Source organism: Bradyrhizobium sp. AZCC 2289 (assembly GCF_036924615.1).
In the GTDB taxonomy this organism is placed as follows: Bacteria; Pseudomonadota; Alphaproteobacteria; order Rhizobiales; family Xanthobacteraceae; genus Bradyrhizobium.
Genome location: NZ_JAZHRY010000001.1, coordinates 5896434 through 5952654, shown reverse-complemented (window position 1 = coordinate 5952654; position 56221 = coordinate 5896434). Strand labels below are relative to the sequence as shown.

Annotated in this window: 56 protein-coding genes and 1 pseudogene (1 of these 57 running past the window's edge); 15 read left to right on the top strand and 42 right to left on the bottom strand. The window is 58.6% G+C overall.

Features of this window, described 5'->3' with window-relative positions:
* The 10 genes from V1289_RS28245 to V1289_RS28205 form a co-directional block, all read right to left on the bottom strand.
* Nucleotides 1-732, bottom strand: the 5' portion of a protein-coding gene (locus V1289_RS28245) for a molybdopterin-dependent oxidoreductase (protein WP_334400717.1). Its footprint begins 1617 nt before the window's first position; only the first 732 of its 2349 coding nucleotides appear in the window; the start codon lies at nt 730-732; its stop codon lies beyond the left edge, outside the window.
* Nucleotides 733-950: 218 nt separating this feature from the next.
* On the bottom strand, nt 951-1727 hold the full coding sequence (locus V1289_RS28240) for an enoyl-CoA hydratase-related protein (RefSeq protein WP_334400715.1): 777 nt from the start codon (nt 1725-1727) through the stop codon (nt 951-953).
* 15 nt (nt 1728-1742) lie between these two features.
* Nucleotides 1743-2396: a flavin reductase family protein gene (locus tag V1289_RS28235; protein WP_334400713.1), complete on the bottom strand. Its 654-nt coding sequence runs from the start codon at nt 2394-2396 to the stop codon at nt 1743-1745.
* Between the two features lie 64 nt (nt 2397-2460).
* A complete protein-coding gene (locus V1289_RS28230; RefSeq protein WP_334400711.1) occupies nt 2461-3474 on the bottom strand; it encodes an NAD(P)H-dependent flavin oxidoreductase in 1014 nt (337 codons plus the stop codon).
* A 52-nt stretch (nt 3475-3526) separates the two neighbouring features.
* A complete protein-coding gene (locus V1289_RS28225) occupies nt 3527-4714 on the bottom strand; it encodes an acetyl-CoA C-acyltransferase (protein ID WP_334400709.1) in 1188 nt (395 codons plus the stop codon).
* Nucleotides 4707-5312 (bottom strand): acyl-CoA dehydrogenase family protein, encoded by a 606-nt coding sequence (locus V1289_RS28220; protein ID WP_442896084.1) that lies wholly within the window; start codon nt 5310-5312, stop codon nt 4707-4709. Before V1289_RS28220 ends, V1289_RS28225 begins: the two co-directional genes overlap by 8 nt.
* On the bottom strand, nt 5261-5503 hold the full coding sequence (locus V1289_RS49865; RefSeq protein ID WP_442896083.1) for a hypothetical protein: 243 nt from the start codon (nt 5501-5503) through the stop codon (nt 5261-5263). Before V1289_RS49865 ends, V1289_RS28220 begins: the two co-directional genes overlap by 52 nt.
* 21 nt (nt 5504-5524) lie before the next feature.
* A complete protein-coding gene (locus V1289_RS28215) occupies nt 5525-6706 on the bottom strand; it encodes an acyl-CoA dehydrogenase family protein (protein ID WP_334400708.1) in 1182 nt (393 codons plus the stop codon).
* 15 nt (nt 6707-6721) lie between these two features.
* Entirely contained in the window at nt 6722-7465 is a 744-nt protein-coding gene (locus V1289_RS28210; protein ID WP_334400707.1) for an SDR family NAD(P)-dependent oxidoreductase, read from the bottom strand.
* A gap of 19 nt (nt 7466-7484) precedes the next feature.
* On the bottom strand, nt 7485-9083 hold the full coding sequence (locus V1289_RS28205; protein ID WP_334400706.1) for a class I adenylate-forming enzyme family protein: 1599 nt from the start codon (nt 9081-9083) through the stop codon (nt 7485-7487).
* A gap of 234 nt (nt 9084-9317) precedes the next feature.
* Between V1289_RS28205 and V1289_RS28200 the strand changes: the two genes are divergently transcribed.
* The gene (locus tag V1289_RS28200; RefSeq protein WP_334400705.1) at nt 9318-10061 is read left to right on the top strand and encodes an SDR family NAD(P)-dependent oxidoreductase; all 744 of its coding nucleotides are present in this window, start codon (nt 9318-9320) and stop codon (nt 10059-10061) included.
* Between the two features lies 1 nt (nt 10062).
* A complete protein-coding gene (locus V1289_RS28195; protein WP_334400704.1) occupies nt 10063-10740 on the top strand; it encodes a glutathione S-transferase family protein in 678 nt (225 codons plus the stop codon).
* Between the two features lie 35 nt (nt 10741-10775).
* On the opposite strand, the gene V1289_RS28190 is transcribed toward V1289_RS28195, so the two are convergent.
* The gene (locus V1289_RS28190; RefSeq protein WP_334400703.1) at nt 10776-11975 is read right to left on the bottom strand and encodes a CaiB/BaiF CoA transferase family protein; all 1200 of its coding nucleotides are present in this window, start codon (nt 11973-11975) and stop codon (nt 10776-10778) included.
* A gap of 99 nt (nt 11976-12074) precedes the next feature.
* Nucleotides 12075-12707 carry a 2-hydroxychromene-2-carboxylate isomerase gene (locus tag V1289_RS28185; RefSeq protein WP_334400702.1) on the bottom strand — a complete coding sequence of 211 codons (633 nt, stop codon included), beginning with the start codon at nt 12705-12707 and terminating at the stop codon, nt 12075-12077.
* A gap of 239 nt (nt 12708-12946) precedes the next feature.
* Between V1289_RS28185 and V1289_RS28180 the strand changes: the two genes are divergently transcribed.
* Nucleotides 12947-13462, top strand: coding sequence for a winged helix-turn-helix transcriptional regulator (locus V1289_RS28180; RefSeq protein ID WP_334400701.1), 516 nt, complete (start codon nt 12947-12949; stop codon nt 13460-13462).
* A 798-nt stretch (nt 13463-14260) separates the two neighbouring features.
* Here the strand turns inward: V1289_RS28180 and V1289_RS28175 are convergent.
* From V1289_RS28175 to V1289_RS28150, 6 genes are all read right to left on the bottom strand, one after another.
* Complete coding sequence (locus V1289_RS28175; protein ID WP_334400700.1) at nt 14261-14518, bottom strand: SDR family NAD(P)-dependent oxidoreductase; 258 nt, start codon at nt 14516-14518, stop codon at nt 14261-14263.
* A gap of 146 nt (nt 14519-14664) precedes the next feature.
* Nucleotides 14665-15723: an SDR family oxidoreductase gene (locus tag V1289_RS28170; protein ID WP_334400699.1), complete on the bottom strand. Its 1059-nt coding sequence runs from the start codon at nt 15721-15723 to the stop codon at nt 14665-14667.
* Between the two features lie 55 nt (nt 15724-15778).
* Nucleotides 15779-16147, bottom strand: a complete 369-nt coding sequence (locus V1289_RS28165) for a DUF427 domain-containing protein (RefSeq protein WP_334400698.1) — start codon at nt 16145-16147, stop codon at nt 15779-15781.
* A gap of 41 nt (nt 16148-16188) precedes the next feature.
* Nucleotides 16189-16893 (bottom strand): flavodoxin family protein, encoded by a 705-nt coding sequence (locus tag V1289_RS28160; protein ID WP_334400697.1) that lies wholly within the window; start codon nt 16891-16893, stop codon nt 16189-16191.
* A 75-nt stretch (nt 16894-16968) separates the two neighbouring features.
* Nucleotides 16969-17892 (bottom strand): alpha/beta fold hydrolase, encoded by a 924-nt coding sequence (locus V1289_RS28155; RefSeq protein WP_334400696.1) that lies wholly within the window; start codon nt 17890-17892, stop codon nt 16969-16971.
* Nucleotides 17893-17916: 24 nt separating this feature from the next.
* A complete protein-coding gene (locus tag V1289_RS28150) occupies nt 17917-18663 on the bottom strand; it encodes an SDR family NAD(P)-dependent oxidoreductase (protein WP_334400694.1) in 747 nt (248 codons plus the stop codon).
* Between the two features lie 184 nt (nt 18664-18847).
* Here V1289_RS28150 and V1289_RS28145 point away from each other — a divergent pair, with 184 nt between their 5' ends.
* Entirely contained in the window at nt 18848-19750 is a 903-nt protein-coding gene (locus tag V1289_RS28145; protein WP_334400692.1) for a LysR family transcriptional regulator, read from the top strand.
* A gap of 287 nt (nt 19751-20037) precedes the next feature.
* On the opposite strand, the gene V1289_RS28140 is transcribed toward V1289_RS28145, so the two are convergent.
* The gene (locus tag V1289_RS28140; protein ID WP_334400690.1) at nt 20038-20712 is read right to left on the bottom strand and encodes an SDR family NAD(P)-dependent oxidoreductase; all 675 of its coding nucleotides are present in this window, start codon (nt 20710-20712) and stop codon (nt 20038-20040) included.
* Nucleotides 20713-20866: 154 nt separating this feature from the next.
* Nucleotides 20867-21712, bottom strand: coding sequence for a crotonase/enoyl-CoA hydratase family protein (locus V1289_RS28135; protein WP_334400688.1), 846 nt, complete (start codon nt 21710-21712; stop codon nt 20867-20869).
* Nucleotides 21713-22200: 488 nt separating this feature from the next.
* Here V1289_RS28135 and V1289_RS28130 point away from each other — a divergent pair, with 488 nt between their 5' ends.
* A complete protein-coding gene (locus V1289_RS28130) occupies nt 22201-22875 on the top strand; it encodes an SDR family NAD(P)-dependent oxidoreductase (protein WP_334400686.1) in 675 nt (224 codons plus the stop codon).
* 61 nt (nt 22876-22936) lie between these two features.
* On the opposite strand, the gene V1289_RS28125 is transcribed toward V1289_RS28130, so the two are convergent.
* Nucleotides 22937-24430, bottom strand: coding sequence for a CoA transferase (locus V1289_RS28125; RefSeq protein ID WP_334400684.1), 1494 nt, complete (start codon nt 24428-24430; stop codon nt 22937-22939).
* Nucleotides 24431-24565: 135 nt separating this feature from the next.
* Here V1289_RS28125 and V1289_RS28120 point away from each other — a divergent pair, with 135 nt between their 5' ends.
* Complete coding sequence (locus V1289_RS28120; RefSeq protein ID WP_334400682.1) at nt 24566-25513, top strand: LysR family transcriptional regulator; 948 nt, start codon at nt 24566-24568, stop codon at nt 25511-25513.
* Nucleotides 25514-25544: 31 nt separating this feature from the next.
* On the opposite strand, the gene V1289_RS28115 is transcribed toward V1289_RS28120, so the two are convergent.
* From V1289_RS28115 to V1289_RS28090, 6 genes are read right to left on the bottom strand one after another with little or no spacing between them, the layout of a single operon-like run.
* Nucleotides 25545-26258: an ABC transporter ATP-binding protein gene (locus tag V1289_RS28115; RefSeq protein ID WP_334400680.1), complete on the bottom strand. Its 714-nt coding sequence runs from the start codon at nt 26256-26258 to the stop codon at nt 25545-25547.
* Nucleotides 26259-26271: 13 nt separating this feature from the next.
* Nucleotides 26272-27438, bottom strand: a complete 1167-nt coding sequence (locus V1289_RS28110; protein ID WP_334400678.1) for an ABC transporter substrate-binding protein — start codon at nt 27436-27438, stop codon at nt 26272-26274.
* Between the two features lie 37 nt (nt 27439-27475).
* Nucleotides 27476-28462 carry a branched-chain amino acid ABC transporter permease gene (locus V1289_RS28105; protein WP_334400676.1) on the bottom strand — a complete coding sequence of 329 codons (987 nt, stop codon included), beginning with the start codon at nt 28460-28462 and terminating at the stop codon, nt 27476-27478.
* Nucleotides 28462-29379 carry a branched-chain amino acid ABC transporter permease gene (locus V1289_RS28100; RefSeq protein ID WP_334400674.1) on the bottom strand — a complete coding sequence of 306 codons (918 nt, stop codon included), beginning with the start codon at nt 29377-29379 and terminating at the stop codon, nt 28462-28464. The genes V1289_RS28105 and V1289_RS28100 overlap by 1 nt, the downstream gene beginning before the upstream one ends.
* Complete coding sequence (locus V1289_RS28095) at nt 29376-30122, bottom strand: ABC transporter ATP-binding protein (protein ID WP_334400672.1); 747 nt, start codon at nt 30120-30122, stop codon at nt 29376-29378. Before V1289_RS28095 ends, V1289_RS28100 begins: the two co-directional genes overlap by 4 nt.
* Nucleotides 30123-30180: 58 nt before the next feature.
* Nucleotides 30181-30603 (bottom strand): (R)-mandelonitrile lyase, encoded by a 423-nt coding sequence (locus tag V1289_RS28090; protein ID WP_334400670.1) that lies wholly within the window; start codon nt 30601-30603, stop codon nt 30181-30183.
* 432 nt (nt 30604-31035) lie between these two features.
* Here V1289_RS28090 and V1289_RS28085 point away from each other — a divergent pair, with 432 nt between their 5' ends.
* Nucleotides 31036-31725, top strand: coding sequence for a type 1 glutamine amidotransferase domain-containing protein (locus V1289_RS28085; RefSeq protein ID WP_334400668.1), 690 nt, complete (start codon nt 31036-31038; stop codon nt 31723-31725).
* Nucleotides 31726-31874: 149 nt separating this feature from the next.
* Complete coding sequence (locus tag V1289_RS28080; protein ID WP_334400666.1) at nt 31875-32792, top strand: LysR family transcriptional regulator; 918 nt, start codon at nt 31875-31877, stop codon at nt 32790-32792.
* Nucleotides 32793-33201: 409 nt separating this feature from the next.
* On the opposite strand, the gene V1289_RS28075 is transcribed toward V1289_RS28080, so the two are convergent.
* From V1289_RS28075 to V1289_RS28060, 4 genes are all read right to left on the bottom strand, one after another.
* Entirely contained in the window at nt 33202-33618 is a 417-nt protein-coding gene (locus V1289_RS28075; protein WP_334400664.1) for a hypothetical protein, read from the bottom strand.
* A 253-nt stretch (nt 33619-33871) separates the two neighbouring features.
* Nucleotides 33872-34561: an organomercurial lyase gene (gene merB, locus V1289_RS28070; RefSeq protein ID WP_334400662.1), complete on the bottom strand. Its 690-nt coding sequence runs from the start codon at nt 34559-34561 to the stop codon at nt 33872-33874.
* A 297-nt stretch (nt 34562-34858) separates the two neighbouring features.
* Nucleotides 34859-35641, bottom strand: a complete 783-nt coding sequence (locus V1289_RS28065) for an SDR family oxidoreductase (RefSeq protein ID WP_334400660.1) — start codon at nt 35639-35641, stop codon at nt 34859-34861.
* 440 nt (nt 35642-36081) lie between these two features.
* Nucleotides 36082-36579: a PaaI family thioesterase gene (locus V1289_RS28060; RefSeq protein WP_334400658.1), complete on the bottom strand. Its 498-nt coding sequence runs from the start codon at nt 36577-36579 to the stop codon at nt 36082-36084.
* An 886-nt stretch (nt 36580-37465) separates the two neighbouring features.
* On the opposite strand from V1289_RS28060, the gene V1289_RS28055 reads away from it, so the two are divergent.
* Nucleotides 37466-37921 (top strand): hypothetical protein, encoded by a 456-nt coding sequence (locus tag V1289_RS28055; protein WP_334408022.1) that lies wholly within the window; start codon nt 37466-37468, stop codon nt 37919-37921.
* A gap of 500 nt (nt 37922-38421) precedes the next feature.
* On the opposite strand, the gene acuI is transcribed toward V1289_RS28055, so the two are convergent.
* Nucleotides 38422-39408: an acrylyl-CoA reductase (NADPH) gene (acuI, locus tag V1289_RS28045; protein WP_334400656.1), complete on the bottom strand. Its 987-nt coding sequence runs from the start codon at nt 39406-39408 to the stop codon at nt 38422-38424.
* 106 nt (nt 39409-39514) lie between these two features.
* Here acuI and V1289_RS28040 point away from each other — a divergent pair, with 106 nt between their 5' ends.
* Nucleotides 39515-39937: a winged helix-turn-helix transcriptional regulator gene (locus tag V1289_RS28040; RefSeq protein ID WP_334400655.1), complete on the top strand. Its 423-nt coding sequence runs from the start codon at nt 39515-39517 to the stop codon at nt 39935-39937.
* 356 nt (nt 39938-40293) lie between these two features.
* Here V1289_RS28040 and V1289_RS28035 read toward each other — a convergent pair whose 3' ends face one another.
* Nucleotides 40294-41043 (bottom strand): SDR family oxidoreductase, encoded by a 750-nt coding sequence (locus V1289_RS28035; RefSeq protein WP_334400653.1) that lies wholly within the window; start codon nt 41041-41043, stop codon nt 40294-40296.
* Between the two features lie 378 nt (nt 41044-41421).
* Between V1289_RS28035 and V1289_RS28030 the strand changes: the two genes are divergently transcribed.
* Nucleotides 41422-42435: an NADP-dependent oxidoreductase gene (locus V1289_RS28030; protein ID WP_334400651.1), complete on the top strand. Its 1014-nt coding sequence runs from the start codon at nt 41422-41424 to the stop codon at nt 42433-42435.
* A gap of 246 nt (nt 42436-42681) precedes the next feature.
* Here V1289_RS28030 and V1289_RS28025 read toward each other — a convergent pair whose 3' ends face one another.
* Together V1289_RS28025 and V1289_RS28020 are read right to left on the bottom strand one after the other, a co-directional pair.
* On the bottom strand, nt 42682-43464 hold the full coding sequence (locus V1289_RS28025; RefSeq protein ID WP_334400649.1) for a class II aldolase/adducin family protein: 783 nt from the start codon (nt 43462-43464) through the stop codon (nt 42682-42684).
* Nucleotides 43465-43493: 29 nt separating this feature from the next.
* The gene (locus tag V1289_RS28020) at nt 43494-44330 is read right to left on the bottom strand and encodes a class II aldolase/adducin family protein (RefSeq protein WP_334400647.1); all 837 of its coding nucleotides are present in this window, start codon (nt 44328-44330) and stop codon (nt 43494-43496) included.
* Nucleotides 44331-44615: 285 nt separating this feature from the next.
* On the opposite strand from V1289_RS28020, the gene V1289_RS28015 reads away from it, so the two are divergent.
* Both V1289_RS28015 and V1289_RS28010 read left to right on the top strand, forming a co-directional pair.
* Nucleotides 44616-45515, top strand: coding sequence for a LysR substrate-binding domain-containing protein (locus V1289_RS28015; RefSeq protein ID WP_334400645.1), 900 nt, complete (start codon nt 44616-44618; stop codon nt 45513-45515).
* Nucleotides 45516-45632: 117 nt separating this feature from the next.
* Nucleotides 45633-46514, top strand: coding sequence for an alpha/beta fold hydrolase (locus V1289_RS28010; RefSeq protein ID WP_334400643.1), 882 nt, complete (start codon nt 45633-45635; stop codon nt 46512-46514).
* A 321-nt stretch (nt 46515-46835) separates the two neighbouring features.
* Here the strand turns inward: V1289_RS28010 and V1289_RS28005 are convergent, their stop codons facing one another.
* From V1289_RS28005 to V1289_RS27985, 5 genes and pseudogenes are all read right to left on the bottom strand, one after another.
* On the bottom strand, nt 46836-48131 hold the full coding sequence (locus V1289_RS28005) for an MFS transporter (RefSeq protein WP_334400641.1): 1296 nt from the start codon (nt 48129-48131) through the stop codon (nt 46836-46838).
* A gap of 424 nt (nt 48132-48555) precedes the next feature.
* The gene (locus tag V1289_RS28000; protein WP_334400639.1) at nt 48556-49749 is read right to left on the bottom strand and encodes an acetyl-CoA C-acyltransferase; all 1194 of its coding nucleotides are present in this window, start codon (nt 49747-49749) and stop codon (nt 48556-48558) included.
* A gap of 481 nt (nt 49750-50230) precedes the next feature.
* Entirely contained in the window at nt 50231-51409 is a 1179-nt protein-coding gene (locus tag V1289_RS27995) for an ABC transporter substrate-binding protein (RefSeq protein ID WP_442896201.1), read from the bottom strand.
* Nucleotides 51410-51437: 28 nt separating this feature from the next.
* Nucleotides 51438-51668, bottom strand: a pseudogene (locus V1289_RS27990) (hypothetical protein); the annotation flags it as partial.
* Between the two features lie 693 nt (nt 51669-52361).
* A complete protein-coding gene (locus V1289_RS27985) occupies nt 52362-53312 on the bottom strand; it encodes a D-2-hydroxyacid dehydrogenase family protein (RefSeq protein ID WP_334400635.1) in 951 nt (316 codons plus the stop codon).
* Between the two features lie 841 nt (nt 53313-54153).
* Here V1289_RS27985 and V1289_RS27980 point away from each other — a divergent pair.
* Together V1289_RS27980 and V1289_RS27975 are read left to right on the top strand one after the other, a co-directional pair.
* Nucleotides 54154-54546 (top strand): hypothetical protein, encoded by a 393-nt coding sequence (locus V1289_RS27980; protein ID WP_334400633.1) that lies wholly within the window; start codon nt 54154-54156, stop codon nt 54544-54546.
* Nucleotides 54543-54899, top strand: a complete 357-nt coding sequence (locus V1289_RS27975; protein ID WP_334400631.1) for a hypothetical protein — start codon at nt 54543-54545, stop codon at nt 54897-54899. Before V1289_RS27980 ends, V1289_RS27975 begins: the two co-directional genes overlap by 4 nt.
* A 182-nt stretch (nt 54900-55081) precedes the next feature.
* Here the strand turns inward: V1289_RS27975 and V1289_RS27970 are convergent, their stop codons facing one another.
* Both V1289_RS27970 and V1289_RS27965 read right to left on the bottom strand, forming a co-directional pair.
* Complete coding sequence (locus tag V1289_RS27970; RefSeq protein WP_334400629.1) at nt 55082-55300, bottom strand: hypothetical protein; 219 nt, start codon at nt 55298-55300, stop codon at nt 55082-55084.
* Between the two features lie 302 nt (nt 55301-55602).
* Nucleotides 55603-56217 carry a glutathione S-transferase family protein gene (locus tag V1289_RS27965; protein ID WP_334400627.1) on the bottom strand — a complete coding sequence of 205 codons (615 nt, stop codon included), beginning with the start codon at nt 56215-56217 and terminating at the stop codon, nt 55603-55605.
* Nucleotides 56218-56221: the final 4 nt, after the last annotated feature.

Below are 56221 nucleotides of genomic sequence, written 5' to 3'. Positions count from 1 at the left end.
GAACGCATGGTCGATCCGGTCGGAACGGACGAGCGCGGCCAGCAGCGCGCCAAGGAGAAACGCGTCGGTGCCGGGACGAACCGCGAGATGGAGGTCCGCCATTTCGGCGGTTTCCGTTCGCCTGGGATCAATGACGATCAGCTTGCGTGCGGGATCCTTGCGGATTTGATTGAGATGATCGCGTGCATTGGGGAAACCGTGCGCGATCCAGGGATTTGCACCGACGACAAGCAAGAGATCGCAATGATGCACGTCCTCGGCGGTGTGGCAGGTCTGGCTGCCGAACATGTGGCCGTTGACCCAGAAGTCGCCGGTTTTCTCCTGCGAAAGCGCGTTGAAGACGCTGCGTGAACCCAGGGCGCGCAACAATCCACTGGCATAGGCACCGCCGGCATGGTTGCCCTGCCCGCCGCCGCCGTAAAGGGCGATACTCTTGCCGCCATACCTGTCGACGATGTCTCGCAGCCGCTCCGCGATTTCTGCGATCGCCACGTCCCACTCGATTTCATCGAAGCCGCCGTCGGCGCGACGACGCAGCGGGGTCGTGAGCCGATCCCGGTGATCCGCATAATATGGAATCCGGGTCGCCTTGTTGCATAGATAGCCCTGTGATTTCGGGCTCGAACGGTCGCCACGCACCTTCTCGAGGCGTCCGTCATTCACCAAAACTTCGACACCGCAATTGATGTAACAAAGGTTACAGGCTGTCTTGAGCCACTTGCCGGCCGTCATGGTGACCTCCCTGACGTTATGATTTGTCGCAGCGCGTCACCATCCCTCGGAGCCATTCTGGACCGCACCCTTGAAGGCGTCGGCAACATTGCAACGCCGGTCATCTTATATGATTATCGTCATATAACAACAGCGATCAACGGGAGAGTTCGCCATGACCGCCACCAGACCTGCAGCCCCGCGGCCTCGATTGGCGTAAATTCCGCGTGGGTCGCTTGTCAGTCACTCGTTAGGTTTGTGAAGTCAGGCTTTCGCCGCTCGGCAAACGCCGCGAACGCTTCACGCGCTTCGGCGGTCTGCAGCCGCTCGGCAAATAGAGCGCTTTCCCGGTTCGTTTGCGCAGCGATCTTGTCCATTTCACGCATCAGCGCCTTGGTGTGACCAAGAGAGCCTGCGGGCCGCTTGGTCAGGGCTTCGGCGGCCAGCCTGGCCCTGGCGCGCAAATCTGCGGCCGGCACCACGGCGTTGGCGAGGCCGCAGGCCAATGCGGTCGCCGCGTCAAGCGGCTCGCCCAACGCAAACATGGCATAGGCGCGGACATGTCCGATGCGGGCAGGCAGCAGCCAACTCGAAGCCGCCTCGGGAACAAGCGCCAAGTTTACGAACGGCGTCATCAGCCTTGCCGTGTCGGCAAGAAAGACCAGGTCGCAATGCAGCAACATCGTGGTGCCGACGCCGACCGCGTTGCCCTGCACGGCGGCGACGAGTGGACGGGTGGCCTTGCCGAGATTGCGGATGAACCGGAACGCCTGGCTTTCTGCTGTGTCGCTTCCATTGGCCTGGGCGCTGAAATCGGCAATATCGTTTCCCGACGTGAAACTGTCGCCGTCCCCCTGGAACAGAACGACCCGTACGGCCGGATCTTTCTCCGCGCGCTCCATCCCATCCGACATCGCGTTATACATGGCATTGCTGAGCGCGTTCTTCTTTTCAGCGCGAGCCAGGGTTATCGTCATGATGCCTGCGGCGGTCTCGGTTTTCACATGCTCGGTCATCGATCGTTCCTCTCGTCAGGTGCCATGGAATTCCGGTTTACTGCTGCCGGGCGGGCGCTTCATTTCGAACATGTTTTCGGTCCTGACCTCGAGATAATCACCGCCACGGCCCGCGCGCAGGATGGGATGCGCAAGTGCCGTGTTGTAGACACCGTCCTCGATCAAGGATTTGTCGATGTATACGGCGACGACCTCGCCGAGCACGAACCAGCCTTCGACTTTCTCGCCACGCGCATTCGCCAGCTGAGAGACGTCGACGACCTTGCATTCCATGGCGGCCCTACTCTCGCCTACCCGCGGCACAGCGACGTGGCGCCCGGGGATTGGCGTCAGGCCCGCAGCTTCGAACTCGCTCACGCCGTGACCGAGCGGCGCCGACGTCACGTTCATGCGCTCGCCCAGATCCATCGTGACCAGATTCCAGACGAATTCGCGGGTCTCGCTGACGTTCTTGACGGTGTCCTTCCACGAAATCGAGGAGAACCCGATGATCGGAGGGTCGTAGAGGAATGCGTTGAAGAAGCTGTATGGCGCGAGATTCAGTTGACCAGCCGCATTCCGCGACGAAATCCAGCCAATCGGACGCGGCGCGACAATCGCGTTGAACGGGTTGTGCCGGAGCCCGTGGCCCTTCGAAGGCTCATAGTAGTGGAAATCGTCGGGATTCATGAATCCCCCTTCCCGAGGCTGTTGAAAGGCCATCCACTGCTGATCCCTCGTGCTGCTTCAACGCTCACGCGATCGCCCGAGCGGCAGCCGGCCTCTGCTCGGCACCATCGAGGAAGCCAGCCAGGCGCTGACAGATGATCCGTTCGGCGTCCGCCATGATGCGATCGATCAGTTCCTTGACCGTCGGGATGTCTCGAATGAGGCCCGCGACCATGCCGCAACTCCAGGCGCCGGCGTCCATATCGCCGTCGATCATCACCTTGGGATAGACGCCTGCCACCTGATCGTGGATGTCTTCGATTTTGAGTTGCCTGCCCTTCTCCCGTTCGATTTCGAGCAGGTGCTCGACACCCTTGTTGTTCAGAACGCGCTCGGTGTTCCGGAGCCCGCGCATGACCAGACGCGTGTCGAGCTCCGAGGCCTTGACCAGCGCATCCTTGACGTTCTGGTGCACCGGCGCTTCCTTGGTGGCAATAAAGCGCGTTCCCATGTTCATTCCGGCGGCGCCCATCGCAAGGGCGGCGACCAGGCTGCGCGCATCTGCCATGCCGCCGGAGGCGACGAACGGGATCTTCAGTTCCTCAGCCGCACGCGGCAACAGGATCATGTTGGGCATATCGTCCTCGCCGGGATGGCCGCCGCATTCGAAGCCATCGACACTGACGGCGTCGCAACCGATCTGCTCGGCCTTCAGCGAGTGGCGAACCGACGTGCATTTGTGAATCACCTTGATGCCGCCCGCCTTCAAAGCCGGCATGTACTGCTCGGGGCTGCGACCCGCGGTTTCGACGACCTTGATGCCGCCTTCCCGGATGGCTGCGATGTATTCCGGATAGGGCGGCGCGCTGAAGGTCGGCAGGAACGTCAGGTTCACGCCTAACGGCTTGTCCGTCATATCTTGGCAACGCGCGATCTCCTTGGCCAATAGCTCCGGGGTCCTCTGCGTCAGACCGGTGATGATCCCGAGGCCGCCGGCATTTGATACCGCGGCCGCGAGTTCGGCAAATCCGACATAGTGCATTCCGCCCTGGATGATGGGATGTTCGATGCCGAACATTTCGGTGACTGCTGTCTTCACGCGCGTGCCTCCGATGTGTTTGCCGATCCGGGTCTTCTTGAGATGCTAATCGTTAGTGGACAATTTCGAGAAGTCCGGCAGCGCCCATGCCACCGCCCACGCACATGGTGACGACGGCGTATTTGGCCTTGCGCCGCCGCCCCTCGATCAAGGCGTGACCGGTCAGCCGCGCTCCGGTCATGCCGTAGGGATGGCCAACCGCGATCGAGCCGCCATTGACGTTGAGCTTTTCCGGATCGATCCCTAGCTTGTCGCGGCAATAGATTACTTGCACCGCGAATGCCTCGTTCAATTCCCAGAGATCGATGTCCTCGATCTTAAGTCCGTGACGTTTGAGTAGCCGCGGCACAGCGTAGACCGGCCCCACTCCCATCTCGTCCGGCTCACAGCCTGCCGCGACGAACCCGCGGAAAATGCCAAGCGGTTTTAGTCCCTTCTGCGCCGCCAGCTTGTCGCTCATGATGACGGCGGCACTCGCGCCGTCGGAGAGCTGACTCGCATTGCCACCCGTAATGGTAAAACCCGGCCCCTTGGCCGGCTTGACGCTCGCGAGACCCTCAGCAGTGGTATCGGGACGTGGCCCCTCGTCAGTCGACAGCGTCACTTGCTGATACGACACGGCACCGGTCGCCTTGTCGGTCACCGCCATCGTCGTCTTGATCGGTGCAAGCTCGTCGTTGAAGCGGCCGGCCTGTTGCGCTGTCGCGGTCCGGCGCTGGCTCTCCAAGCTATACTCGTCCTGGCGTCCGCGCGAAATATCGTAGCGCTTTGCCACGACCTCGGCTGTATCCAGCATCGCCATGTAAGCATCGCCCTTCATGGCGAGCAGCTCCGAATCGACGGCATGAAACGTGTTCATCTGGTTGTTTTGCACCAGGCTGATAGACTCGCCACCACCTCCGATCGCGACTTCAACGCCATCGAAGATCACCGAGCGCGCCGCCAACGCAATCGCTTGAAGGCCAGAAGCGCATTGGCGATCGATGGTCGTCCCGGCCACGCTCACCGGAAGTCCTGCGCGCAGCAGCGCCTTGCGCGCAATATTGCTGCCCGTAGTGCCCTGTTGCATGGCGCAACCCATCACGACATCCTCTACCTCGGCGCCGTCGATCCCGGCGCGTGACAGCGCCGACGAGATCGCATGCCCCAGGAGGGTGGCGCCCTCGGTATGGTTGAGCGCGCCCTTGTATGCCTTGCCGATCGGGGTACGGGCGGTCGAGACGATCACAGCTTCAGTCATTGCTATACCTTTGGTTGGACACGATGGTCGGATTTCCGCCTCGGACGGAGATTCCGCTTTGCTGCGCGTATCGCATCAGATGATAGGCAGGATCGCCAAATTGGATGTTGATGGAGCTTATTCGCTTGAAGTAATGGCCGACGTTCAATTCGTCGCTCATACCCATGCCTCCGTGTACCTGCACCGCTTGCTCCGCGACGAAGCGCGCGGCGGTGCCGACTTTCGACTTCGCGCCAGACGCCAGTTTCGATCCATTTGGCTCACGGGCCGCAAGGCTGAGGCTCAAATGTTGTGTCAGCGAGATCGACTCTTCGAGCGCGATGAACATATCGACCATGCGGTGCTGCAACACCTGAAACGTCCCGAGGGCGACTCCAAATTGCTTGCGCGCTTTGCTGTATTCAAGCGTCGCGGAATTCAGTACTGACATCGCGCCGACTGCTTCCGCGCAGAGCGCCGCGATAGCACGGTCGCGGCAGGCTTCCAGCGCCGCGACGCCTTCTCCCTCGGCACCAAGCAGCTGGTCCGCCGGCACTTGAACGTCCATCAGCGTGAGTTCGGCAGCCCGCCGACCATCCATGGTTTTGAAGCTTTGCAAGTGGAGATTGGCTGAATGGCGATCGACGCCGCGCACAACCCGAGCTCGGCGAACGCGCTCCAATGCTTGCGACTCCAACCTTCGTCCGTCGCAACAATCTTTCGCCGCTCGTCGAAATCGTACTGATCGCGCAGGAACCGCTGAATGCTGGAACGGAGCAATTCCTGTTCTTCAGTAAACTGGATATCCATCCGATGCCTCGTGCGATGTGGTCAGAGACCAAGAACTGCTTTCGCGATGATGTTGCGCTGGATTTCATTCGATCCCCCGTAAATGCTGAGCTTTCGGGAGTTCAGATATTTCTCCGTCGCCGTGTGCCCGTACTCGGGCCCCGGCATGAAGTGGTTGGCGCTCACCGGGTGTTCGCGAATCGCCAGACCGTAGATGCCGATCGCCTGATGCGTTAGATCCGTGATGCGTTGGAATATTTCAGTGCCCCTGATCTTGAACAGCGACGCAGCCGGTCCCGGATCGATGCCACGCGACATCTGCGCGACGATTCGTAGTTCGGTCGCTTCCAACGCGAGCACATCGAGTTCGACGCGCGCGATTTCCTTGATGAATTCTCCGAAAGTCGGGTCGTCTTCACCGACTTCGGTTCTCACGATCCGCTTGAGACGCTCCAGATAGCGCGTCGACCGGCCGATGCCGGCCATGCTGGTACGCTCGTTGCCCAGCAGGAACTTCGCGTAGGTCCAGCCCTTGTTTTCCTCGCCGATCAAATTTTCCGCCGGGACGCGCACGTCCTCGAGGAACACGTCATTGACTTCGTGGGATCCGTCAATGGTGATGATGGGTCGCACGGTAACGCCGGGCGATTTCATGTCGATCAGGAGGAAGGAAATGCCAGCCTGGGCCTTGGCGGACGGATCGGTCCGCACCAGGCAGAAAATCCAGTCGGCATGCTGAGCGAGTGTCGTCCAGGTCTTGTGGCCGTTGACAACGTAGTGATCACCGTCCCGCACAGCTTTGGTGCGGACCGACGCGAGGTCGGAGCCGGAGCCCGGCTCCGAATAACCCTGGCACCACCAATGCTCCCCGGAGAGGATTCGCGGCAGAAACTTCTGTTTTTGCGCGTCGTTGCCGAATGTGTAGATGACCGGGCCGACCATGGTGACGCTGAACGCGAGCGGCGGTAGCGTCCCGGCGCGTGATGTCTCCTGCTCAAAGATGAAGCGCTGCGTGATCGACCAGCCCGGCCCTCCGTACTCCTTGGGCCAAAGCGGCGCGATCCATCCCTTCTGGTGGAGGATACGGTGCCAGAGCAGCATCTGCTCCTTGGAAAGGTCGGTTTCCGGATTGGGAACGCGCATTTCCGCTGGATAGTTCCCCGCGATGAAGGCGCGCACCTCGTCACGAAACGCAGCCTCCTCGCTGGAAAGATTGAGCTCCATTGTGAGAGGCTCCCGCTACCACTTCTCGCCGAACGGACGGATTTCATGCTCAAAGGTCCAGGCATCGCGCGGCTGTTGATAGAGTTGCCAGTAAGCCTCCGCGACAGCGGCCGGACGCATCAGGCGATTGGGATCGAGGTTTTCGATCGCTTGCGCACCTTCGCGGCTCACGATCAACTGTCGCACCCATTCGGTATCGACGCTGGAATCGATCACGAGATGGGCCACATGGATGTTTTTGGGGCCAAGCTCGCGTGCGGCTGATTGTGCAACCGCCCGCAATCCGAACTTTGCGCTCGCAAACGCCGCGAAACCCGAACCCCCGCGCATGCTCGCCGTAGCGCCCGTGAAGAAGATGTTTCCCTTGCCGCGCGGAAGCATCAAGCGGGCCGCCTCTCGACCAGCAAGAAAGCCCGAATAGCATGCCATTTCCCACACCTTGCGGAAAACCCTTTCGGTCGTATCGACGATCGGAAAGTTCACGTTGGCGCCGATGTTGAACACACAGACCTCCAACGGCGCGTGCTTGTCGGCGTCGCCCAGGAAGGACACCATCTCGTCCTCCTTGCGCGCGTCGAGTGCCCGCCCATACACCGTTCTGCCCGCCGACTCTATTTCCTTGACTAGCGGGGCAAGCTTCTCTCCCTGGCGGCGTCCGACAAATACAGTGAAACCTTCGGACGCAAACTTCTTGGCGATCTCTCCGCCGATGAAGTCGCCGGCCCCGACAACTGCTACGGTCGCGTTTCTCTTCTGCAAGGGTATTCTCCCGGTCAGGTTAGATCTGTCGTCTGCGAAGTTTGGCGGCCTGCGCCGGCGGGGTTTCACCACCTTCGCCACGCAAGGACTCCGCCAGCTTGTGCTTCAGTATCTTGCCGGTTGAGGTGGCCGGCAAAGCATCGAGGATGATAATTTTGGACGGCCGCTTGTATGAAGTGAGCTGAAGTCGGGTGAAATTCATCAGATCGTCCGGCGTCACGCGTGACCCCGGCAGCAGCTGCACAAAGGCGACAATCTCCTCATTGCCCTCGGCGGTACGGCCGACCACCGCGGACTGCAAGACGTCCCTGTGTGAACTGAGGACCGCTTCGACCTCGGCGGGATAGACGTTGAAACCTGAACGGATAATCATTTCCTTGGTGCGGCCGACAATGTACAGGCAGTCGCCGTCAAAACGCGCTAGATCGCCGGTATTGAACCAACCCTCGCTGTCGACGACCTTGGCGGTCTGCTCGGGGGCGCGATAGTAGCCAAGCATCACGTTGCGCCCGCGGACATGTAGCTCCCCGACCTCACCTCTTCCCGTCGGAATGCCGTCGAGTGTTCTGACCCGTGCCTCTACTCCCGGCAGCACAGTGCCAACCGCCTGGTCGGAGCGCGGCGCATCGAAGCGCACGCCCGATATCCCCGGCGAACATTCGGTGATCCCGTAGCCGTTGAGCAGCGGAAGGCCGAACTCCTTTTCCACGCGCGACTTCAGATTCAAATCGAGGGGTGCACCGGCGACGGCGATCAAGCGTAGCGACCCTCGGGCGAGCTGCTTCACGCCCGATACGCTTTTGTACTCCAGCAGGCGCTGATAGGTGGCGGGCACGCCATTGAGGATGGTAACGCCCTCCTCCGCGATCGCTTTGTCGGTCGCGGCGGGATCGTATTTGCTGACCATCCGCACCGTGCCGCCGACCATCAATGTCATGATCAGGAGCGAGATACCTACGATATGGGAGATCGGCAAGACGAGATAAATCTTGTCGTCCCGATTCATCTTGCGGAAATACGCAGTGGTCTTTGCACTGAACAGGAGGTTGTCATGCGAGAGCATCACGCCCTTCGGGGTCCCCGTCGTTCCAGAGGTGTAGATCAGAACCGCGACTTGTTTTACGGGATCGGACTCGACCGGCTCGATGGTTGCGCCTTCGTTGAGCGGACCAACACCAATCTTCAGCAGTGGGCCTATTCGCTGGTTCTCTGCGCCATAGCGCGACGCGTGAGCCGCGGCCTCCTTGGAAATTCCTGATCTGAAGAACATCCGGCGGGCGCCGCTATGGTCGCGGATCTGATCCAGTTCGCGTGCGGACAGTCGCGGGTTGGCGACGATCGCCCAGGCGTCGAGCCGACTCGTCGCCAGCAGCAAGGCGGCGAGCGCAATACAATTTTCGCTGACAACGATCATCCGGTCGCCCGGCCTGATCCCCAGCGACGAGAGGACAGTGGCGATCTCGCTAACACGCTGATCCAGATCGCGGTAGCTCCAGGAAGCCCCGTCTTCGACCAACGCGATCCGGTCAGGATCTTTGGCAAGTGCTACACCATGGATGCGGCTCGGCAGGCCGACAGCGATCTCGTCGAGATTGATCGTCTCTGAAAGCTTCGCCACGACCGACCTCCCGACCAATGCATGCCTACTTTCGCAACGCGGCACATTCGGCGCTTACCTAACGTTCTTTTTTAGAACTCGTCAATCACTAATTCACCGCCCCGCTTCACGAGTCCGAATGGGCAACTTATCTGTCCTATTATTACCCAATTGCTGTTGAAGACCGTCGTTTACAATGTACCGGCTCGCCGCTGCGATTAAAGTATCAAATAAGAACTTGATGGGAGAAGCGGAATGGCCGAGGGCCGCGGCGTTGCGATACTTGTGGGTGCGGGCGACGCCATCGGAGCGGCCGTCGCCCGGCGTTTTGCGAAGGGCGGCTATACGGTTTGCGTCTGCAGACGTGATGCATCCAAGTCGCAGGGGCTTGTGGGCGAGCTAAGGGCTGCCGGACATAACATTCATGCGTTCAGCGTCGATACCCGTCAAGAAGCAGAGGTCCAAGGCATATTCGCGCGGATCGAGAAGGAGTTCGGGCCCATCGAGGTCTGCCTCTTCAACGCGGGATCGAACGTCAACAAGCCATTGCTGGAGACAACCGAGAAGCTGTTCTTCAAGGCCTGGGAACTGGCCTGCTATGGCGGCTTCCTGGTCGGACGTGAAGCTGCCCGCGTCATGCTTCCGCGCAGACACGGCACCATCTTCTTTACGGGTGCGACGGCCAGCGTGCGCGGTGGCCAGGGGTTTGCGGCATTTTCATCAGCGAAGTTCGGACTTCGTGCCGTGGCGCAAGCAATGGCGCGTGAACTGGGGCCGAAGAACATTCACGTCGTGCATCTCTTGATCGACGCCGGCGTCGATAGCGAGGCGATTCATCAGCGCATGAAAGCAGCAAAGGGAATCGAGGCAAGCGACATTCCCGCCGACAGCCTGACCAAGACGTCCTCCATTGCCGATGCCTACTGGTTCACCCACCAGCAAAGCAGGGATGGCTGGACCCACGAGCTCGATCTCCGCCCGTCCGCAGAGAAGTGGTAACATGGGCACTGCACCGGATCTGACCCTGTGGGGCGTCGGCACAAGCCGCACGATTCGTCCACATTGGGCGATGCACGAACTGGCATTACTTTACAAAACGAAGCCGATTGGGCCGCGGACCGGCGAGACCAAGACGGCCGAATATACCAAACTGAATCCCCGGCAGAAGGTACCCCTGTTGCAGGACGGCGACTTTTGCATCGGTGAGAGTGCGGCGATCGTTGCCTACCTTTCGCGAATGTATTCAACGCCCGAACGCGCGCTGATACCCGACACGCCGCGCGACTATGCCGCCTGGCTGGAGTGGTGCTTCTTCATCGTTGCAGAGCTGGATTCCACCAGCCTTTACGTGATGCGGCGGCACCGGGCCGATGCGCTTGGGCCGATCTATGGCGTTGCACCCGAGGTGGTCGCCAAGGCCGGCGAGTATTTTCGCGAACAGTTGCGGCATGTCGAAGTCGCGCTGACAGATGGCCGGCAGTTCCTGATGGGCGACAGGTTCACCAGTGCTGACATCCTGCTGACGACATGTCTGGATTGGGCGATCGCTTACGGTGTCGGCATTTGCGACAACGCGCAGCCCTATCTCGAACGCATGCAGTCGCGGGAAGCCTATCAGCACGCCAAGAAAGCGAACGTGCCGCTGGCGCCAATCACACCAGTGGCGCAAAAAAGCTAACGGCCCGGATTCGTTGCGTGCGTCGAACGCTCCGCCTAGACCGCCACGCGCACGCTGCGCTCGGCGACCATCCTGTCGATGGCGCTGTCGTCGTAACCCAACTCCCGCAGCACATCGCGTGAGTGCTGGCCGATCCGGGGCGCAGGCCCGCCGATCGCGGCCTCATTGATCTCGAAGCGCGCCGCCGGCTTCGGCTGCCGCACCCGCCCGACCCTCGGCTGATCGAACTCGGCGATGATATCGCGCGCGATCACCTGTTCATTGTGGATGATTTCGCCCCGGCGCAGGATCGGCGCGCAAGGCACGTCAGCGGCATCGAGCCGTTCCAGCCATTCGGCGGTCGTACGTTGACCGATGTATTCGGCCATCTTGTTGATGCGCGCCGTGGCGTTGACTGAGCGCGCCGATGGCGTCGCAAATCGAGGATCCTTCGTCAGTTCGGGGTCGCCGGAGGCCCGGCAAAACCCCTGCCATTCGGAATCCGAGATGGTACCGGCCGTGATGTAGCCGTCGCTGGTCTTGAACACGAGATCCGGTCGATCGTTGGGATCGGCGGCGGTGGTCTCGGCTCCCACTACGGTGTATTGCATCATGCCTTCCGGCCACAAATACGAGATCATCGTATCCAGCATCGCGACCTGAATGTGTTCGCCCTGCCCGGTCTTCTCGCGGGCATAGAGCGCCGCTGCCGCCGCCTGCGCGGTGAACACGGCGGTCGTCTTGTCGCACACGATGGTGCGGATCATCTGCGGGCGGTTCGTGACCGGCTGCGACTGGATATCGGCAAAGCCCGACAGGCCCTGAATGATCGGGTCGTAAACGCGCTTCTTCACATAGGGTCCGGTGTCGCCAACCCCGCTGATCGAGACATAGATCAAACGCGGGTGGCGCTGGCGCAACTCACCAACGCCGAGACCGAGGCGTTCCATGGTGCCGGGCCGAAAATTCTGCACCAGGACATCCGCCTGCGCGACCAGCTTGGCGAGAACCTCACGGCCGGCCGCACTCTTGACGTCGATCGACAGTGAGCGCTTTCCGCGGTTTGAAGAGATAAAGAGCGCGGAGAACTCGCCATCCTTGTCGATGGTAGCGCGGCTGCGCCGGGTGATATCGCCGCCGATCGGCTCGATCTTCAGGACATCAGCCCCCTGATCCGCCAGAAACATGGTCGCGAAAGGACCCGACACCACGCCTGTCAAATCGAGGACGCGAACACCGCTAAGTGGGCCAGGCATAGGCGTTCTCCCTGAGTTTACTTCGTTGTGGAGCCGACCGAGTTTTCGCCATGCAGGCTCGGGACATCGGCCTGGCTCTTCAGGCCTCAATTCCCAACCTTAGGCCGATTTCGGAACGAGCTGACTGGTCTGTTCGTCGATCGACTCCTCGACGTCACGGAGTTGGTCCTTGCCGAAGAACATTTCCTTTCCAACGAAGAAAGTCGGTGAGCCGAATGCTCCGCGGTTGACCGCGTCAGTGGTCCGATCGATCAACCCCTTCTTGACGTCATCCTGCTGCGCACGCGCAATCAACCGGTCGATATCGATGCCTGAGGAGATGAATGCGTTCCGGAAGGTTTCGAGGTCATCCATCTTCTTGGGCTCTTCCCACATATGATGATAGGCAGCGCGGAAATAGGGTTCAAACGTGCCCTCGAACTGAGCCGCGACCGCGCCGCGCATCAGCATCAGCGTGTTGACCGGAAAGAAGGGATTCTGCCGAAATTTCGTGATGTTATGGCGCCGGATGAAGCGCTGGGTCTCGAGCGCCTGGTATTCCGGCTTGTTCTTGATTCCGCGCAGCGAGTCTGACGGAGACATGTTGCCGGTCCCCTTGAAGATGCCGCCGAGCAGAACCGGAACATATTCGAATTTTACGCCGGTGCGCCATTCGATTCCCGGAAGGACCCGTTCCGCCAGGTACGCGTTCGGGCTGCCGAAATCGAACAGGAATTCAACTTTTAGGGGCATAACAGCTCCTCCCGCAGAGCGCAGTGATGGTCGGGTTTGGTGGTCCTCTAGCCTAACTCTGGCTACTATTCGTTCATACAGTTCTAAAATTGAACTGTCAATTCTATGCTGGATTCTGCTAGTTTTAGCTGATCGCTGGGGTATTGTTTGAAATTGAGTACCTATCTAGAATGGTACAACCGGTTGCGGTTCCCTCGATGATTCGAGCGGAACAGGCGCCGGACGACCGGAGAGCAGGAATGAAATGGGATGAACTTGAGGAAGAGCCATGTTCGATGGCTCGAACCATCGGTGTGATTGGCGACCGTTGGACGCTTCTGATCCTCCGCGAATGCTTTCTGCGCACGCGCCGCTTCGAGGGTTTTCAGTCAGCGCTTGGAATCACCCGCCATTTGCTCGCCGAACGGCTGAAGAAGCTGGTTCGCCAAGGCGTCTTGCGCCGCATTCCATATCAGGAATCGCCCAAACGCCACGAGTATATCCTGACGCAAAAGGGCCTCGATCTCTATCCGATCATGATGGCGATCGTCCATTGGGGCGACGTCCACATGGTCGACGTACGCGGACGCCCGCTGCTGCATGAGCACCGCAAGTGCGGCAAGATGTTCGATCCAGTGATGGTCTGCTCGGAATGCGGCGAGCCGCTTTCTGCAAAGGAAGTTCATGTCCATCCTGGCCCGGGTGCGCGCCCGGCTTTAGAGAAGGTCTCTCTCGTCAAAACGGTGAAGCCGAAGACCCGCAGGCAAGCGGCGTGACGTAAATCCCGTCCGCCCGCAACTCTGTCGACGGCCGATATCCGTGCAATTACGGTACAGCATGGATTGTGGGTGGTACGATCCAAAACCGTCACTGAGTATAAGTGGTGCGGGCTACAGCAATCTCAAACCCCAGCATCGCATGCAAGGAACTGGGTGGTAGCGAGGGCTGCGAAAGGCGGATACCGAGGGCTTACGCACAATTGGGTCCGGCCGGGTACCGGCGGCGGTGCAAAATCAACTCTGATCGAGCGGCGTCTTGTCGTCTCGCTGATCGCATCGGCTGGCTGGAAGATGCCGTCGTAAATCGCGCGCGCTTCTCGAACTAGACGGGCTCGCTCGAGTTCGGACTTGGAATAAACCGAATGACTTCACCCATGTGCAAAGCGCGCGGTGTCCCTGCATCAGGTGAGGGCTTCGTCCGATTGCAAGTCGCGTCCGTGTGATGGTCGTTTACCCTCTTCGAAGCACACAATATCAATTTTGCAATTATGGTGTAGTCTGAATCCATGCACGTCGATTGTCGACTTGCATCGAGCCAACTTTTGGGATCACGGAGGGCAACATGGCCAAGAAAGCGAAGAAGGCAAAGAAGGCAAAGAAGACAACCAAGAAGAAAAAGAAGTAGCCGTTCGACGAAACCTCTTAGTATCCGGATAGCATCTGAGGTCCGTTACGCCCTTTGCAGCACGGACAGGCCACAGCTTTCGCCGACAGAATATCCGCGCAACAAATAGTCAGGCCGGACCATTATGCAGATGGCTGCTGCATAACGGTCCGGCTTTTCTTCTGGCTTGATCAAGCTATTGCGTTATTGTGCGCGCCGGAGACTGGCACACTGTAGCTCAGGTTACCTTTGAACAATTCGCACTTGTGCAGTTGGCGCTGCTCGCCTGTCCGAATGGCGTCGCAGCGGAGTTCGCAGGTCAGGGCATGCCCCGCCTCATCGTGACGCCCCGACACGAAAGTCCGGGCGCCTTCTTGAGCGAAGGCCAAGGCCGTGGCGCGGCTAATACCGGTCAAGGCGCCTGTAATCAGGACGGCGGGTGCACTCATGGACGTTCTCCTTTGAAAGCGGGCTGTAGTGCGGGAAGGATCTGCGGAAAGCACGTCTAAGGCCAAGGCGACCCGCCATTGCCTTGATCGCTTCCGTCGCAGGTGATGAGGTGGCCCTGGCGCACGCGACGACAACGCACGCTGTGTTACGGAATGATTCGGTCACGCTGAAAATCCAAGAACATCCGAAGGAACATCTCCTCGGTGTCCACCAGGTCGTGGAATCCGAAACGGCGGGCCTTGCTGGTATCGGAGACGATATCGTAATCGGAAGCGAACACGCCGTCCGGGTAGCCCCAGGCCGCAATCTCTTCGAAGCGGAATTTCTGCAATCCGTTCTTTTCGACGATCTTTTCCCAGATCGGCCCCTTGTCCGCCATGGACCGCGCAAGGTTGATATGTCGGGGCGGAGCCAGCTCCATCCCGAAGAAATTGGCGAATTTGGGCCACAGGTTCTGCCACCTGATCAGATCACTGTTGGTGATGTTAAAGGCCTGGTTGGCGCATCTCGGATCGGTTGCCATCCACTCGACGGCCTTTGCCAGAAGCGCGGCGTCCGTACATTGGTAGAGTGCGGTATAGGCGCCGGGCTTGCCTGGAAAGCTGAGAGGCAGCCCCAATGCCTTGCAGACGTTCGCATAGACTGCGATCGCCAGGGTCAGGTTCATCGGTCCTCCCGTGGAGAATCCGCAGACCGCGTGCGGACGCCCAACCGACCAGGTCCAGCGCTTTCCTTTCTGGAATTCTTCGAGAAAGTCCTGTTGGTCGTAATAGAAATTCGGCGGCATGTGCCGTGGATCGTCCTCCTTGGTCGGAGTCTTGTACGGACCGAGGTGATTTCCGTACCACCTGGTGCCCTGAGAGAGATGAATGTGCTCGAGCGCAGGTGACGCGGCCTCGACGGTCTTGACGAGATTGAAGAACATGTTGGAATTCGCCGACATCGTCTCGCCGGGTTCCGGGCGTTCCGTAATGGCCAAATAGAACAAATGCGATATATTGGTGAGCGGCCCGAGCTTTGTCCGGCAATCAGCGGGATCGAGAAGATCCACAACGATGTGCCTGTAATCACCGGGGATCCGCGGCTTGCGGCGCGACACCGCAACGATATCCCAGCCTCCCTGCTCAAGCAGGTGAGCCAGCATGTAGCCGCCGGCCAGGCCGGAGGCTCCTGTGACCAGCGCGGTACGCTTCGTCCTCGACATCTGTCTTCTCCTCTAGGCGAGCCACAACTTCACTCCGAACAACCGCGGACGCCGGTTAGCTGATCTCGTCCACACGGTCCGGGTAAAATGCGACGTAATCCTTGATCTGCGCCATCGCTTCAAACGGGGTCTCATAGGTCCACACCGCATTGATGGCGCGATCCCCGCCGGCCGGAATGCTGTAGTAGGAAGCGTCGCCCTTGTAGGGGCAATACGTCGAGTGTTCGCTGCGCGAAAGCGCGGCCATGTCGACATCCCGCCGTGGGATATACTGAACGGGTGGATAGGACGCTTCGCGAAGCGTCAACGCATCGCGCGTATCGGCGATGATTTTCCCGCCAACCTTGACCACGACGCGAGATGGGTTCGCGTCGATCGTGATGGGATGGTCGGGACCCGGAATCTTGATTGTCTTGTCAGCCATGAGATGTATCCTTCTGGGTTGGAACGAGGGCACGTCAATCTTCAGGCGCTGACCAGTCGAGTGGTAGCTTGTCGGCCTTTCGATGCCATCACGCCCCGGCCCTCCGGATCCTGATTGTCGGCACCACCGGAAATGCCGCGGTTTGCCGGCCGGCCGAGCACCGCCCGGCCAGCCGATAATTCCTGCGCGACCTCCGCCACTCGACGGCCCAGGAACTCTGCGGTCCGAAGATCGGAGCGCGGTGGAGCGACGTCGCCGCTCAGGTCCATGTCGGCCTGGCCAGCCATTCCCAGCGTGTAGCTGTCGCGGTTGAGGATGTCCTCGTTGGTATAGGAGCGGTTATTCCCATAATTCATGCCGAGATTGACCCAATGCATCTGGTGCTGGGCCGCAAATGTCATCAGTTGAACCAGCGAGTTCTGCTTGTCGCCGCCGCGGGACGCGCCATTGGTGAAGCCTGCAGCGACCTTGCCCTCCCAGCGCTTCTCGACATATTGGAGATGCGAGGTCGCATCCATGAACGCTTTGAACGGCGCCGACAGGCTGCCCATGTAGGTGGGAGCGCCCATGATGATGGCGTCTGCACCATCGAGGAGCTCCCATCGGCCAGGCGCCTGTTCCGTGGCGACAAGCTCCACGCTCGCGCCATTGACGACCGCTGCGCCGCGCGCGACTGCCTCGGCGATCTTCTCAGTGTGACCATATCCGCTGTGATAGACGACGACAATTTTGACCGGAACTGACATGAGGCCCTCTTGGTTCGTGGTTAGGTCCGACGACGGCGGCATAAGCGGTATGTCGGACATTGGATTAGGCCAAACTCAATTGATCGCCCCGCGCGCCACCATCTGAAACGGTGCCGCGGCATCCAAAAACCGCGTCACGTCGGCGACGAACAGTGCGGGATATTGGTATTGCGAGCCGTGATTGGAATCGGGATAGAGGATCAGTTGCGCGTTGGGCAGGTTGCGCTGAAGAATGAGCGAATTCGCGGTATAGATGATGACGTCATGGCTGCCGTTGATCACCAGGGTCGGCTGGGCAATCTCCCGCAGGTAGTCCAATGCACCCCAGCGCGGCGCCCCCCATTTGCCGAGCGCGGCGATCTGCGCCGGCGCGACCTTCTCATTCACCTCGGGGTCGCGTCCCTGTTGGCGAAGGCGGAACCGTTTCAGAAAGGCGCGGCCGGCAGCCTGGCTCGCCTCGCTCGGTGCGAAGAAGACGCCAAGCCACACATCGTCCGGGTTTTCGTATGTCTTGCCGAACACGGCCTGAGCCTCGGGCGTCAGGCTCGCCATGCCCTCGCCGCCCCGCGGGCCAGTCCCCACCAGGACCAGGCGGCGAACCAGCGCAGGATTTTGCAGCGTCAACTCCTGCGCGACCAAGCCGCCGAGCGAGAAACCGAGGATGTCGACCTTCGCAAGACCGAGCGCCATGATGAAGGCCGCCGCATTGGCCGCCATCTCGTCGACCGAAGTTGGCACCTCGCCGCTCGTCGACGAAATGCCTGCATTGTTGAACAGGATCACCTCCCGCGTCGCGGCCAGGCCGTCGGTCACCAGCGGGTCCCAATGGTCCATCGTGCCGGTGAAATGCATGTTGAAGACCAGCGGCACGCCACCCGGTTTGCCGAAGCGTCGGTAAGCGAAGCGGATGCCGTTGGCTTCGACGAACTGCGTCGGCGCGGTCTGGTGGGTCTGAATCATGTTCGGGGTGGAATGAATCTGTGGGCGGCTATGAATCATGATCGTCGCTTCCTTGTTGCCGGATCAGTTAACGGTCTTGCCACCATCGACGTTGAGGACATGACCGGTGATGAACCTGGCTTCGTCGGAAGCGATGAACACGATGCCGTCGGCGACCTCCTCCGAGAGCCCGAGGCGGCCCATCGGAACCGTTGTCGCCAGCGCCGCCTTGTTCTCCGGCGTGCCGGTGAAGCGGGTCAGCATGCCGGTGTCGGTGGGACCGGGTGCCACGGCATTGACGCGAATTCCCGATTTGGCGGTTTCGAGCGCCACCGACTTGGTGATGCCTTCGACGGCATGCTTGGCGCCGACATAGATCGAGGCCCCGGCCGCGCCCGCGTGCCCATAGGTCGAGGAGATGTTAATGATGCTGCCGCTCTTCTGAGCCTGCATGGCGCGCACTTCGTGCTTCATGCTCAGCACTACGCCGAGGACGTTGGTCTCGAACGTCGCAGCAAAGCTTTCCGCGGTCTGGTCGGTGATCGGGCCGACCTGACCTTCGGTGGCGGCGTTGTTCACCGCGACATCGAGGCGGCCAAAGCGTGCGACGGTCTTGTCGACGAGCGTGCGGACGTCATCTTCCTTGCGGACGTCGGCATTGATGAACTCTGCCTCCGAACCGAGCGCACGCAACTCCGTGACGAGAGCCTTGCCGGCCTCGTCACGCCGGCCGGATACGACGACCTTTGCGCCCTTTTTGGCGAAGGCGATGGCGGCGGCACGGCCGATGCCGGTCAAGGCGCCGGTGATCAATACGCCTGGGTTGCTCATGGTCTGATTCCCTTTGATTTCAGTTTTCCTGCCGGTGAAGCATGGAATGCCCCGCCGGGAAGCCGATCCGCGCCGCGGCGTTCTCCCGCAGGCGCTTCCATGATTGGGCAAGTAGGAACCACTGGCGTCATCGCCAAAGACTTTATAAGTTGGATGACATGCCTGAGAGATATGGAAGCCCGAAATGGAGCTACGCCACCTTCGCTATTTCGTCGCGGTCGCCGAAGAAGGCAGCCTGACGCTTGCCGCCGAGAAAAGGCTGCACACCGCGCAGCCTTCGCTGAGCCGGCAAATCCGCGATCTTGAATACGAGGTCGGCTTCCCGTTGATGAGCCGCAGCGTGCACGGCATCGAATTGACCGCCGCGGGCAAGGCCTTTCTCGACCATGCGCGGCTGGCGCTCACGCAGGCCGAGGCTGCGGTGGAGGCCGCGCGGCGCGCCGCTCAACCGCCGCGAACATTGTTTGCGATCGGCTTCCTCACCGGCTATGAGATGGATTGGTTGCAAGCCGTGATGGAAATCCTGCGCGCCGAATTGCCGAGCACTGAAGTCATCATCCATAGCCAGGACTCGCCGGATCTCGCAGCAGGCCTTACTCACGGAAAGATCGACCTCGCCTTCATGCGTCCGGAAAAACAGGCGCCCGCTCTGAAATTCAGGCTGTTGCGCAAGGACCCGCTGATCGTCGTGATGCCGCGCGATCACGCTTTAGCTTCTCGGAGTTCCATTCGCCCGCAGGACATCGCGGGCCAGACCTTTATCGGAGTGTCCCCGGTCAGGGCACCGACCCTGTGGGCTGTTATCAACGATTACCTCAAGCCTCTCGGCGTGAAACCCGACCATCAGGCCGAGAACCTGGCAATGGGGATTTCGCTGGTGGCATCCACCGGAGGCATCGGCCTGCTTCCGCTCTATTCTCAAAATCTGTTGCCGAAAACCGTCGTCAGCCGACCGATACACGGCGCACCGCCAATGGTTGACCTAGTGATCGGTTATAACGAGGCCAACACATCGCCACTCTTGAAATCTATTCTGACGAAAGTGGATGATTTGAAGCTTCGAGTTGCAAAGAGCGGCGGCCGATAAATCCTGGCTGCTGCGCAATGGTCGGACAAATCGGAAACAATTAGAGCTTACGTTTCACAATAGCCCTTTACGCGAGTACACTCCCCCGGGGGCTACCCACGCCTAGCGCGACCGATAAGCCCTGCTGATTTTTTAGTAGGTCAGCACATGGCTCCATTCTCCTGCGCCGCTGGTTATGCAGCCATCCGCTGACAATGGCGCAACTGAGCATCGGGGCGATCGCTCGTGAGCCCCACCGGAACCGGATTCGGCCGACCGCCTTCGGCTTCCGAGCGGGTGTCACCGCTTCAGACCGTCCAACCTCCGGCAAATGGAATAACCTGGCCGTAGAAGAAATCACTTTCGGGCCCAGCTAAAAACAACACGGTCTGAGCGCATTCCCTCCCGGTCGCGAGGCGGCCGGCAGGACATTCCGCAAGCCGCTGGCGGAACGCGTCGGTTTCCTGGTAGGCCTTCGGAAAATAGGTGGGATTCTCGACATAAGACTGCGCCGTCGCATTAACGTTGACGTAGGGCGCCACTTCCATCGCGACATGTCTCATGTAGCCGTGCTGGGCGGCGCGTGCGCCACCGTAGAGGGCCACGCCGCCGCTTCGACCCCGCAGACTGTCGGCACTGCCGACGACGACAATCTTGCCACGCTTCCGCTCCAGCATCTGCGGCAAGACAGCGCGCGTCAACCGATGCAGCGGGTAGAAGAGCCGCCGCATCGCATACTCCATGTCCTCATCGCTCTTTTTATGAACGGGGGCGTATTTGTGAGGGTAGGCAAAGTTGGCGATCAAGATATCGACATGCCCGACCTCCCGAATGAGGTCATCTGCGGCCCTGGAGATCGTAAGATCCCGGTCCACCGCGAAGACTTCGCCATCCTCTTCCCTGAAGAGTTTCACGATGTCAGCGCCAGCGTACTCATTACAGTCCGTAACGATCGCTCTCTTCCCAGCAAGCCTACCGGCCATTTTTTGTCTCCTGTTGTGTAAGGGTGATGCGGCTTTGCCTAGGACAAGAGAGTGTTCCTGCATTTGCGACAACATGGGGGCGCATCCGGCTCGCCCTTTCAGCGCGTCTGCCGCCCTGACTGTCGCTCGTGGCGCCCTAATCTACTCTCTCTAACTACCGACCTACAAATTTTCCGGGACGCCTCTCTACAAAACTTCGAATGCCTTCGACGGCATCTTCGCTGGTCCTCAAGCGGCTCTGCAGGTTCTGCAGTTCGGCGACGGCCTCATTCGGTCCCTCAAACACGGACCTTCGAACATTGGCAAGAGTGGCCGCCACCGCAAGCGGGGCCTGCGCCGCAATGCGCTCCGCCAACGCCATTGCACGGGCTCCCTCTTCGCCTGGCGCAACGATCTCCTGTACAAAGCCCAACCGAAGCGCTGTTTCGGCATCGAACTCGTCGCCGGTAAGCAGGAATCGTAATGCATTGCCCAGTCCCGCACGTTCGGCCATGCGGATCGTTGCGCCCGCGCTCGCCATGATCCCGCGCTGGACTTCGAGTTGCGCAAACCGGCAATCGGACGCTGCCACGACCATGTCGGCAGCGAGCATTAGTTCGATGCCTAAAGTAAAACAAATGCCTTGAACGGCGGCCACAACCGGCTTGTTGCGAAGCTTCCGCAGATTGACCGGGTCAATCTTATCGGAAGGAAATAGCGACTTGCCTTCAGCAAAGCGCCCGACAAGCTTACCGAGTTCGAGCCCGGCAGTGAAGTTCCTCCCGCTGGCGCGGAGAACGCCGCATCGGATGGCGCTATCGTTCTCCATCTGCGTGAACGCTTCCGAGAGTTCATCGAGCATCACCGCGCTGAATCCGTTCAGCTTTGCCGGCCGATCGATCGTGATTACCAGGATCGCGCCCTCCTTTCGGGTCAGAATGCGACCGTCGGTTGGATCTGGTTCTATTTTCATAGAGCGCTGGTTCCGTGAGCGTAATAAGGCTTCATAAACGTGTTCCAACGGTGCGTATTTGTGCGAAGGCTATTTGTGCACATGGTTGCTGCAACAGCAGCAGGAGTATTAGGTGCCTTGTTGCCCCTGAAAAAGACTTTGTAGGTTGCCAGTCATCACTTCCAGGTATGGCTGCTTTATCGCTCGAACGACTTCACAACCTGTGCCCCACTGTCCTGAAACGCTGTTGTGCGGATTGTTACCTTTTCCCGCAGACAATGTGCGACTCCGACGCCCGACGAGTGCATTTCCAGAGGTTAGATGCCCGCGTCGTCTCACGGCCGGAGCAGTCGAATTCAGAGACCGACCTTTCCATACACGCCAGCTATCGCTTCAAGCGAAGAAGGTCTTTGTCCGGCGCCGAAGCTCGCTCTAAATCGTTGAGCGTCGAGACGACGTGATCGACGGCGTCTCCTCACAGCAAGAACAACTCTCGTGCAACGCGACCAACGCTTGTTGGCCAGCTCGCTGCGCCAACAACGCAAAAGGAGATCGACATGGCAGGACGCCTTGACGGAAAGCGGGTCATAGTGACGGATTGCAATGAATACAACGGCGCAGACATCGTAGAACTCTTCAGGGAGGAAGGAGCGGAAGTCCTCGCCGATTCGCGCGACTTGACGGTTCCAACCGCATCCGACGAGCTCGTTCGTGAAGTCGGACGAGTGGATATTCTAATCGCGAATCTAGCGTACCCGCACAAGTTCGCGCCGGTGCGCGAGAAATCCGACGAGGATATGGAGTACGCCTTCAACCGGATCGTCTATCCACTTCACCGTTTGACTCGAGCGGTATTGCCGCAAATGCTGGAACGCAAGAAAGGCAAGATTGTCGTGGTGGGTAGCGCCGCAAGCTTGCGCGGGCGCCCCGGGGGCGTTTCGATCTATGGAGCCGCACGCGGCGCGCAGCACAGCTATATGAAGAACGCGGCCATGGAGGTCGCCCCGTTCGTCAACATCAACGCTACCGCTCAGACTTATGTGGACAACCTGACCTATTGGCCCCTCCAATATCGCGAGACCGAGGAATTTCGGCAACGTCTCGCGGAGTGCCCCGCGGAGCGACTTGCGACGGAACGCGAATGCGCACAAGCAGTCCTGTTTCTCGCTGGGCCGGAGAGCGACTTCTTTTACGGACAGATACTGCCATTCGCCGGAGGGTGGACGGTCTAATTTTGCGTGGCGGGGGCGTTCATTCAGCGATGGCGATGACCGCCCCTGAGTCGTGATCGGGCTATTGACGCGGAAGCCATTCCGGCCGGTTGGCCCCACGCGGAACAAGCGGAAAGCCAAAGTGTCCTGGCGTGCCGCTCATCTTCACCTGATCCGTGACGCCCTGATAATGCCCGCAGGGAGTTTCGGCCTCAAAAAGCTCCGGTATGGAGAACGCATGATCGCCGTCCGTTCCGGCAACGCGGCGTGCATAGGCTTTGTCGAACATTCCCAACTGCAGCAGCCAGAGGGACAGCCGGGCCAGCGATATGCGGACGCGATAGCTGCCTCCCTCTATAGCCCTGCGTCGAAGCGCGGCGATGGCGCCAACGGCGGCAAACCAGGAAGTGACATAGTCGTTGACCACAAACACCTCGGGCAACTTCGGGCACTCTGCCGTTCCTTCGAGAGCCAGAACGCCGGTAACCGCTCCAGCGATCTGATCGAAGCCTATACGATTTGCCCAGGGCCCTCGCGGCCCGTATATCGACATGTCGACGTGCACAATTCCCGGCCGCAGTACGGCGAGTTCGTGGCTCGACAGTCCGAACCTATCCAAAAACCCGGGTCGCCTATTGGCAAAGAACACGTCGGCGCCCGCTGCCAATGTCTTGAATCGTGCCAACTCGTCAGGGCGGGCGATGTCCATTATGGACGATCGCATTCCAACGTTTGAAGAGTAGTAGTTGAAATCGATTTCCATGTCGTTCGGCCGCCAGACGTTCAGAACGTCCGCTCCGTGATATGCCAGCGCGCGTCCGAAGCCCGAGCCGGCAATAACATGTGCGAGACCAAGGGCGCGAAGTCCATCGAGCGGCGCCTTGGGATTCGTCGTGAACGGCTCGGGCGCACTTTCTGCAATCTTCTCGATTTCGATTAGAGGCAGCTCCTCTACGTATCGGAATTGCTCCTCATGGAGAAACTCCTCGGCGCTTCGCACGATCGTGGCCTGAAGTCCCACTCTATTCATGGCGTTCTCGAGATCGACCGCATCCCATTTACGAACGACCTCGCCGATCGCGCGGGGATCGTCGTTGCACCCCAGAAAAGCGAGCGCCCTCGTTTTCAATGCCGGATAGATATTCATCAGAAGAACCCGACGCCCATCGCGCGTCTGATACATGTTAGTCGGCATGAACGGGGTGGTCGGATCCGTCGGATTGCCGGGAGCATAGCCGTTCAACAGTTCCCACTTTCGGTCGTTGAAGGGACACAGGCGCCGAAGCGCCATCCCGAGATCGAGCGAAAGATCTTGGCCGGCTCCTCCTCTGAACCGCCACAACTCGGCGATCGAAACCGCTTTGGCCATCAGGCCTACTGCCGCCATTGTTGCAAGCGGCAGAGGGCTGCTGACAATGGGATCACGCCCGGTGAAAGTGACCTCGCCCCCGGCAGACCCCAAATCGAGTCCGACGACCTCAAGGACCGCAGCCAGTTCACGCAGGGGATCAATCGTTCGATCATCCCGAATTGGAGAAGCCAGGGCTATTCTGATGCGCTGCGAAAGTTCACTCAATGCTTCCTCCATTTTCAGGCGCAGAGATGCAGGCGATTGAGCTCGCCTAAACATCTCGCCAAAAGGGCTTACGCAAACTTGCTTCCTTTGGAAAAGACTTTAAGTTCAGCCAGTCATACATAATGGGTATGGGACATGGAGCTTCGTCATCTGCGCTACTTCGTGGCAATCGCTGAGGAGGGCAACCTTACGCAGGCTGCCGAGCGGCGGCTTCATACGGCTCAGCCGTCGCTAAGCCGACAGCTGCGGGACTTGGAAACCGAACTCGGCGTTAAGTTGCTTTTGCGCGGACCGCGCGGGGTTCAGCTGACGGCGGCTGGCCGGGCCTTTCTGGACCCGGCACGCGCTGCCCTGCTGCAAGTCGAGGCGGCCACCGCGGCGGCTCAACGCGCGGCACGATCGGAAAAGGCGATTCTCGTTTTCGGCTTTCTCGCCGGCTACGAGATGATTTGGCTGCCAGATGTGATGCGAGTGTTGCGCGAGGATTTGGCAAGCGTCGAAGTCGTCATCCGCAGCCAATCATCGCCAGAGCTCGCGGAAGGCCTCCTTTGCGGCAAGATTGACGTCGCCTTTCTTCGTCCCGACAAAGGCGAGCCAGTCTTAGCCTACCGCACGTTGACGAACGAGCCGCTCATAGCGGCGATTCCGCGCAGTCATTCTCTGGCTGCAAGCGATACTGTTCACCCACAGGATCTCATGGGCGGTCCGCTCATCACCGTTGCTAGAGAGACCGCTCCCTATCTGAGAGCCGCCGTGGAGAGCTACGCGGCTCGGTCGGGCATGGTTCTCAATGTCAGCCACGAAGCGGAGAATCTGACAACGGCAATGTCGCTGATCGCTTCGACCGGCATACCCTGCCTGCTTCCGCTTTCCGCTGTTAATCTATTTCCGCCCTCGGTAATAGCCCGGCCGCTAAAAGCGCCCGTCCCCACCGTCGCCCTGGCGGTCGGCTACAACACCACGAACGCGTCCGAGGTACTCCATCGCTTCCTCGACAGGATCGAAGATCTCGTGAAGGACGTCACGAGGAGAACGGCAGCCAGCGTCGCAGCGGCTGAAGATCGACCGATCGCCGCCGCATAATCCTGTCTTGTTGGGTAGTCTAGGTCCGGACTCAATTGAGGTAGAGGTGCTGCAGCTGCTCCTCGCTTATCTGAGCCGGCGAAGCGTGCATCGCAACACGCCCGCGAGACAGAACGTAAACGTCCGTCGCGAGCATAAGAAGCCGCGGCACCGTTTGCTCCGCGACGATGACCGTGAGCCCGGTGTCGTGGTGGAGCCGTTGTACAACGTCAAAAACGCTCTGCACCATAATCGGCGAAAGGCCCAGGCTCGGTTCATCGAGGAGCAGCAAATCGGGTTCAGTCAGCAAAGCCATCGCGATAACGAGCATTTGGAGTTGCCCACCGGACAGAAGGCCAGCCCTGCGTCCGCGCATTTCGCGGAGAAACGGAAAATAACTGAATACCAGATCCAGCCGCCGACGGGCACTGCCTCTCCGCAGTAGCGATGCCGCGCGCAGATTTTCCGCGATCGTCAGGTCACGAAAGCATTGCCTCCCATCCTGGACCAGCGCGATTCCGTGCCTGGAAATCAAGGCAGGATGCCATCCATGAACCGCCTTGCTCTTGAAGGTTATCTCTCCTCCCGTGATCTCGCCTTGCTCGAACGGCAACATGCCGGCGATCGCCTTGAGTAACGTCGTCTTGCCGGCTCCGTTTGGGCCGAGCAAGGCGACGATGCCGCCTTTACCCACCTGCATATCGATATGCTCCAGCGCCGCGATGGCGCCGTCATAGCGAACGGAAACATTGACAACGCTGAGCATGTCCGTCCCGCCTTCAGCGCGCGTCGAACCAGTCGCCGACGGCTACAAATTCACCGTTCTTGATCACGGCGACACGCGCCTGTGTCGTGCCTTGGTGATTGCTGTAGTCTGCGGGCGGCGTGATCCCTCCTGTATCCACGTTTTTGAGGCCGACCATCTCATTTCGCACGCTTTTGCGAAACGCCGCGATGTCCTCAGGTACCTTGCCGCCGTTCTTCGCCACTGCCGCCTCGATGGCACGCGCCATCACGATGCCTTCGAACCAACCCCTCATGTAGAACACGTCTTTTTTCTCGACCTCATTTGTCTTCATGAACTGCTTGATCTGTTCCATGGCCGGGATTTGACTTCCGAAGTCAGAAAATACCACCAAGGCACGGTACCCTTCCGCGGCGGCCCCGAGTTGCTTCGGAATTGCCGGCCCCAAGCTGTTGGCGCTGCCCGCGAATTTGCTGGCGGGCAAGCCGACTTTCGCCGCATCGCGTAGCGCCACCAACACTTGAGGAGTACTGCCCTGCACAAAGACCAAATCAGGATCGAAGGCCTTTATCCGAAGCATTTGGGCCGTGATATCTTGAGCGTCAAAGGGAAACTCAATCGTCTCCAGTTTGAGACCCAATCTTTCTGCCTCACCCGACTGGCGTACGATACCGGTCGGGCCCCGGCCATATTCGTTGTCCGGAAATAGAATTACTGCTCGCTTGCCCCCACTTTTTGCGGCGGCGCGCAATGCGATGATGATTTGCTGCTCATAAGTCGGCCCCGGAATAAACATGTATGGCAGGTTTTTCGGATCCACCAGTTCCCCGGCCCCGGACTGGGTGATGAACGGAACGGCATCCTGATTAATCTGGTCCCGCAATGCCTTGGCTGCTCCCGTCGACCAACCGTTGACGAAGACAGCCTGCTCGCGATCGACACAACGGCGATAATTCCTCAACTCCTCATCAAGCTTGTAACGGCCGTCGAGCAACACCGTACGGACCTTGTGGCCGGCGATCCCCCCTTTGGTTTGGTTCAGAAATTCGAGGTAATCCCGCGCCGCATAGCTGATGCCGTTCACCAGCGCATCGGGTCCGGTCAGAGATCCCCAAATACACACGGTTATCTCGGCTGCCTTAACCGGTGCGGCGGCCAGCAACACGGCGGCGACCGTAGCCGTCCTAAAGAACGTTTTCATTTCGTTTCCTCCCTTTGCGATTGTTGCGTAATGTTATCTACGTTGCGGGTTGCTTCCGACTGCGCGCATCGCGTTGAAGCATCAGCTTTCTAAACAGGGCGCTCAATCCGCGCGGCTCGAATACCAAAAAGACGATGATCAATAGGCCAAAGGTAAATTCTCGAAGCGCCGAAAGAAGACTCGCAATCCCGAACGACTCGGCGATACGTTGAATGGCTTCCGGCAGCAGAGTGACGAACAACGATCCCAATAACGGGCCGGTCAACGAACCCAGCCCACCGACAATGATCATCGCGAGATAATCGACCGACAGCCCAAGCGTAAACGCCTCAGGATCGGCCAGCCGCGCGTTGAACCCCGACAGCGCACCGGCAATGCCGGCAAAAAAGCCACTGATAAGGAACGCCCAGATCTTCGTATGGGCCACATCGATGCCCATCCCCTTCGCCACGATTTCACCCTCGCGGACAACGAGGAAAGATCGCCCTAGGTCGGTATTCTTGATGCGGTACATCGCCCACCACGCCAACAACAGAGATAGAACGCATACCGTCGCAAACATGCGGTCATTCTGAATGACGACGCCCAGTACCCTCAGTTGCCGAATCGGCAAACCGGAAACGCCGTGCGTGATCGGTTCGAGGATCTTGAACAGATAATCAACGATGAACTGTGCCGCGAGCGTGGCGACTCCAAAGTAGAGCCCTCTCAATCGCAGAGCAGGAAGTCCGATCACTAGGCTCGCAATCGCCGAAACGAAACCCGCTGCCGGAAGCGCCAATATGTCCCAACCCGCATTCCCGAGATTGCCCGCGGTGTATGCACCCACCCCCATGAGCGCCCCTTGAGCGAAATTGATAAGCCCGCACATGCCCGTGAGCAGATTGAGCGCGAGCGCTCCTATAGCGGCGATAGCAACCGAAATGAGGAGATATGTCGCATAACGATCGAGCCAAGGGATGACGAAGAGCAACGCAAGAGTGAATAGAACTGCGAGGATGGTCGGGGACGAATGTCGGAGCATCACAACCGCTCCGTTCCCTTGCGGCCGAATATCCCCTGTGGCCGGACAAGTAGAATCGCGACCAAAAGGCAATAAGGCACGACCTGCTGAAGGGCGCCAACCGAGTACACACTCGTATAGGCACGAAGGAAGTTCTCCAGCATTGGCGTCAACATTCCGGCCGTCAGCGTCTGCAAAACACCGAGCAACAGACCCGCAACGATGGCGCCCGCGAGGCTATCCAAGCCGCCAAGCACGACCACCGAGAATGCCGCAAGGCCGATGCTGCCGAGACCAAGCGATAGCCCGTTCAAGGTGGCAAGCAGGGTGCCCCCCAGTCCGGCCAAAGCAGCAGACATCGACCAGGCAAAACTGTTTTGATTGCCGGTATGGATGCCAATTGCGAGCGCTGCTTTGGTGTTGTTGGCGGTACAGCGCTGCATCAACCCCAAGTTCGTGAAACGATAGAACGCGAGAAAGCCAAGGCTTAGACAGATCGAAAGAACTCCTGCCGCGATATAGTTGTACGTTATGAATATCCCGAACATGTCCAATGCGCCGTCGGGGAACAGAGCGGGATAGGCACGCTGATCGGACCCCCAAATCATGAGACAGACAGCATTGATAAGAATCATCATGCCGAGCGTCGCCATCATGACCGCGACGAGCGGCGCCCTCGCCATGGGGCGCAACATAAGCCGCTCCGCCGCCATCCCGACGATCGCCATTCCGGCGGCAGAGCCGACGACGGCGAGCGGTGTCGGAATTTCGGCCGCTCTCAGCGCGTAGGTCAGGTAAGCCCCGAGGACCAAAAAGCCACCTTGGCCGAAATTCACGACGCCCGTGCACTTGTAGATAAGCACGATACCTAATGCTATCAGCGAGTAGACGCTGCCGACGGCGAGGCCGGCGGTTATCAGCTGCAGAGCGAAATTCATGCTTCCCCCAGGTAGACGCGGCGCACCTCAGGATCCTTCTGCGCCTCCTGGCTTGAACCCTCGAAAATCTTGGCACCCGATGCCATGACGACGATTCGGTCGCATGTACTATTAACGACGTGCATCTTGTGTTCCACCATGATCACCGCGCATCCGATCCTGTCGCGCACCGATCGAATGACTTCTGCCATCGTTGCGCTTTCATGACTGGTCAAGCCCGCCACCGGCTCATCGAGTAATAGAAGCTTCGGCCGTGCGGCCAGGGCGCGCGCGAGATCGACTGCCTTGCGCAATCCGTATGACAACTTCTGGAGCGGCTGGTTTGCGATGTCAGTCAGACGCAGCGGACGCAGGACGGTCTCGGTCAACCGGTTTTCGCGATCGCGCTCGCTGCGCCAAAATCGCTCAAGCAGCCCCCGCGACGAACGGCCCGCCGCTTCACCGAGCTTGACGATGTCGAGAACCGTGAGATCGTGAAGCGACGATACATTCTGGAACGTCCGGACCACGCCCCTCCTGATGATTTCGTGCGGCGCGCGGCCGACCAATTGCTCACCGTCCCAGGTGGCACTCCCAGCGTCGACGCGGGATGCGCCCGAGATGCAGTTAATGAAGGTCGTCTTGCCAGCGCCGTTCGGACCGATCAGCCCCAAGATCTCTCCCGGAGAGACTGAAAGCGAGAGTCTATCGACGGCATGAACGCCGCCAAACCGAATTGATACGTCCGTCGCCACAAAGGTCATCGAATATCATTGTCCGGGCTAATTTCATTTGGGGCACGTTGAACAAAGTGGGAAAACGTCAATCCGGGAACACCGCCTCCTTCGCGTAGTCCGCCTCCGGCACGTGTTCCATCCATACCGTTCCCTCGCCTTGGTCGTTCTTTTCGGTAAGGGCCAAATGGACGTGGAGGTGATTGGAGTCGGCACCGTGCCAATGACGGACGCCAGCCGGAATCACAATCGTGTCTCCCGGCTGAATGATCCGTGGAGGCTCACCTTCCCAACCGATGCGGCCGACTCCCGACAGAACGTGAAGCGTTTGGCCGATCGTATGCGTGTGCCATGCGGTGCGCCCACCCGGAGCAAAGGTGACGCGAAACGCGCGCAGCTTCGACGGCAGCTGCCCTACAATTATTTCATCCTGAAACACCGAACCGGTGAAATTGCTCGCCAAAGCTTGCTTGGTGGCACGCGAAACCGCTCGGATAATCTTGATCTTCATCTTCGTCCACCGTTGCTGTTCTCTTGGGCAACTAGCCACGTCCGCTCGCGGCAGAGAAAGACTTTGTTTGGTCGGACGCATACTCGCGCGATATGGTGCAAAGCAGCGTAACGACAGTTCAGGTCGTCAGGTCAGACGACCAGCGCGAGCGCCGCCCGCCTCTCCGCAAGAAAGCTGAGTTCCGAGCTGCGCTTTTCTCATCGCCCGCACGGTCCGGGCGAATGCGGGCCACGAGTGCGGAATCCTTCGCTGCGCAAACCAACGTGACTGCGTTCGATACCCGCTGGGCATCGCGGCCGACGTAAAAAGTCTTTCGCAAGAACGTAGAGACAGGGTTACGTGTCGAATGTTCGATCGCACCGTCGTGCTCGGATCCCACTGACGTCATCCATCAAGATATCGTCGAATCCTCGCTTCCCTCAAGGAGAACGCATGCCCGCCAAAAAGCACCTGTTGATGGTCGTCACGAGCCACAGTGATATTGACGGAGAGCCAGGTACTGGAGTTTGGTTTCCCGAATTTTCGGAGCCATATTCTGTTTTTACTAAGGCAGGGCTTGAGATAACGGTTGCGAGTCCACGTGGAGGTCCTTCGCCGGTTGACCCCCGTCGCTACCCCAGTGCCGAACACATCGTGGAGGTACGTGACGCACTTGAGCGAATGAACGCTACTCGACCTCTTGCCCGGATTCGGGAGTCCGATTTCGATGGCATCTTCATGCCTGGGGGACACGGCCCAATGTTCGATCTTGCCGTCGACCCGCCCTTCAAGGCGCTGGTGCGCGATTTCTGGCTTGCGAAGAAGCCGGTGGGCGCTGTTTGCCACGGGCCGGCGGCTTTGTTGAATGTCACCCTTGATAACGGATCGACGCTCCTCAATGGGCGTCGTGTCACAGGTTTTACGAAGGGCGAAGACGCCCTCGACGCCCTCTTCAAGCACATGCCATTCTCCCTTCAAGAAAGAATGATGGCCGAAGGTGCAGTATTTATCGAGCAGCCTCCAAGGACGGCGCACACTGAGACCGATGGAATGTTGGTCACCGGGCAAAATCCTGCGTCGGCGATCGCGACCGCCGATGCCTTTTTGGCCATACTCATGGGAGATAGCCACTCCGGCGCCTGAACAGGCAACGTTCCGCCGTACCCCACTTTTTTCGTCCAGAAGCAAACCCCGGCTCTCGTGTGAGGAGGGCGCCGAAAGAACCCGCCCTCTCGGACGACCTCTGTTTTTCCGAGCGATGAGCAGCGATCAGGGCGATCCGGCGAGGTTTCATGGAATTAAAGAATCTTCGATACTTCGTCGCAGTTGCCGAAGCAGAGAACCTGACTCACGCCGCGGACGATAGACTGCCAACCGCTGACCCTTCGGCCAGCCGACATATCCGCAAGCTCGAGTCGGACTTCGGCGTCCTGCTGATGGCGCGTGGTCCCCAAGGCATGAAGTTGACTCCGGCGGGTCGTGCATTTCTCGACCACGCGCGTCTTATTTTGTCTCAAGTCGAGCGGGCTCGCGAAGCCATGCAGCAGGTCAGCCAACCTGCAAGAAACTCGTTTACGCTCGGTTTTCTCGTGGGATATGAGACGGCATGGTTGCCCGAAGTGGTAAGAATTCTTCGTCCAGAACTCAAGGAGATAGACCTGGTCGTTTACAGTCGTTCCACGGTGGAACTAATGCGCGCCCTGCTTGGCGGCGAGATCGATGCGGCTTTTCTACGTCCGGAACCGAATTCGCCGAGACTGACCTTCAGGCCCCTCGTACGAGAGCCGATCGTAGCTGTGCTCCCGAGCAACAATCCTCTCGCGAACCGTCGATCTATTCGGCCTCAGGACCTTGCTAAAGAAGACTTCATCTCAATTGCGAAGGCGTCCGGTCCGACGCTTCGGTCGATGGTTGACGAATATGCTGCACAATCTGGAATCGAGTTGCGGCACACCTGCGAGGCACACGACCTTCCTACCGCAATTTCTCTGGTCCTATCGACCCCGGGGGTTAGCCTATTGCCGCGCTATGCGCAGAACCTACTGCCTTTGTCGGCGGTCATCCGACCCCTTCAAGGGCGGGCCCCAGAAATTGCTCTGGCGATCGGCTACAATACAACAAAGGTTACTCCGATATTGGAGCATCTGCTTTCTCGATTGGAGGATTTGGTGACTTGGGCTACATCGCATCCATCGATAGCAAAAGCTTGAGATTGCCTGCGATCGTCCACCCAACATGATCCGAACCGTGAAACACTCTGGCGTCGTTGAGTCGCTGGATCCGGCGGGATGGCCGTGACCGAGGCGAACAACTTTTGTCCGGTAGCGGGCCAGCGCAGCAATTCGCGAAGGGAATCCGCTAGGCGGCAAATCCTAGCCGATCCTCCTCGACCGGATTAGCCGGCAGAGTGACTGCAACGGAATGGGTCCGCTTCTTCAGATGATAGGAAGCAGCCAGAGAACGCCGCGACGCGTTCCGAAGCCCATCCTGATGCGCCCAGCTGCTGCAGCCCTATTTCCGCGCAGCGGTGATCAAGGCGGAGCAGGCCTGACGCGAAAGGCGACGATTTCACGATGTCCTCGTCGCGCCCGATACCCACCTCTCGGCAAGCCGTTCGTCTCAGCTGCCTTGCGCCGGTTGCGGCATTTCAGCGGAGGCTTCCGTGGCGGTCCAGTCGCCAGCCCAATCACCATCACGCAGCATCTCGTCGCCGCTATGAACGGTAAATTCGACGAACACAGTCTTCTTGGGGACGCCCAGCAGCTCGCTGCAGAGGTCGACGATGCGCAAACCCAGTTCGAGACGTCGGTCGAGCGAGCGGCCACGCCGGGTCTCGACAAGCACCATCGTGATCGGCTCCGGTCCGTCCGCGCCAAGGTGGAACAAGTTGTCCTCGCCAAGCTCCGCAATCCCGACATTGGGACGCCACAACTGCGTCTGCATCACGTCAGCGTAGAGACAGCACAGGCGAGCCGCGAGGTCTCGCTTGGTTTGCGATGGATAGGTTTTGGCAAGGTCGAGATGCATATACGGCATGGTCGGATTTTCCTTTCAGTTTAGCAATTTCTCTGATGGCCTTACTTTGGCGATCCGCGTTTCGTCGTCTTGCGCTCACGCATTTATTGAAAAGCCAAACCGAATTAGTATGTATGAATAAATATTATGGCGGCGGTCCGCATCGAACTGCGGCGCGCGACAGACGCGAGTTTCTGCCAAACCTTGCCATCAGCATCTGCCGCCTCCGCGCCCTCTTGCTTGAAATAATCTGAAATCACGCAGGGCATGAAGCTTAAAAGTTACCGTCCCGGCTTTCCAATCTCCAAAACGCTCCAACTAAGCCAACTTTTTCGAATATCTCGATTGCCTCCCCTACGGACCACTTGCGCCAATTTCGGTCGCAATGATGGGCGTACCATTCCCGCCCAAGATCCTGAACCTGGGTAATCGGGACAGCCGATCCGACTGGAATTCCGTGTCGTTCGCTCCAAATCTGCACGTCGGACTCGTGCCGGAAAGGCAGAACGGTGGCGCAAAAGTGGTGAACGTTGTCCCATGCTGCTCGTGGAGGAACGGCAAAATGCACCCACAGATCTTTCTCCTCGACCTCGCCCTTTACGATGTGGATATCGATGTCTTCCATCTCGCCGCCAAGTCTGGCGTGGATCACCGCGTTCCCACCCACCAAGGCGGCAATTCCGCAGCCACACCAGATACAAGGGGCCCACCAACCCTGATCGCCGTTCTGGACCCACGTCGCCGTCGGGGAGACGGAGAACGGGTGGATCACCCAGGGCTCGCAAACATGGGGATGCAATACGACGCCGTGGCTTTCGGCCAGGCGGGACAGAGACTTTTCGATTTCCTTGACGGGCTTTGCCAGGGCGACCGAGACCTCATGCCGGCTTGGCGCACGGCCTGTTTGACGCAGTCGATCGATGAAAGCATGGTGGACTTGCGCATCCAAGGGAGCAGTGTGCATCGGATGGTCTCCTGGGTATTGAACTTCTAAAGCTAACCGTGACAATTCTCGGGGTTGGCGGGCGTAGTCTAACCAGCGTGACGAGAGTTGTGTTCTCGAATGGGTAGCAGTTCGTACAGTTGCCACTTCCACGTCGGTTTAATTTCGAAAGTGCCTCTTGAACATAGGCGTAGCCGCCGCTTGAGCTCCACCTGAAGCAAGTCCGCAAGCGTCGCCGCCCGCCGCGGCCTGCTCAGTATCTTTGTGCTACCGGTTTAGATGAGCCTCACTATCGTCTCAACTTCGCCACCCCGCACGTCAGCCGAAGGTCCCGGCATAGGAACCGCCGTCCAGCAGCAGGTTCTGGCCGGTGATATAGCCGGAGGATGCTGCGCAAAGGAACGCGCATGTCAGCCCGAACTCCTCGGGAGATCCAAAGCGCCCCGCGGGAATTAGTTCAAGCATCGCGCGAGCCGCGGCTTCGACATCGCTCCCGTATTGGCGGGCCAGGTATTTCTGGGCGGCCGGCAGGCGGTCAGTCGCATGAGGGCCAGGCAATAAGCTATTGATCGTTACGTTGTGGCGGGCGACTTGCCGCGCAAGACCGGCGACGAATCCGGTCAGCCCTGTGCGGGCGCCATTCGACAGCCCCAGGAATGGGATCGGCGCCTTGACTGCGCTTGAGGTTATATTGACGATGCGCCCGAAGTTCCGTTCGATCATTCCGTCGATCGTGCGGCGGATGAGCTCGATCGGGGTCAGCATGTTCGCGTCCAATCCGGCGATCCAATCCTCGCGCGACCAATCCCGAAAGTCACCCGGCGGTGGACCGCCCGCATTAGTCACGAGGATATCGATCACAGGGAGGGTCGCCAGAGCGGCATCCTGCCCGTCGCGAGTGGTAATGTCGCAGGCAACCGTGTTCACCGGAATGCCAGCCGCTTGTTGAATCTCGAAGGCCGCGGATTCGAGCGCCTCCCGGTTTCTGGCGTTAATTGTCACGTTGACTCCTTCGAGTGCCAACGCCATCGCGCAGGCTTTGCCCAAGCCTTTGCTTGCCGCACACACCAAGGCATGCCGACCGGCGATCTCAAGGTTCATTCAATGGCCTCCTTTATGCCAAACATGTCTCTTAGGCCGGGATTTATCCGAGGCGATCACGACTCTTTACTGCGAGAGATGCGCGACGCTCATGCCGGGTCTGAGCGAATGCAGAGGGAGGCAACAAGAGCGACATGGGTGGCGTCGGCTATGGCGCGCTTGGAGGTCACCCCGGAAGGCCCTCTCATAGGAATGGTGCTGAGTGGCATCACAATTTCTCAAACACGTGTCTAGGGCCTGTCAATGGCAACAGCAGCGGCCTATTCGCAACCATCGTTGCAGTATCGGTTTACTGTTGGTGGCGGTCCCGCCTTCGTGGCCCGGCAAATTTGCGCGAGCGGTGAGGACTCCGTTTCCAATGATTCGGTCCATTTGACGCGCTGGCCGGACGCCACTCGCGCGACCAAACCCTAGGGTTCGACTGTCTGCGCGAACGTCCCTCAGGAAGCCCCTTCCCGCACGACATGGGAGGTGGTCGTCCCGTGGGCCAGAAGCCTACCCGCCGCGTCGAGCAATCTGCCTTCGGCTATGGCCATCTGCCGACCGACGTGCAGCGTCTTGCCCTCGCCGCGCACGACCCCCGTATCGGCGGACATCGGCCTTATGAAGTTTATCTTGTATTCAAGCGTCACGGCGGAAAGGCCTGGCTCGAGCGAAGTTACGATGGCTGCAGCCATACAGGTATCGAGCAGCACCGCGGCGTAACCTCCATGGACTAATCCCAAGGGATTGTAGTGCTCCGCCGTCGGTATCGCGGTTAACGCGACGAGTCCAGGCGCGGCGGCCTCGATGTTGATATCAAAAAGCTCGAGCATCGGCGGACGCGCCAAGGAACCCTCTATGAGCGCTCTGAAGTATTTGAGACCTGAGAAAGAGGAGATACCCTCGTTTGCAATAGGATGGATGCTCTTGCCCTCCAATCGTTCGCCCTCGGTCATCACTGTATTCATTGGCATGCAGCACCTCCCCGTTGGGGCGACCTGACCACCTCGGATCTAGCGGCGCTTGGCCGCAACGGGTCCGTCCTGGAAGATCCGTCCGTGGGTTGCAAAGAGTCCGGAAACTGAAATAACGAACTGTGGCCGGAATCCGGATAGATGACCAGTTGGGCGGTAGGCGTTGTCTGAGAGAGCGTGAACGAATTGATGGTCGGAACCATGAACTTTATCATCATCCTTGTCCCACTGCGCTTTCAAACGACATCCTCGTCATGTATTCGTTCCGGGATTACGACTGCATGTGCCGAGACTGACGGAGTGAACGGCTCGGTAGGTCACTTCGGCTTGAGACATTTTCTTCTCTCTCTCCATGGATATCAGCGTGTGACCACGGGTGTGAGGTCGTAAATGCCACCTTTTCGGTCATGGCTACCGTGACGGTCGATCGCATCGTTGCAACACGATAATTCGAACTGCTGGACGTCGCGTCATCCCCGTCGGAAAAGCAACGGAATTCTCCGTGCTGCCCGACAGAAGATGGAAATTCACCGCGCCGCGGGCGCATTGCAGTACGATAATCATTCCATCTTCCTACCCTGCGATGAATACATAGCGATCAGCCCTGTTTCAAGCGTCTTTACAGCGCGCTTTGGATCGCGGCTAAGCTGCTTGAATCCCAGACCTTGATCAATGAGGTTTTTAGATTAGCTGGGTTCTGGGGCGCACGAAGAGAGTCGAGCGATAGAGCGGAAACCGTGGAGAAAGAAGCAAAGACTGACGCCGAACTCGAAGAAATGATCCTTCAGAGACTGGTCATCGTCAGTGTTTTCGCAACGGTACGGCCGGACGCATCGCTCGTCCAACGCCCCACTGTGAATAGGACATCGTGAGCATTCCAATGAAGCCGTCCAGAAAAAGACCGCCGTTCGCTTTGTGGTGGTTTTCTGTTTTGCTTTTATTGAACGGCTGTGGAGGGGCAGAACCTGAGTGTGATTCTTTGGACACGCATAATGCAGTAGTCAAGATCATTTCGGGCGACAGCAATAATGCACTTGTCACATACGCTGTCAAAAATTCGAATTCGGTTGCGGCAATGGCGAGTAATGCGAATACAGAAGCTGAAAAATTAGCGATTTTGGAACGAGCGAGACAAGGCGCGGTATATAGGTTGGAGGATACAATCCTTATAAATTCGAGAAACAGGGCAACGCGAGAGATTACTTGTAGTGGGTTATTGTATGTGACTGTTGGGGATACGATTGCCCAAAAACAAGTAGGTTTTAAAGTCGAACGGACGACGGATGGAAAGATGTCCGTTTCAGTCGATCCGTTTTTGTTTTAGCGCTGGCCTGTCCACCGGCATGGCGATGTTGGACCACTAATGTCTTCGCACCCGCCCGAGCGAATTCCGGACCGATATCCCTTTCGACCATCGCCAGTACAAGATCCATCGTCGCGGTCATGCCGGCCACGGCGCTCAGCGCAACCCTTCGGAAGGTTGTTATCCGATCGAGGGTGGCCGACGGGCCGCTCACCGATTTCCGGGTTTCCCTGGACCGGGACTCTGATGCGTCCGAAACCGTCGCGGCAGTGCTTGTTGGCCCCTACGGGCGTCCCGTTCTGTATCACAAGCGACAGTTCGACTGGTTATGTCGGACGATAACGCTTTGCTGGGTTCTACGATCACGTCAAGGTTTTGCTCCCGTCCGAAGCGGACGGTAGCGAATACCGGGATCGGTTGTCCGAGTTCGCCGTATCGACTGCGAACTCCGGGCGTCCAAGGGCTGCCGTCGACGAGATCTGGTTCGTCACCTGATGCCGCCGAGCGGTTGGCAGCGAAGATCAGGCATTGACGTCGACAACCGTGCGGCCCTGGACTTTGCCAGCAAACATTCGCCGCACGACATCGGGAACCTCGGCGAGGCCGACCACCTGCGTCGTCCGGGCGAGCTTGTTCGGATCGAGATCGCGTGCCAGACGCGACCAGGCCTCGATCCGCACCTCTTGCGGGGCATTAACGGAGTCGATACCCGCAAGGGTGACGTTCCGGAGGATGAAGGGCAGGACCGTTCCCGGAAGATCGACACCCTGCGCCAGCCCGCAGGCGGTCACGACGCCGCGATACTGCGTCTGCGCCAGCACGTTCACAAGCGTGCGACTGCCGACGCTATCGACCGCGCCAGCCCAACGCTCGCGCGCGATAGGAGCTCCCGGCTCCGAAAGCGTTTGCCGATCAATGATCTCGGTCGCGCCGAGATCGCGCAGATAATCCGCTTCCCCAGGACGCCCAGTCGATGCAATGACACGATAGCCGAGATCGGACAGGATCGCGATCGCAATTGAACCGACGCCGCCATTTGCGCCGGTGACGAGGATGTCACCGCGCTTCGGCGTGAGGCCGCCATGCTCGAGGGCCAATACCGACAGCATCGCCGTGTAACCAGCCGTGCCGATAGCCATGGCGTCCTTTGTCGAAAAAGGTGCCGGGAGCTTGACCAGCCATTCGCCTTTCAAGCGCGCCTTCTGCGCGTACCCTCCGTGATGGGTCTGGCTCAGCCCCCAGCTATTGGCGACAACGCGGTCTCCGACAGCGATGCCGGGATAGGAGGATTTCTCCACCGTTCCGGCCAGGTCGATACCTGGAACCAGGGGGAACTGTTTGATGACCTCCGTGCCCCCGGTAATGGCAAGGGCGTCCTTGAAGTTCACAGTCGAATATTCGACGGCGACCGTAACATCGCCGGGCATGAGGTCTTGCTCATTCATTTCGACCACGCTCGTCGAAATCTTTTCATCTTTCTTTGCCGCAAGCAGCGCTCTGAAGGCCATCTGATATCCCGCATCCATTTTTCAGTGGACGCCGAAGTACGATGGTGGCAGTCATACCACAAGAGGGTACAATTATCGCCGGTACTATCATTTATGTAGGTATCTCATGCGCCCCAAAAGACTCGATCCGAGAAGCGGTTGCTCCGTCGAAGTGACACTCTCCGTCGTTGGCGGCATCTGGAAACCGACGATTCTCTTTCATCTCTTTACCGGCAAAAAGAGATTCATGGAGCTCACCCGGGCCATCCCCAATGCCACGCAGAGGATGCTGACACTTCAGCTACGCGAATTGGAAGCTGATGGAATCATTGTGCGCCACGTATTTCCCCAGATTCCGCCAAAGGTAGAATACGAAATCTCTCCCTCTGGCCAGAGCCTCGGTCCCCTATTAGTCTCACTTCGCGAATGGGGGCTGCATTATAGAAACTCAACACAAGGCGCTTCTCAACAAAAACACAATCACGGCAACGAAGTAGGCGCTCGACCGCTAAATTCATGCATGGTGAAGAGCCGAGCGATGGGCCGATGAGGTGCGCGCGGGCTGAAACACAGCTTGGGATTCCGGCGCCCTATCGAGATCGCCCGTAGGCTGTATTGTTCGAGCCGAGCATCTTGATGACGGCCTCAACCTGCTGCATCTGCTCAGACAAGCTGGCGTGCTCCTGCCCGTTCTCGAGTATCTCCACGCTAAGCTAGGCATACAGCCGTTCAAGGGCGTAGGTCTGCCGCGCATAGGTGTCTTCGTTGTCTCCGGAGAAGATGGAGTATCGTTTTCTGGTTCCTGCCACGTCACTATAGAGCGCTCTTCTCAGCCAACAGGAGCGATCGCCAATACCAGCGGCGCACTACTCGCACCGAGCAGTTGGAAAGCCTTCCTGCCCATACTTAGCTAATTCCCAGGAAGGCGCGGTTCCAAGTCGGACTGATCAGTATTTCATTCACGCAGACATGCGGCGGCATGTTCGCTACGAACGCAATTGCTTTTCCGACGTCTTTCGGCTGCAGCATCTTGGCCATGATCTCCTCGCTCGGCGGGATCGGCCTCATCTTCATGATCGGAGTTGCAACCTCGCCTGGACAGAGACAGCATGCGCGCAAACCGTTTTGACACTCGTCCATATTGAAGGAGTGGGTGAGCGCCAGAACCGCATGTTTGGTAGCGGTATAGGCCGGGCCCGTCATTTTCGAGACGATCCGACCGGCCCAGGAGGATACGTTGATGATACAGCCATCTTTCTGGGCGCGCATTGCGGGCAAGACGGCACGCATGCAGTACATAAGTCCGTCGAGATTAACGTCTACGATTTGATCCCATCCCTTCACTTCCATATCCGCCCAACTGCGTTTCGGCAGATTCAAGCCGGCGCTGTTAACGAGAAGATCGATGCGGCCGTACTTCTCAAGGATCGAGCTTGCAACGCCGGCTACCCGTTCAGCGTCGGTGACGTCGAGCGGAAAGATGTCGACCGTTTTTCCCCTGACGGCGAGTTCCTTCGCCGCATCAGCCAGTACCTCAGGCCGCCTGCCAGAGATGACGACCGTCCATCCGTCATCTGCCAACGCCTCCGCGCCCGCCTGACCGATTCCGCTGCCTCCGCCAGTCACCCAGGCTATTCGCTTCGCTCCGCCACTCATCACATCCGACCTCTAAGTTCTGAATACGATTTGAATATAGACACCTCCGCGATCGGCCGGATTCGCGCCTGGAATGGAGGCCGAACGCAACCCAAACTAACCTCGCTTCGCGATCTATCCTACGTCATAAATGCAGCCTTTTCGGCCAAGCCGGCAATCAAGTCGGGGCGTGCTCGGGTTTCGTTCAAGTGCGCTCGGCGCGCCACAAACTATCGACCGTAGATAAAGTCTGGACAAATCGCTGGCCGCGATGGCCGAAACCGCGGCATCTTTGACCTTTGGGGCAGGATCCGATGGCTGTAAACGGCCTTTTCTAGCTCCACGCGCGCAAACAATCTCAACAATGTTTCGGGAAACGATAACCGACGGGAGAAATTGATGGACACCTACAGCCAGATCGTTGTCGCATCGCGTCCGACAGGTACGCCTACGTCGAAAAACTTTCGTGTTGAGACGGGACCGATTCCTGCCGCTGCGGACGGTCAGGTATTGCTGCGCACCAAGTACTTGTCGCTCGACCCCTACATGCGCGGTCGAATGAACGACGCAAAGTCTTACGCTACTCCCGTCAGCATCGGTGGAATCATGGAGGGAGAGGTGGTGGCCGAGGTTCTGAAATCGAAGCATCCGGACTACCGTCAGGGAGATTTGGTTCAAGGACGGATCGGTTGGCGGACCCATGCCGCAGTCGAACCAACGGATTTGAAGCGAGTGGAGACCGGCGGTAATCCGGCGACCACCGCCCTCGGTGTGCTGGGGATGCCCGGCTTCACAGCCTATTCCGGGATGAAAGTCATCGGACAGCCGAAGCCCGGCGAGACCGTGGTCGTAGCAGCGGCGAGCGGACCGGTCGGTTCTCTAGTCGGGCAACTTGCCCAGCTCTCTGGCGCGCGGGCCATCGGCATCGCGGGTGGACCCGAAAAATGCGCCTACATGCGCGACGAACTGAAGTTCGACGCCGTCATCGACCACCGCGCCGACGACATGCCAGAGGCCTTGGCGAAATCGTGTCCGGACGGCATCGACGTCTATTTCGAGAACGTTGGTGGCCCAATCTGGCAGGCTGTGCTCCCACTGCTCAATCGCTATGCCCGCATCCCAGCCTGCGGCTTGATCGCGCACTACAACGGACCGGGTGCGGCGGAACAGGACTCGCTTTCCTCGACCATGCTGGCCATGGTCAGGAGGAGCCTGCTGATGCGTGGCTTCATCAATACCGAGTTCGTCGACGATCACTACGACGACTTCATGCGGGATTTGATTCCCTTAGTCGCGTGCGGACACATTCGCTACCGCGAGGATATCGTCGACGGATTGAATAATGCGCCTGAAGCGTTCATCGGCATGCTCTCCGGACGCAATTTTGGCAAGCTCCTAATCAGGGTCAGTTGACGAATGGCTCGTACCCTGCGAGCGAGAACTCGCGCTGGAGCGAGTTGAACGTTGGACGTCGTCAACCCATGGCACGGCAGGCTGATAGTCCGCGATGCCTTCACTCAACTCGACCTCCCCGTAGACGAGCCTCTTTGTATTTTCCAAGAGGCGCCGGATTGATCCGATCACCCAAATTGCCGTGGCGCTTCTTCACGAAGTTTGGGCCGTCCGGAATTTCGCCTCGCTGAATCCAAGACTATGGTGTCAGGAGCGAAAATTCAGACCTTGCGCATCGAGCTGCCTGATCAGCGCCGCATAAGTGTCCTGACCGAAGCCGCGGTGCTTGTCGAAACCCTTTGCCACGGCAGTTTGCGACTGCCGAACGGTTCGCGTCAGCACCGCCTCGTCGAGCGGCCGCAACTCCCGGCCCATTTTCATGGTGTTGACCTGGACCTCGCACGCGCGTTGCATCTGATACATCCGGAAGAATGCCGCCGCGGCGCTTTCGCCGCAGGTCAGCAGGCCATGATGGCGGAGGATCATGTAATTGCTGTCGCCCAGCGATTTCACCAGCCGCTCGCGTTCGCCGAGGTCGATCGAGATACCCTCGAAATCGTGATACGCCACTTGACCATGGAGCTGCGCGCCGTAAAAATTATGTGGCGACAATCCATGTTCCGAACAGGCAACGGTTACCCCTTCCGTGGTGTGGGTATGCACGATGTAATGTGCATTGTCGCGAGCGATGTGAATCGCCGAGTGGATAGTAAAACCCGGCGCGTTGACCGGCGCGTCGCTGCCATCGACGACCCGACCGTCGACGTCGATCTTGACCAGGTTGGAAGCCGTTATCTCACTATACAGCAGGCCGAACCGGTTGATCAGGAAATGCCGCTCGGGTCCCGGCACCCGGGCGGTGATGTGATTGTAGATCAGCTCCGTCCACCCGAACATGTGGCAGAGCCGGTAGAACGCCGCGAGATTCTCGCGGGTCTCTTTTTCTTCGGGCGACAGCGACCTCATCGACTGCATCGCGTGCTGGTTCATGGTGGTTTCTCCCCGCCGATATCCAGAATTCAGTTCAGGAAATCCGGCTGTTCTTTCAGGATGCGTGCGTAGAGCGATTGAAACTGGAACCAGCCGCTGAAGGCGGAGCCGACCACCTGATACGCCTGCTGGGCCGACTTCTCAGAGATAATCTTGAGCGACTGACCGGTTCTGGCCGCGGCCGCTTCGGCAAGAAGCTGGACCTGGCATGAGCGCTCCATGGTGATGAACCACCAGGCGGCCTCATCGACGGTCTGGCCGACCGTCAGCAGGCCGTGGCTTTGCAGGATCGCGGCCTTGCACGGGCCCAGCGCCTTGGCGATCTGCTGTCCCTCGTCGACCTCGACCGCGACCCCACCATAGTCGTCGTAGAGCGCGTGATCGCTATAGAAGGCGCAGACGTCCTGGGAGATCGGATCGAGTTTGCGCCCCAGTGCTGCAAAGGCGCGCCCATAGGTCGAATGCGCATGCGCCGCCCCGACCGAGTCCGGCCGCGCGGCATGGATGCGAGAGTGGATCGCGAAGGCCGCGGCATTCACTGGCTTTCCGCCCTCGATCACCTGTCCGTCATGGCCGACCCTGATCAGGTCCGAAGTCTTGATCAGACTGAAGTGCAATCCGAAGGGATTGACCCAGAACGTGTCGCTGAATTCCGGATCGCGCGCGGTGATATGACCGACGACGCCCTCGTCGAACCCGAATTTGGAAAACAGTCGGAAGCTTGCTGCGAGCCGCTGTTTTCGATGCAACCGCTCCTCGGCCACGCTCGAGAACATCGGCGGCCTGGGAAGACCGGTATACATCTTGTCCGCCGCTCCAGATTCGGCGGCCGGCGTTGCGCTTGAAAATCGTTGCGGTACGTTCATGGTGATTTCCCTCCCTTTTTTTGATTGAATCGATACCATCCTGCCGCGTGCTGGCCGACTGTCGCTGGCCAAACTCGACCAAGGGTTTTTGACTTTGTTCGTGCCTCCCGCACGGCTGAAATGCTGTTGTTCTGCTTTATCCTCACATGCGCTTCGCGGGCATGGGATTGCGGTCATCACCTATTGATGCCAGCATGGGAGGCAGACCGGATTGACGCAAATGATTTTCCTTGCATCGACATGAACAGGATTCACATGCAACGGTCGCGATCGCCCCTGCCACCATTGTCCACGCTTCGTCCATTCGAGGCCGCTGTCAGGCTCGGAAGCTTCAAGGCTGCCGCGGAGGAACTTCGCCTCACACAGTCGGCGATCAGCCACCAGATCAGTTCTCTGGAGACCCACTTCCGCACTACGCTTTTTGTTCGTCAGGGCAACAGCCTAGCCCTGACCAAGGACGGTGCATTCTATGGTGCGGCGATCGTGAAGATTTTCACGGAGCTGACCAGGGCCGGCGAGACGTTTTCAAAGCGAGAGAATCACAGCGTATTGCGGGTCAGCGCCTCACCCAGCTTCGCCATGTTCGCTGCCATTCCCTATGCCGAGGAGTTCAAATCGAGAAACGCCTCCCTGGACCTTCGCCTGGAGGCCCGCAACACCAGCGTCGATTTCGAGGCAGAGAGCATTGATGCCGCGATTGAGGTCGGCAGTCCGCCATTCCGGGGATTGCGCGCTCATCGGCTGTTCCGGTCTAGACTTGGTCCGCTCGCCCATCCGGATCTTTGCGCGAAGTTCGGAACCATCAAGACGGCAAGGGATCTGGCGCGAATGCCGCTCATCGAACTCAACAATATTCCCGGGTTGTGGGGCCGGTGGTTCGCCAGTGCCGATCGTCGCGTCAAGGTCGGCGAATTGCGGCTGTCGAGCGACAGTCTGCTGGCTGCCATCCAAATGGCGGAGGCCGGCAGCGGCGTCCTGCTGGCGCCGTTTCCTCTGATCACCTCGCTTGTGTCGTCGGGCCGGCTCAAGATTCTGTTTCGCCCTTCATTGCCGGTCGAGCGGCCTGACTTTCACCTCGTCTACAGGAAAGGCGATGCCGGAAGTACAAAAATCAAGGCGCTGACGCTATGGCTGAACGGGGTAACCGCCGAATTGGAACAGAAAGCCCGTGCGAAAGGCTTGTAACCGCAAAGTCTGCACCGGTCTCCAGTCGACCGTATAAATGTTCTTCGCCTGCTGATGAGGTCACCCGAGCAGCGCGGCTAATCCTTCACAACACGGGCGACCTCACTGGAATCAAGTATGACTCAACACACCGATCTGTTTCCTGGCTTTGAATCTCATTCGATCGACACCAACGCGGGAAGTATCTTCGTACGCGCCGGTGGGAACGGCCCGCCGCTCCTGCTGCTACACGGCTACCCGCAGACGCACGTCATGTGGCACCGGATGGCAGCCGCACTTGCCGACAAATTCACGTTGATTATTCCCGACCTGCCCGGCTACGGATCTTCGGATATGCCGGCGACCGATGCGGAACACACGCCCTACACAAAGCGCGCGATGGGCCGAGTCATGGTCGAGATTATGGAGAAGCTCGGCTACAGCCGATTCGCATTGTTAGGCCATGACCGGGGCGGGCGCGTCGGATATCGTCTTGCGCTGGACGAACCGGAGCGACTTTCAAGGCTGGCAGTGCTCGACATACTTCCGACCTTTGACTATTGGGCAAAACTAGACCGGCAGTCGGCGCTGCGCATTTTCCACTGGACATTTCTCGCCCAGCCTTACCCCGTTCCAGAAAATTTGATTTCCAAGAATTCGGACGATTTCTTTGGACCTGCCTTCGCGAAGGGTTTCGATCCCCGCGCAGTGCATCAGTATCTCGGTGCACTGCGAGACCCGGCCCGTGTTCATGCGATCTGTGAAGACTACCGCGCGGGCGCCTACGCTGACTTCGAACATGACAAGGCCGATCGTGAGGCCGGAAGGAAAATTGTTTGCCCGCTGTTCGTGGCGTGGGGAAGTCGAGGCATCGCTTCCGCTGCGGCAACTCCGCTTGAAACCTGGAAGGCCTGGGCTACGGATGTAAGCGGCTCGGAGGTAGCCGCCGGTCACTTTCTATGTGAAGAGAATCCAGAAGGTACCATCTTTGCACTCATGCCTTTTCTTACCCAAAAATGATGCAGAGTTCTAAGATTTGAGTCGGAATTGGAGCCCCGCTCGCGAAAACGGGATCTGAGTCGCGAACCGATCAGGTAGGGATGCTTGCGCCGTCAAAAAGTTCGTGTCCACGGCAATCCCTACTCAATGCCACCTTCGAATTTGTACAACCCATCCGCTTACTCTATTAGCCTCGGAGAGACTTCGTAAGCTGTAGATGAAAAGGACATCCTACGCCCAGTTCATCCACGAGAACTGAGGATTGTTTCGCGGAACCCCACTGTGTAAAGTCGATCGCCGTGGACCTATATGAGTTCGAACGCGCCGCCGCAAGATGTCCGGCTATTCCGCAGGGGCCGCGAGGACGGCTTCGGACGTCCGCTTGCGAATCGTCAGCACCGCCCCCGACGCGATGATGCACGCGACACCTGCCGCGAAGAAAGCCGGGAGATAGCTGAGCAGCGCGTCCCGCGATAGACCGGCCCCGAAGGCGGCGGTCGCCGACCCCATCTGATGGGCCACGAAGATCCAGCCAAAGACCAGCGGAGTCTTTTCCCGCCCAAACGTCTGACCCGTCAGCTTGACCGTGGGGGGCACCGTTGCGATCCAATCCAGCCCGTAGAAGATGGCGAAGATGCTGAGACCGTAGAGCGAGAAGTCGGTGTACGGCAGCATCAAGAGGCTGAGACCGCGGAGGCCGTAGTACCAAAACAGAAGCCACCGGTTGTCGTAACGGTCGGAAAGCCAGCCCGAAAGGATCGTTCCCACGAAGTCGAACGCGCCCATGGTCGCAAGCACGCCGGACGCGGCGATCGTCCCAATTCCGAAGTCGTGGCACAGCGGGATGAAATGGTTCTGCACCAAGCCGCTGGTAGACAAGCCGCAGATGAAGAAGGTGCTCGCAAGGATCCAAAACGTCCTGTTCCCAGCAGCAAGCGACAATGCCGCAAAGCTGAGCTGCAGCGCGTTGCCGCCGGAGAAACGCGACGGCGCCGGAACGACGGTCGCTTCGCCGTACGACGGAAGATCGACGTCGCCAGGGTGGTCGCGCACGACAATGAGCACCAGGACAAGGCAGATCAGGCAGAGCGTTGCCGCTGGCATCATCGCGTAGCGCCAGCCGAAGTCTTCGGAGAGGTACGCCGCAGTCGGCAGAAAAAGCAGTTGTCCCGTCGCATTGCTGGCGCCGAGCACCCCGATGACGAGCCCTCGCCGCTTGGTGAACCAGCGCGTGGCGATGGTGGCGCCGAGCACGTTCGCGGTCGCGCCCGTCGAAAGCCCGATCATTATGCCCCAGGTCAACCAAAGCTGCCAGACCGAAGTGATCTGCGTCGCCAGAGCCAGTCCAATGATGATAAGTGCCAATGCTGTGCCGACGATGGTTCGTACTCCGTAGCGGAGCATAACGGCGGCGGCGAACGGCGCCACCATCCCGTACAGAAGGACGCGTAGCGCGAGTGCTCCGGAGATCGCTCCAAGATCCCAGCCGAATTCGGTCTTCAACGGAAGCATCAGGACGCCGACCATTCCCATAGCGGCCGACGTCGACAGCATGGTCAGGAATATGACGGCCACGACAGCCCATCCGTAGTGGATGCCCATCCGCTGAAACGCCCGTGGCAGAAGATTTGAAGGCATCAAGGAGCGTTCCCTCAGCGAGCATATTCGGTGACGGAATAGACCGCGCTTTTGTTGAACTATAAAGATGACGACCGTCATGTAATTATGGCCCTCATCCGCACCCATCATAATTTGGTGATTTGCGCTGCGCTGGGCCTCGATGCCAGACACCGCCGACCGTAGCGAAGCGCATCTCCCGGGAACACCAGGTGAATCCAGCCTAGAGAGCCGGCGACGAAGGGCATCTGGCCAGCAGGGTGCACGTTTCAACGACGAATTTGCCCGATCAAAACCAGGACGGCCGTGTCCGGACACCGCGGCCGAAAGACTCGCAGGTAGCAAGCCGCGGGGCGCAGATTGCGATCTGGCCGCAAGTAGGTAGACAGCCAAAGGCGCACACAGACCCCACAATGAGGGGCCAGATTTGCAGCGCGTAAGAAGATCAATGAATGATACGCTCGACGGCAACGGCGGTCGCTTCGCCGCCGCCAATGCAGAGTGCCGCAACGCCACGCCTGAGGTTTTGGGCCTCCAACGCATGTAACAGGGTCACAATCAATCGCGCGCCAGTGGCGCCGATGGGGTGGCCGAGCGCGCAGGCGCCGCCATTGATGTTGAGTTTGTCTCTATCGATGCCGAGGTCGCGTTGCGCCGCCATCGCCACGACGGCAAAGGCCTCGTTGATCTCGAAGAGATCGACATCGCCGACGCTCCAGCCGACCTTGTCAAGCAGCTTTCGGATCGCCGGGATCGGCGCGGTGGTGAACCATTGTGGTTCCTGGCTGTGGGTGGCGTGGCCCTTAATGATGGCACGCGTAGGCAACCCGTCGCGATCGGCGAGCGATCGCTTTGTCAGGATCAGCGCCGCGGCGCCGTCGGCATTGGCCGAGGAAGCTGCCGGCGTGATGGTGCCGTTGGCGCGGAATGCCGGCTTCAGCCCCGGAATCTTGGCCGGATCGACTTTGAGGGGAATCTCGTCATTGCCGATGGTCCGCGGCCCGGCCTTTTCGGTCACCGTGATCGGCACGATCTCGGCCTTAAACGCGCCACCCTCAACCGCCTTGCGGGCGCGGGTCAGCGTCTCCATGGCGTAGGCGTCCTGGTCGGCGCGGGTGAACTGATAAGCTTCGGCGGTGGCTTCGCCGAAATCGCCCATCGAACGGCCAGGCTCATATGCGTCTTCCAATCCGTCCATCATCATGTGGTCGATGATCCGGTCATGGCCGGCGCGATAGCCCGAGCGCGCTTTCGCCAACAGATAGGGCGCGTTGCTCATGCTCTCCATCCCGCCGGAGACGACGATCTCCGCCGAGCCGGCATTGATAATGTCGTGCGCCAGCATGGTGGCCTTCATGCCGGAGCCGCAGACCTTGTTGATGGTGGTGGCGCCGGTGGCATCCGGCAATTTGGCACCACGCGCGGCCTGTCGGGCCGGGGCCTGACCTTGTCCTGCCGGCAGCACGCAGCCCATGAACACCTCGTCGATCCGTTCCGGCGCGAGCTTTGCCCGCTCCAGCGCCGCGCCGATCACATGAGAACCGAGCTTGTGCGCGGAAAACGGCGAGAGATCGCCCATGAACCGGCCGAGCGGCGTGCGGGCGGCGGAGACAATGACGATCGGGTCGGAAGCGGACATGACGGCTCCTGTTCGACTGATGCAGTGCGTTATATGACGATAGTCATCTATGCCGGGGAATAATGCAACCGAATGTTGGCCGCGGTGAGATTAGTTGCCGTCACGAATTGTTCTGCAAAGACATAAGCCGTGGCAACGCATCCATGACCAAGAAAGCGAATTGTGATTGTTACAGGCGTCGGCCTCGGTACCGAGGCCGACGATCGCAACGCGTTCTAGCAAGGTCCCTGGAGCCGCTAACAAGTCCTGCGGGAAGCCAAGCGAAATGGCGCTCACCTAGTCCGTCGTCACAGAGTTAGTCGATCAGCGCCAACCTACCGGAGGCAATTGCACCTCTTACCGGTCTTACCGATTGCAGTTCCTTCTGCGAACACGCGTCAAGCCGCGCTTTCGGGGTCATGTTCACTCAGCTCGTCGTCTGGACCCCCTGAAGCTTCGGTAAGGTTTCGAGATCGGAGCCGAATCGACATCCTGCTCGCAACTAGCCTCCGATCTCACCGTTGATAACGGGACCGAACAACTCCCAGTTTTCTCCCTTGAAACGCATCATCTGGAGCTGCTCGATGGGATAGAAATCGGTGGCGCTGGTGTTGATCTTGATGCCGGGCAACAGGCCTGCCGGCTGGAAATCCTTCAAGTTCGCCGCTTGTTTCATCACGTTAGCGCGGGTGAGATCGTCACCGCACTGCTGCAGCACATGGACCATAGTTTGCGCAAGGGCGTATCCGGCCAACGCCAAGTAGTCGGCCTTGTTACCTTCAGGGAACCACTTATCCATGAATGCAACAAACTTCTTTACCTCGGGATCGTCTTTCCAGAGCGGATCAACGCCGTCTTTGGTGTATTGCGCCGAGATGATGTCCTGTGCGTTATCGAAACCTGCCGGCTTGATGACGCTGCCTACGGAAGCGCTGACGTTGGCGACGATGTGCAGCGGTTTCCAGCCTAGCTCCGCAATTTTCTTGATCGCCTGTGCCGCGACTTTCGGCGTTGAAAAATTAATGAAAACATCGGCACCGGCGGCCTTCAGCTTGACGATATGACTGTCGATGGTTGGCTCGGATACCTCGTAACCGTCCTCGGCGACAATCATTGAAGCTGCCTTTGGGCCGAGACCGTCCTTGAGGCCCCTCAGAATATCTTTCCCGAAATCATCATTCTGATAAAGCACCGCGATCTTGGCGTCAGGCTTTTCCTTCATCAGAAACTTGGCGTAGATTCGCGCTTCGCTCTGATAACTAGGCTGCCAGCCCATGGTCCAAGGGAATTCCTTCGGGTCGCCCCACTTTGACGCGCCAGTGGCGACGAACAGCTGCGGCACCTTCTTCGCGTTCATGTATTTGTGAATCGCGGAATTGCTCGGTGTTCCCAGCGAACTGAAGATCAACAGAACCTCATCGCTTTCGACGAGCTTGCGGGCTTGCTCCACCGTCTTTGGAGGGCTGTAAGCGTCGTCAAACGTAATGAAGTTAATCTTGCGACCGTTGATGCGGCCCTCGGCATTGATTTTCTTGAAATAGGCCTCTTCGGTCCTACCTACCACGCCGTATGAGGATGCCGGACCGCTGTACGGCATGATGTTGCCGATCCTTATCTCGGTGTCTGTTGCACCGGTATCGTATTTTTTCTGGGCAACGGCGCTACCGTTGGCGATAGCCATTGCGACGATTGCGATCGGTATTGCGCGCTTAAGCTTTGTCGAAGACATTTTGTTTCCTCTGGATTTTCCGACTCTTGTCGTAAATGGACTCCAAATAGTCCGCGAATTGCCTTGCACCGTGCCGCACCACGAAGACGACAAGGAACGGCGGGACGCCGAACACGGCGCCGGAGAGTCCCTTGGAGAGTCCCTTGGAGATTCCCTCCGCGATGTTCGGCACGAAGATGAAGAAAGCGGAACCCACGATCGAGCCCGGCATTGAAATCGTTTGGTCCCCGGTGATCATCTCCATCTCAAATGCCAGACCGATCTCTCGACCTTCGCTTCGGCACTACCCGAGGCCGACAGCAAGAAAGGTCTTTCCCCGAGGTCGCCAGCTAATTGCTGCCAGCTTCCAGCGTGAAACGAATTCCTCTCAGCGATAATGCGGCCAAGCGAACAAACATTCTCGCCACCTCGATCGTTCTGCTTGGGCAAATATCAGGGCATGCAAAGCGAAACAGCGTCCAGCCGTAGAGTAAAACGGTCGAAGTAATTCACCCGTGACGAAGGCCATCAACTCGAAATTCGAGATGAATTTGATAATTTCATGCCACCGGAACCCACGATTAAAAATCATGTCGCCCCTTCGCCACGAAATCAGCATCCGATGAAACCGATCGTCCAACTGCATCGCTACTTTTGATAAACGTCTAGAACAGCCTCATATCGCTTGTCGTTCGCGCCGAGGCTAAACTATCGATGTCACGCCTGGAACGTCATTTATGCCACCTTTTCGGACGCCAAATATTCTCGGTGGCACTAGCTCTCAGCCGGGACGACAATTCCGTCCACCGCATGCTCCGACTACTTGGGGCGACGGTTATCTAAGCGCGCGATTTCCAATGGAACGAGCCGGCAATTAGACGGATTCGGCTGGGGGCACGCGACTACACGGGCACGCTACGTGCTATCACTGCGCATTGAGCCAAGCGGATATGTTATCGACGGTATCTTGGTAGAAAGTTCGATACAGCCCCTCCGTACCATACGCGATATGTGGCACGCCGAGCACATTGTCCAAAGAACGAAACGGATGATTTGCAGGCAGAGGTTCGACGTCAAAGACGTCCAAAGCCGCGCCGACGATCTTTCGCGTTTGTAGTACCTTTATCAGAGCCTGCTCGTTTACGACCGGTCCACGAGACGTGTTGATCAAGCGCGACGTTGGCTTCATCAAAGCGAGCTCCGCTTCGCCCACTATTCCCCTAGTCCGTTCGCTGAGGACAACGTGTATGGTTAGAATGTCTGACTGGCGGAATAATTCGTCTTTAGAGACGCTTGTCGCACCCGCCGCAGCCGCCCGTTCAGGGGTCATATTCTGACTCCAGACAATCACATTCATGCCGAATGCGTTTCCGATTTTTGCGACCTGCGCGCCTACATTGCCAAGCCCGAGAACGCCGAGAGTGCTTCCGTTGAGATCTCCTCCAATCGATCGTTGCCAACCTCCCGATCGGAAATTGCTGTTTTCTGCGACTAGGTTGCGAGCGCTCGCCAAAATCAATGCCCATGTGAATTCGATGGTCGGTTCCGACCTGTAGCCAGTATGAGCAATTGCTATCCCACGCTCGGCGGCTGCAGAGACATCTATGGCAGCGTTGCGGGATCCGGTTGAAGCAATCAGTTTCAAATTCGGAAGGCGGGCAATAATTTCACGCGACAGTGGCGTCCTTTCCCGCATAATGCTGACCACATCAAACGGATGCAGCCGCTCTACAACAGCGTTCGCGCCGGCGACGTGATCGTTAAAGACCGTAATTGTCGCGCGGTCTTTCAAGGCGGACCAATCGGCCATTCGCATAGCCAGGTTCGGATAGTCGTCCAGGACCGCGACTTTTATGTTGATGGCTTTTGAGTTCATTTTGTTTCGGCCTCCTCAGTGATGTTCGTTTTCGCTCTGGCCGCAGCCGCGAGTTTAACGTTCCGGTACTTGTTGTTAGAACCCAGACTAAGCTATCCGGGACATATCTAGCGCGTCATATCTGCCACCTTTTGAGACGTCAAAGAGCCACTAGTTTCGCGAAGCACCTTTTGCCGATATAGCCCGATCAGCGCAAACCGCATGCGATCGTTCAGCTAAAGCGGATGCCCGCTTAGTCCAGCCCGAGGGCTGGCCCCACAGAGCCGCGCGAAATACTGGCGGCCATCCCGCGAGCGACCGCGGGATTAGATGCAGTGCCGGTACGGCTCTCGGTCACCCCTCACAAAGTCGTTCAGAACCGTCGTTGAGAAATTTGCCAAAATGTTCCGGGTGCCGATCCGTTTGCTCCAAAAACCGGCAGGTTCTCCCAAGACATGTCCTAAAAGGTTGCGTATATGACGTTTGAGATGGCCGCAGACGACTGTATTCACGATCGTTGATTGGGGGACACGATGCCTCCTTCCTCGCCGCTGTGTCCTCTCCTGTGATCTCGGAGACTGCCGCTAGGTCAACCGGAGGAAGGGAGCTTTTTGTTAGCTCCGACGCGAAGTCAAAGGCGACCATATCTTTGCCGACAGGTTGAAGATCTAAGCAAATGCATTCACCGGTCTGCCGTAAGGGTCGAACCTTATTGTCGGGACAGCGTTCCGATAAACCCCCGTCGTCCGAACTATCCTAAGATCAGCATGAACTCAGGTCGTGGCGATCAGAGTTTATTGCCACCAACCTGACGTGACTGCCTTCCGACGAAGGCCTACCGCTAAGACGATGGATCCTCGCAATGATGCAATCGGCTTCTGATTCCGCAGATCAGCGTCTTGTTGAGTATGACGTTGAGCGACGCGTCCAACTGACGTTCGCCGTCTCACCAGAACAGGCCGGAAAATTCCTTCCTTCCTCATGGCAGGTCGCGTCGATGCCTACCGGTCCTTCTGAAGGCGCAAATTTCATGATAGCGTTCCGAAACAGATTGTTGACGGTACACTACGACGCAGATGGCGACGCACGAATGGGCGAGCAGGACCGCGGCGCGATCCTGCTCGTGTTCGCAAAACATTCCGAAAGCGGAGAATTCGCCTTCAGGGTCATCGGGTCATTTTCGGCGAACGCCAACGCCGTCCCGGGCCCCATAAAAACGCTCAGTTTGCCACTGTCGATATGGAGCAAGGCATGACCGCGAAGGAGACCTCGGACAGTTCCGGGTTCGAGCGTTGGCGGATACGTGACGATGCCGGAGGTGTGTTGAGACTGCTTCTTCGCTATCGAGCAGGGGCGCCGCTAAGAACCGGCGGGGAAATGAAAATATTCGGCGGTCCCGACCCGGCCTTTTTCCGTGTCTATCGCACCGACAAGGCGTCAGATTTCGTCAAGAGCGCACCAAACAAAGTAGACCACATCGACGAGTTTCAGTTCGATAGCACAATTTCGGAATTCTCAAATATCTTCGACGGCACCCAAAAGGTAATCAGCATTTGGACCGAACCTTGGTATCTGCGCCATGTGCTGCTGCAAAATCCGGGATCGTAGACGGTGGTGCGGAATCATTTTTCCTGCGCCGAGAACCTCTCGTTTCTTCCTACAAATGCTGTTCGACGGCTCCTGATTACGTTTTGTGCGAAATGTCATCCCACGCGGCGCTAAATCATTATGGGGGGAGCCAAGTAAGCGACGGTGTGATTCTGCTGAATCAGTACTGCCTCACCGATTGTTCAGGTTTCGCGGGCTGGCGCACTTGGGTCGAACCCACCGTCGGCGATTCTGGCCGACATGCGAATCTTCCTCAATTCATTCTTTAGCTGTTTCAACTCGTGTTCCAGCCCACTGATCCGATCGATGGTATAATCGAAGGAAGAATACTCCATTGCTGCCACCAACGTTTTGAGCCAATCCCGTCCCTTCCGAAGAATCTTCACGGTTCCGTTTGTCATACCCGCCTCCTTCATGAGTGGTCAGTATTGCAGACCGAAAGCGGTCCCCCGCCGGGGATCGCTCGTAACCCGTTACTCCGCTTGTGTTCGGTCAAGCTAGGCTCCGATACGCGCAAAGCAGCCTCGATAAAAAGCGCTCGTAAAGGCCACGCGTGACAATCCCACTATGAGGAGCGGCAAGCAGGTTTGCCAATTCCCGCCATTTAGTCTCCCGAAATGGCAGTCGATCCAACAACTGTCGGTGGCGATCACCGACACGTGGTGTGGATTTCCGCATCCTTCTTGAACACGATCGCACGGTTTCAGAGGTGCGGCACAGTAGATGCGAAGGCGTCGATCTTCATCGCACGCTCGCAGAGCGCCGCCAGACGAGGAAAGTTCTTCGCGTTGACGTGATCGGGAAGAACGAATCCCGCAGACGCCTGATAGCAGACCACGGCCATGATATCGGCCTGACTGAGCTTATTGTCCACGAGCCAGCCATCTTTAGTCTGCGCCTCGGGCAGTTTCAACCCGATGATCGCCTGCTCGGCCAATCCCTCGAACACAGATTGCAGTTGATGGCTTTTCGGGCGGAGGCTTTCGTCATATAGGGCGGTGAGCTTCGGGTAGATGTTGAGTCCGATTCCGAGGAGTTGTAACGCCTTGAGACGCGGGGCGCCTGACGGTGGCATAAGCGCCTTCTCGGGCCCGGCCATCTCGTGCAACACCTCGATGATGCCAGCGCTATCGATCAGGCTTTCGCCATTACCCAGTACGAGTGCCGGTACCTTGCCCATCGGGCTGTAGCGTCGAACTTCTTCCTTGTTGACATAGGCGTTGAGATTGAGGTGCTCGAAAGGAATATCAAGCAGCTTCATCGTGATACCAGCCCGGCGGGTAAATCCCGAGAGCCAAGGGCCAACAAGTTTCATCATCGTT

What these genes read in the sequence shown, in the direction of transcription:
- V1289_RS27985 (WP_334400635.1), bottom strand. Translation starts at nt 53,312, where the DNA reads ATGAACTCAAAAGCCATCAACATAAAAGTCGCGGTCCTGGACGACTAT.
- V1289_RS28160 (WP_334400697.1), bottom strand. Translation starts at nt 16,893, where the DNA reads ATGTCAGTTCCGGTCAAAATTGTCGTCGTCTATCACAGCGGATATGGT.
- V1289_RS28095 (WP_334400672.1), bottom strand. Translation starts at nt 30,122, where the DNA reads ATGACCTTTGTGGCGACGGACGTATCAATTCGGTTTGGCGGCGTTCAT.
- V1289_RS28080 (WP_334400666.1), top strand. Translation starts at nt 31,875, where the DNA reads ATGGAATTAAAGAATCTTCGATACTTCGTCGCAGTTGCCGAAGCAGAG.
- V1289_RS28115 (WP_334400680.1), bottom strand. Translation starts at nt 26,258, where the DNA reads ATGCTCAGCGTTGTCAATGTTTCCGTTCGCTATGACGGCGCCATCGCG.
- V1289_RS28020 (WP_334400647.1), bottom strand. Translation starts at nt 44,330, where the DNA reads ATGAACGTACCGCAACGATTTTCAAGCGCAACGCCGGCCGCCGAATCT.
- V1289_RS28200 (WP_334400705.1), top strand. Translation starts at nt 9,318, where the DNA reads ATGGCCGAGGGCCGCGGCGTTGCGATACTTGTGGGTGCGGGCGACGCC.
- V1289_RS28060 (WP_334400658.1), bottom strand. Translation starts at nt 36,579, where the DNA reads ATGACCGAGGGCGAACGATTGGAGGGCAAGAGCATCCATCCTATTGCA.
- V1289_RS28215 (WP_334400708.1), bottom strand. Translation starts at nt 6,706, where the DNA reads ATGGAGCTCAATCTTTCCAGCGAGGAGGCTGCGTTTCGTGACGAGGTG.
- V1289_RS28195 (WP_334400704.1), top strand. Translation starts at nt 10,063, where the DNA reads ATGGGCACTGCACCGGATCTGACCCTGTGGGGCGTCGGCACAAGCCGC.
- V1289_RS28235 (WP_334400713.1), bottom strand. Translation starts at nt 2,396, where the DNA reads ATGAATCCCGACGATTTCCACTACTATGAGCCTTCGAAGGGCCACGGG.
- V1289_RS28130 (WP_334400686.1), top strand. Translation starts at nt 22,201, where the DNA reads ATGGCAGGACGCCTTGACGGAAAGCGGGTCATAGTGACGGATTGCAAT.
- V1289_RS28165 (WP_334400698.1), bottom strand. Translation starts at nt 16,147, where the DNA reads ATGGCTGACAAGACAATCAAGATTCCGGGTCCCGACCATCCCATCACG.
- V1289_RS28175 (WP_334400700.1), bottom strand. Translation starts at nt 14,518, where the DNA reads ATGAGTGCACCCGCCGTCCTGATTACAGGCGCCTTGACCGGTATTAGC.
- V1289_RS28025 (WP_334400649.1), bottom strand. Translation starts at nt 43,464, where the DNA reads ATGAACCAGCACGCGATGCAGTCGATGAGGTCGCTGTCGCCCGAAGAA.
- V1289_RS28180 (WP_334400701.1), top strand. Translation starts at nt 12,947, where the DNA reads ATGAAATGGGATGAACTTGAGGAAGAGCCATGTTCGATGGCTCGAACC.
- V1289_RS27975 (WP_334400631.1), top strand. Translation starts at nt 54,543, where the DNA reads ATGACCGCGAAGGAGACCTCGGACAGTTCCGGGTTCGAGCGTTGGCGG.
- V1289_RS28190 (WP_334400703.1), bottom strand. Translation starts at nt 11,975, where the DNA reads ATGCCTGGCCCACTTAGCGGTGTTCGCGTCCTCGATTTGACAGGCGTG.
- V1289_RS28145 (WP_334400692.1), top strand. Translation starts at nt 18,848, where the DNA reads ATGGAGCTACGCCACCTTCGCTATTTCGTCGCGGTCGCCGAAGAAGGC.
- V1289_RS28240 (WP_334400715.1), bottom strand. Translation starts at nt 1,727, where the DNA reads ATGACCGAGCATGTGAAAACCGAGACCGCCGCAGGCATCATGACGATA.
- V1289_RS28000 (WP_334400639.1), bottom strand. Translation starts at nt 49,749, where the DNA reads ATGTCCGCTTCCGACCCGATCGTCATTGTCTCCGCCGCCCGCACGCCG.
- acuI (WP_334400656.1), bottom strand. Translation starts at nt 39,408, where the DNA reads ATGGCCTTCAGAGCGCTGCTTGCGGCAAAGAAAGATGAAAAGATTTCG.
- V1289_RS27970 (WP_334400629.1), bottom strand. Translation starts at nt 55,300, where the DNA reads ATGACAAACGGAACCGTGAAGATTCTTCGGAAGGGACGGGATTGGCTC.
- V1289_RS28065 (WP_334400660.1), bottom strand. Translation starts at nt 35,641, where the DNA reads ATGAACCTTGAGATCGCCGGTCGGCATGCCTTGGTGTGTGCGGCAAGC.
- V1289_RS28140 (WP_334400690.1), bottom strand. Translation starts at nt 20,712, where the DNA reads ATGGCCGGTAGGCTTGCTGGGAAGAGAGCGATCGTTACGGACTGTAAT.
- V1289_RS49865 (WP_442896083.1), bottom strand. Translation starts at nt 5,503, where the DNA reads ATGGATATCCAGTTTACTGAAGAACAGGAATTGCTCCGTTCCAGCATT.
- V1289_RS28110 (WP_334400678.1), bottom strand. Translation starts at nt 27,438, where the DNA reads ATGAAAACGTTCTTTAGGACGGCTACGGTCGCCGCCGTGTTGCTGGCC.
- V1289_RS28225 (WP_334400709.1), bottom strand. Translation starts at nt 4,714, where the DNA reads ATGACTGAAGCTGTGATCGTCTCGACCGCCCGTACCCCGATCGGCAAG.
- V1289_RS27980 (WP_334400633.1), top strand. Translation starts at nt 54,154, where the DNA reads ATGATGCAATCGGCTTCTGATTCCGCAGATCAGCGTCTTGTTGAGTAT.
- V1289_RS28035 (WP_334400653.1), bottom strand. Translation starts at nt 41,043, where the DNA reads ATGAGTGGCGGAGCGAAGCGAATAGCCTGGGTGACTGGCGGAGGCAGC.
- V1289_RS28040 (WP_334400655.1), top strand. Translation starts at nt 39,515, where the DNA reads ATGCGCCCCAAAAGACTCGATCCGAGAAGCGGTTGCTCCGTCGAAGTG.
- V1289_RS28100 (WP_334400674.1), bottom strand. Translation starts at nt 29,379, where the DNA reads ATGAATTTCGCTCTGCAGCTGATAACCGCCGGCCTCGCCGTCGGCAGC.
- V1289_RS28185 (WP_334400702.1), bottom strand. Translation starts at nt 12,707, where the DNA reads ATGCCCCTAAAAGTTGAATTCCTGTTCGATTTCGGCAGCCCGAACGCG.
- V1289_RS28150 (WP_334400694.1), bottom strand. Translation starts at nt 18,663, where the DNA reads ATGAGCAACCCAGGCGTATTGATCACCGGCGCCTTGACCGGCATCGGC.
- merB (WP_334400662.1), bottom strand. Translation starts at nt 34,561, where the DNA reads ATGCACACTGCTCCCTTGGATGCGCAAGTCCACCATGCTTTCATCGAT.
- V1289_RS27965 (WP_334400627.1), bottom strand. Translation starts at nt 56,217, where the DNA reads ATGATGAAACTTGTTGGCCCTTGGCTCTCGGGATTTACCCGCCGGGCT.
- V1289_RS28010 (WP_334400643.1), top strand. Translation starts at nt 45,633, where the DNA reads ATGACTCAACACACCGATCTGTTTCCTGGCTTTGAATCTCATTCGATC.
- V1289_RS28170 (WP_334400699.1), bottom strand. Translation starts at nt 15,723, where the DNA reads ATGTCGAGGACGAAGCGTACCGCGCTGGTCACAGGAGCCTCCGGCCTG.
- V1289_RS27995 (WP_442896201.1), bottom strand. Translation starts at nt 51,409, where the DNA reads ATGGCTATCGCCAACGGTAGCGCCGTTGCCCAGAAAAAATACGATACC.
- V1289_RS28030 (WP_334400651.1), top strand. Translation starts at nt 41,422, where the DNA reads ATGGACACCTACAGCCAGATCGTTGTCGCATCGCGTCCGACAGGTACG.
- V1289_RS28090 (WP_334400670.1), bottom strand. Translation starts at nt 30,603, where the DNA reads ATGAAGATCAAGATTATCCGAGCGGTTTCGCGTGCCACCAAGCAAGCT.
- V1289_RS28075 (WP_334400664.1), bottom strand. Translation starts at nt 33,618, where the DNA reads ATGCCGTATATGCATCTCGACCTTGCCAAAACCTATCCATCGCAAACC.
- V1289_RS28120 (WP_334400682.1), top strand. Translation starts at nt 24,566, where the DNA reads ATGGAGCTTCGTCATCTGCGCTACTTCGTGGCAATCGCTGAGGAGGGC.
- V1289_RS28005 (WP_334400641.1), bottom strand. Translation starts at nt 48,131, where the DNA reads ATGCCTTCAAATCTTCTGCCACGGGCGTTTCAGCGGATGGGCATCCAC.
- V1289_RS28155 (WP_334400696.1), bottom strand. Translation starts at nt 17,892, where the DNA reads ATGATTCATAGCCGCCCACAGATTCATTCCACCCCGAACATGATTCAG.
- V1289_RS28085 (WP_334400668.1), top strand. Translation starts at nt 31,036, where the DNA reads ATGCCCGCCAAAAAGCACCTGTTGATGGTCGTCACGAGCCACAGTGAT.
- V1289_RS28105 (WP_334400676.1), bottom strand. Translation starts at nt 28,462, where the DNA reads ATGCTCCGACATTCGTCCCCGACCATCCTCGCAGTTCTATTCACTCTT.